The 56,790-nt window shown below is 59.1% G+C and carries 54 protein-coding genes, 1 tRNA gene and 1 pseudogene (1 of these 56 only partly in view); 36 read left to right on the forward strand and 20 right to left on the reverse strand.

Annotated features, from left to right (window positions below; genetic code table 11):
* Positions 1-128: 128 nt before the first annotated feature.
* Positions 129-1,076 carry a LysR family transcriptional regulator gene (locus AB7D48_RS07265; protein WP_427977102.1) on the reverse strand — a complete coding sequence of 316 codons (948 nt, stop codon included), beginning with the start codon at positions 1,074-1,076 and terminating at the stop codon, positions 129-131.
* Between the two features lie 69 nt (positions 1,077-1,145).
* On the opposite strand from AB7D48_RS07265, the gene AB7D48_RS07270 reads away from it, so the two are divergent.
* Together AB7D48_RS07270 and AB7D48_RS07275 are read left to right on the forward strand one after the other, a co-directional pair.
* The gene (locus AB7D48_RS07270; protein ID WP_427977105.1) at positions 1,146-2,531 is read left to right on the forward strand and encodes an MFS transporter; all 1,386 of its coding nucleotides are present in this window, start codon (positions 1,146-1,148) and stop codon (positions 2,529-2,531) included.
* 79 nt (positions 2,532-2,610) lie between these two features.
* On the forward strand, positions 2,611-4,131 hold the full coding sequence (locus AB7D48_RS07275; RefSeq protein ID WP_427977107.1) for a dihydroxy-acid dehydratase: 1,521 nt from the start codon (positions 2,611-2,613) through the stop codon (positions 4,129-4,131).
* Between the two features lie 172 nt (positions 4,132-4,303).
* On the opposite strand, the pseudogene AB7D48_RS07280 reads toward AB7D48_RS07275, so the two are convergent.
* From AB7D48_RS07280 to AB7D48_RS07300, 5 genes and pseudogenes are all read right to left on the reverse strand, one after another.
* Positions 4,304-4,843 (reverse strand): annotated as a pseudogene (locus AB7D48_RS07280) (IS5 family transposase); the annotation flags it as partial.
* Positions 4,844-5,183: 340 nt separating this feature from the next.
* Positions 5,184-5,942 carry a DeoR/GlpR family DNA-binding transcription regulator gene (locus tag AB7D48_RS07285; RefSeq protein WP_427977109.1) on the reverse strand — a complete coding sequence of 253 codons (759 nt, stop codon included), beginning with the start codon at positions 5,940-5,942 and terminating at the stop codon, positions 5,184-5,186.
* Positions 5,943-6,007: 65 nt separating this feature from the next.
* The gene (gene pdxA / locus AB7D48_RS07290; protein WP_427977112.1) at positions 6,008-7,003 is read right to left on the reverse strand and encodes a 4-hydroxythreonine-4-phosphate dehydrogenase PdxA; all 996 of its coding nucleotides are present in this window, start codon (positions 7,001-7,003) and stop codon (positions 6,008-6,010) included.
* Between the two features lie 20 nt (positions 7,004-7,023).
* Positions 7,024-8,313, reverse strand: a complete 1,290-nt coding sequence (locus AB7D48_RS07295; protein ID WP_427977115.1) for a four-carbon acid sugar kinase family protein — start codon at positions 8,311-8,313, stop codon at positions 7,024-7,026.
* Entirely contained in the window at positions 8,310-9,272 is a 963-nt protein-coding gene (locus AB7D48_RS07300; RefSeq protein WP_427977118.1) for a 2-keto-3-deoxygluconate permease, read from the reverse strand. Before AB7D48_RS07300 ends, AB7D48_RS07295 begins: the two co-directional genes overlap by 4 nt.
* A gap of 88 nt (positions 9,273-9,360) precedes the next feature.
* Between AB7D48_RS07300 and AB7D48_RS07305 the strand changes: the two genes are divergently transcribed.
* Positions 9,361-9,642, forward strand: coding sequence for an arginase family protein (locus tag AB7D48_RS07305; RefSeq protein ID WP_427977120.1), 282 nt, complete (start codon positions 9,361-9,363; stop codon positions 9,640-9,642).
* Between the two features lie 22 nt (positions 9,643-9,664).
* Here AB7D48_RS07305 and AB7D48_RS07310 read toward each other — a convergent pair whose 3' ends face one another.
* Complete coding sequence (locus AB7D48_RS07310) at positions 9,665-10,129, reverse strand: IclR family transcriptional regulator domain-containing protein (protein ID WP_427977429.1); 465 nt, start codon at positions 10,127-10,129, stop codon at positions 9,665-9,667.
* Between the two features lie 24 nt (positions 10,130-10,153).
* Complete coding sequence (locus tag AB7D48_RS07315) at positions 10,154-10,351, reverse strand: helix-turn-helix domain-containing protein (RefSeq protein ID WP_427977122.1); 198 nt, start codon at positions 10,349-10,351, stop codon at positions 10,154-10,156.
* 487 nt (positions 10,352-10,838) lie between these two features.
* On the opposite strand from AB7D48_RS07315, the gene AB7D48_RS07320 reads away from it, so the two are divergent.
* From AB7D48_RS07320 to AB7D48_RS07360, 9 genes are all read left to right on the forward strand, one after another.
* Positions 10,839-11,669 (forward strand): ABC transporter ATP-binding protein, encoded by an 831-nt coding sequence (locus tag AB7D48_RS07320; protein WP_427977124.1) that lies wholly within the window; start codon positions 10,839-10,841, stop codon positions 11,667-11,669.
* Positions 11,662-12,549, forward strand: a complete 888-nt coding sequence (locus AB7D48_RS07325; RefSeq protein ID WP_427977127.1) for an ABC transporter permease — start codon at positions 11,662-11,664, stop codon at positions 12,547-12,549. The genes AB7D48_RS07320 and AB7D48_RS07325 overlap by 8 nt, the downstream gene beginning before the upstream one ends.
* Positions 12,550-12,622: 73 nt before the next feature.
* Positions 12,623-13,567: an IS5 family transposase gene (locus tag AB7D48_RS07330; RefSeq protein ID WP_427977432.1), complete on the forward strand. Its 945-nt coding sequence runs from the start codon at positions 12,623-12,625 to the stop codon at positions 13,565-13,567.
* A gap of 166 nt (positions 13,568-13,733) precedes the next feature.
* Complete coding sequence (locus tag AB7D48_RS07335) at positions 13,734-14,726, forward strand: ABC transporter substrate-binding protein (RefSeq protein ID WP_427977129.1); 993 nt, start codon at positions 13,734-13,736, stop codon at positions 14,724-14,726.
* A 48-nt stretch (positions 14,727-14,774) separates the two neighbouring features.
* Positions 14,775-15,107, forward strand: coding sequence for a carboxymuconolactone decarboxylase family protein (locus AB7D48_RS07340; protein ID WP_427977132.1), 333 nt, complete (start codon positions 14,775-14,777; stop codon positions 15,105-15,107).
* A 96-nt stretch (positions 15,108-15,203) separates the two neighbouring features.
* Positions 15,204-16,574: an adenylosuccinate lyase gene (purB, locus tag AB7D48_RS07345; protein WP_427977134.1), complete on the forward strand. Its 1,371-nt coding sequence runs from the start codon at positions 15,204-15,206 to the stop codon at positions 16,572-16,574.
* An 11-nt stretch (positions 16,575-16,585) separates the two neighbouring features.
* A complete protein-coding gene (gene sseA / locus AB7D48_RS07350) occupies positions 16,586-17,443 on the forward strand; it encodes a 3-mercaptopyruvate sulfurtransferase (protein ID WP_427977137.1) in 858 nt (285 codons plus the stop codon).
* On the forward strand, positions 17,440-18,813 hold the full coding sequence (locus tag AB7D48_RS07355) for an MmgE/PrpD family protein (protein WP_427977139.1): 1,374 nt from the start codon (positions 17,440-17,442) through the stop codon (positions 18,811-18,813). The genes sseA and AB7D48_RS07355 overlap by 4 nt, the downstream gene beginning before the upstream one ends.
* 92 nt (positions 18,814-18,905) lie before the next feature.
* Positions 18,906-20,324, forward strand: coding sequence for an FAD-binding oxidoreductase (locus tag AB7D48_RS07360; protein WP_427977142.1), 1,419 nt, complete (start codon positions 18,906-18,908; stop codon positions 20,322-20,324).
* Positions 20,325-20,451: 127 nt separating this feature from the next.
* On the opposite strand, the gene AB7D48_RS07365 is transcribed toward AB7D48_RS07360, so the two are convergent.
* The 5 genes from AB7D48_RS07365 to AB7D48_RS07385 all read right to left on the reverse strand — a co-directional run bounded on the left by AB7D48_RS07365 (position 20,452) and on the right by AB7D48_RS07385 (position 24,850).
* Positions 20,452-20,889 carry a hypothetical protein gene (locus tag AB7D48_RS07365; protein WP_427977144.1) on the reverse strand — a complete coding sequence of 146 codons (438 nt, stop codon included), beginning with the start codon at positions 20,887-20,889 and terminating at the stop codon, positions 20,452-20,454.
* A gap of 426 nt (positions 20,890-21,315) precedes the next feature.
* A complete protein-coding gene (guaA, locus tag AB7D48_RS07370; protein ID WP_427977147.1) occupies positions 21,316-22,866 on the reverse strand; it encodes a glutamine-hydrolyzing GMP synthase in 1,551 nt (516 codons plus the stop codon).
* Positions 22,867-22,908: 42 nt separating this feature from the next.
* On the reverse strand, positions 22,909-23,442 hold the full coding sequence (locus AB7D48_RS07375) for an N-acetyltransferase family protein (RefSeq protein WP_427977149.1): 534 nt from the start codon (positions 23,440-23,442) through the stop codon (positions 22,909-22,911).
* Positions 23,439-24,716, reverse strand: a complete 1,278-nt coding sequence (locus tag AB7D48_RS07380) for an RsmB/NOP family class I SAM-dependent RNA methyltransferase (RefSeq protein ID WP_427977152.1) — start codon at positions 24,714-24,716, stop codon at positions 23,439-23,441. Before AB7D48_RS07380 ends, AB7D48_RS07375 begins: the two co-directional genes overlap by 4 nt.
* 57 nt (positions 24,717-24,773) lie before the next feature.
* Positions 24,774-24,850, reverse strand: a tRNA-Arg gene (locus AB7D48_RS07385).
* A gap of 184 nt (positions 24,851-25,034) precedes the next feature.
* On the opposite strand from AB7D48_RS07385, the gene AB7D48_RS07390 reads away from it, so the two are divergent.
* The 11 genes from AB7D48_RS07390 to AB7D48_RS07440 all read left to right on the forward strand — a co-directional run bounded on the left by AB7D48_RS07390 (position 25,035) and on the right by AB7D48_RS07440 (position 35,269).
* Positions 25,035-25,223: a Flp family type IVb pilin gene (locus AB7D48_RS07390; RefSeq protein WP_427977155.1), complete on the forward strand. Its 189-nt coding sequence runs from the start codon at positions 25,035-25,037 to the stop codon at positions 25,221-25,223.
* Between the two features lie 382 nt (positions 25,224-25,605).
* A complete protein-coding gene (locus AB7D48_RS07395) occupies positions 25,606-25,788 on the forward strand; it encodes a Flp family type IVb pilin (protein ID WP_427977158.1) in 183 nt (60 codons plus the stop codon).
* Positions 25,789-26,081: 293 nt separating this feature from the next.
* Positions 26,082-26,588: an A24 family peptidase gene (locus AB7D48_RS07400; protein WP_427977161.1), complete on the forward strand. Its 507-nt coding sequence runs from the start codon at positions 26,082-26,084 to the stop codon at positions 26,586-26,588.
* A gap of 8 nt (positions 26,589-26,596) precedes the next feature.
* Complete coding sequence (cpaB, locus tag AB7D48_RS07405; RefSeq protein WP_427977163.1) at positions 26,597-27,442, forward strand: Flp pilus assembly protein CpaB; 846 nt, start codon at positions 26,597-26,599, stop codon at positions 27,440-27,442.
* Positions 27,442-28,899: a type II and III secretion system protein family protein gene (locus AB7D48_RS07410; protein ID WP_427977166.1), complete on the forward strand. Its 1,458-nt coding sequence runs from the start codon at positions 27,442-27,444 to the stop codon at positions 28,897-28,899. Before cpaB ends, AB7D48_RS07410 begins: the two co-directional genes overlap by 1 nt.
* Before the next feature lie 14 nt (positions 28,900-28,913).
* Positions 28,914-29,213, forward strand: a complete 300-nt coding sequence (locus tag AB7D48_RS07415; RefSeq protein WP_427977168.1) for a hypothetical protein — start codon at positions 28,914-28,916, stop codon at positions 29,211-29,213.
* Positions 29,214-29,241: 28 nt separating this feature from the next.
* Positions 29,242-30,507, forward strand: a complete 1,266-nt coding sequence (locus AB7D48_RS07420; protein WP_427977171.1) for an AAA family ATPase — start codon at positions 29,242-29,244, stop codon at positions 30,505-30,507.
* Between the two features lie 6 nt (positions 30,508-30,513).
* Complete coding sequence (locus AB7D48_RS07425) at positions 30,514-31,911, forward strand: CpaF family protein (protein WP_427977174.1); 1,398 nt, start codon at positions 30,514-30,516, stop codon at positions 31,909-31,911.
* Positions 31,911-32,900 carry a type II secretion system F family protein gene (locus AB7D48_RS07430; RefSeq protein WP_427977177.1) on the forward strand — a complete coding sequence of 330 codons (990 nt, stop codon included), beginning with the start codon at positions 31,911-31,913 and terminating at the stop codon, positions 32,898-32,900. The genes AB7D48_RS07425 and AB7D48_RS07430 overlap by 1 nt, the downstream gene beginning before the upstream one ends.
* Positions 32,901-32,931: 31 nt before the next feature.
* Complete coding sequence (locus tag AB7D48_RS07435; RefSeq protein ID WP_427977179.1) at positions 32,932-33,843, forward strand: type II secretion system F family protein; 912 nt, start codon at positions 32,932-32,934, stop codon at positions 33,841-33,843.
* A gap of 229 nt (positions 33,844-34,072) precedes the next feature.
* Positions 34,073-35,269 carry an SPOR domain-containing protein gene (locus tag AB7D48_RS07440; RefSeq protein WP_427977182.1) on the forward strand — a complete coding sequence of 399 codons (1,197 nt, stop codon included), beginning with the start codon at positions 34,073-34,075 and terminating at the stop codon, positions 35,267-35,269.
* Positions 35,270-35,435: 166 nt separating this feature from the next.
* Here AB7D48_RS07440 and AB7D48_RS07445 read toward each other — a convergent pair whose 3' ends face one another.
* Together AB7D48_RS07445 and AB7D48_RS07450 are read right to left on the reverse strand one after the other, a co-directional pair.
* Positions 35,436-37,571, reverse strand: a complete 2,136-nt coding sequence (locus AB7D48_RS07445; RefSeq protein WP_427977185.1) for a glycosyltransferase — start codon at positions 37,569-37,571, stop codon at positions 35,436-35,438.
* A 27-nt stretch (positions 37,572-37,598) separates the two neighbouring features.
* Entirely contained in the window at positions 37,599-38,666 is a 1,068-nt protein-coding gene (locus AB7D48_RS07450) for a calcium:proton antiporter (RefSeq protein WP_427977188.1), read from the reverse strand.
* 146 nt (positions 38,667-38,812) lie between these two features.
* Between AB7D48_RS07450 and AB7D48_RS07455 the strand changes: the two genes are divergently transcribed.
* The 3 genes from AB7D48_RS07455 to AB7D48_RS07465 all read left to right on the forward strand — a co-directional run bounded on the left by AB7D48_RS07455 (position 38,813) and on the right by AB7D48_RS07465 (position 42,375).
* The gene (locus AB7D48_RS07455; protein WP_427977434.1) at positions 38,813-40,390 is read left to right on the forward strand and encodes an NAD(P)/FAD-dependent oxidoreductase; all 1,578 of its coding nucleotides are present in this window, start codon (positions 38,813-38,815) and stop codon (positions 40,388-40,390) included.
* 112 nt (positions 40,391-40,502) lie between these two features.
* Positions 40,503-41,732, forward strand: a complete 1,230-nt coding sequence (locus AB7D48_RS07460; protein WP_427977190.1) for a Hint domain-containing protein — start codon at positions 40,503-40,505, stop codon at positions 41,730-41,732.
* Positions 41,733-41,934: 202 nt separating this feature from the next.
* Positions 41,935-42,375: an RrF2 family transcriptional regulator gene (locus AB7D48_RS07465; protein ID WP_427977192.1), complete on the forward strand. Its 441-nt coding sequence runs from the start codon at positions 41,935-41,937 to the stop codon at positions 42,373-42,375.
* A gap of 13 nt (positions 42,376-42,388) precedes the next feature.
* Here AB7D48_RS07465 and AB7D48_RS07470 read toward each other — a convergent pair whose 3' ends face one another.
* On the reverse strand, positions 42,389-42,931 hold the full coding sequence (locus AB7D48_RS07470; RefSeq protein WP_427977195.1) for a hypothetical protein: 543 nt from the start codon (positions 42,929-42,931) through the stop codon (positions 42,389-42,391).
* Positions 42,932-43,492: 561 nt separating this feature from the next.
* Between AB7D48_RS07470 and AB7D48_RS07475 the strand changes: the two genes are divergently transcribed.
* Both AB7D48_RS07475 and AB7D48_RS07480 read left to right on the forward strand, forming a co-directional pair.
* Positions 43,493-44,953: an efflux transporter outer membrane subunit gene (locus AB7D48_RS07475; RefSeq protein ID WP_427977198.1), complete on the forward strand. Its 1,461-nt coding sequence runs from the start codon at positions 43,493-43,495 to the stop codon at positions 44,951-44,953.
* Between the two features lie 72 nt (positions 44,954-45,025).
* On the forward strand, positions 45,026-46,003 hold the full coding sequence (locus AB7D48_RS07480; RefSeq protein ID WP_427977201.1) for a hypothetical protein: 978 nt from the start codon (positions 45,026-45,028) through the stop codon (positions 46,001-46,003).
* On the opposite strand, the gene AB7D48_RS07485 is transcribed toward AB7D48_RS07480, so the two are convergent.
* Positions 45,983-46,714 (reverse strand): glycosyltransferase, encoded by a 732-nt coding sequence (locus AB7D48_RS07485; RefSeq protein WP_427977204.1) that lies wholly within the window; start codon positions 46,712-46,714, stop codon positions 45,983-45,985. The two genes, AB7D48_RS07480 and AB7D48_RS07485, sit on opposite strands and share 21 nt — an antisense overlap.
* Positions 46,715-46,867: 153 nt before the next feature.
* Here AB7D48_RS07485 and AB7D48_RS07490 point away from each other — a divergent pair, with 153 nt between their 5' ends.
* Positions 46,868-47,701: a Stf0 family sulfotransferase gene (locus tag AB7D48_RS07490; RefSeq protein ID WP_427977206.1), complete on the forward strand. Its 834-nt coding sequence runs from the start codon at positions 46,868-46,870 to the stop codon at positions 47,699-47,701.
* 35 nt (positions 47,702-47,736) lie between these two features.
* Here AB7D48_RS07490 and AB7D48_RS07495 read toward each other — a convergent pair whose 3' ends face one another.
* The gene (locus AB7D48_RS07495) at positions 47,737-48,948 is read right to left on the reverse strand and encodes an NADP-dependent isocitrate dehydrogenase (protein WP_427977209.1); all 1,212 of its coding nucleotides are present in this window, start codon (positions 48,946-48,948) and stop codon (positions 47,737-47,739) included.
* Between the two features lie 148 nt (positions 48,949-49,096).
* Here AB7D48_RS07495 and AB7D48_RS07500 point away from each other — a divergent pair, with 148 nt between their 5' ends.
* From AB7D48_RS07500 to AB7D48_RS07510, 3 genes are read left to right on the forward strand one after another with little or no spacing between them, the layout of a single operon-like run.
* Positions 49,097-49,843: an orotate phosphoribosyltransferase gene (locus AB7D48_RS07500; RefSeq protein WP_427977212.1), complete on the forward strand. Its 747-nt coding sequence runs from the start codon at positions 49,097-49,099 to the stop codon at positions 49,841-49,843.
* Positions 49,844-49,881: 38 nt separating this feature from the next.
* Positions 49,882-50,286, forward strand: coding sequence for a DUF4260 domain-containing protein (locus AB7D48_RS07505; protein ID WP_427977214.1), 405 nt, complete (start codon positions 49,882-49,884; stop codon positions 50,284-50,286).
* Positions 50,283-51,128: an SDR family oxidoreductase gene (locus AB7D48_RS07510; protein ID WP_427977217.1), complete on the forward strand. Its 846-nt coding sequence runs from the start codon at positions 50,283-50,285 to the stop codon at positions 51,126-51,128. The genes AB7D48_RS07505 and AB7D48_RS07510 overlap by 4 nt, the downstream gene beginning before the upstream one ends.
* Here AB7D48_RS07510 and AB7D48_RS07515 read toward each other — a convergent pair.
* Positions 51,084-51,842 (reverse strand): alpha/beta hydrolase, encoded by a 759-nt coding sequence (locus tag AB7D48_RS07515; RefSeq protein ID WP_427977220.1) that lies wholly within the window; start codon positions 51,840-51,842, stop codon positions 51,084-51,086. The genes AB7D48_RS07510 and AB7D48_RS07515 overlap by 45 nt on opposite strands.
* A 29-nt stretch (positions 51,843-51,871) precedes the next feature.
* Here AB7D48_RS07515 and AB7D48_RS07520 point away from each other — a divergent pair, with 29 nt between their 5' ends.
* The 4 genes from AB7D48_RS07520 to AB7D48_RS07535 are packed head-to-tail and all read left to right on the forward strand — an operon-like array spanning position 51,872 to position 56,486.
* On the forward strand, positions 51,872-53,008 hold the full coding sequence (locus AB7D48_RS07520) for a glycosyltransferase family 4 protein (RefSeq protein WP_427977223.1): 1,137 nt from the start codon (positions 51,872-51,874) through the stop codon (positions 53,006-53,008).
* Entirely contained in the window at positions 53,008-53,889 is an 882-nt protein-coding gene (locus tag AB7D48_RS07525) for a glycosyltransferase family 9 protein (protein ID WP_427977225.1), read from the forward strand. The genes AB7D48_RS07520 and AB7D48_RS07525 overlap by 1 nt, the downstream gene beginning before the upstream one ends.
* 36 nt (positions 53,890-53,925) lie before the next feature.
* On the forward strand, positions 53,926-55,851 hold the full coding sequence (thrS, locus tag AB7D48_RS07530) for a threonine--tRNA ligase (protein WP_427977227.1): 1,926 nt from the start codon (positions 53,926-53,928) through the stop codon (positions 55,849-55,851).
* A complete protein-coding gene (locus AB7D48_RS07535) occupies positions 55,848-56,486 on the forward strand; it encodes an MBL fold metallo-hydrolase (protein ID WP_427977229.1) in 639 nt (212 codons plus the stop codon). The genes thrS and AB7D48_RS07535 overlap by 4 nt, the downstream gene beginning before the upstream one ends.
* An 11-nt stretch (positions 56,487-56,497) precedes the next feature.
* Here AB7D48_RS07535 and AB7D48_RS07540 read toward each other — a convergent pair whose 3' ends face one another.
* Positions 56,498-56,790, reverse strand: the 3' portion of a protein-coding gene (locus AB7D48_RS07540) for a metallophosphoesterase (RefSeq protein WP_427977231.1). It continues 382 nt past the right edge of the window; the window shows 293 of its 675 coding nt (coding positions 383-675); the start codon falls outside the window, past its right edge; its stop codon occupies positions 56,498-56,500.

A 56,790-nucleotide genomic window follows, 5' to 3' on the forward strand; every position in this document is an offset into this window, starting at 1 on the left:
GCTTGCGATCGCTGTATTGCTGCTCTGACGGCGTGCGTGGTCGTGTCGATTCCGTGACGAACTTGTCCCATAGGGCATCCTTCCATTCCAAAGAAAGGATCGCACCATCAAACCGTGGGATCAAACAACTAGATCGGAAGGGTGTCTTTCGCGCCGGCGACCAGCTTTTCATCTCGACCGAAGGTGCTGACCTCGACTGCCAGTTCCGCGATCAACTCCTGCAAGAGCGTATTTTCACGGCTCTTGTATACCACCGCAAAGGGCATGAGCGGCGGCTGCAGGGATGTATTCAAAAGCTGCAAGTCGCCGCCCTTCAGTTCCCGCTGAAAGCAGGAAGGCGGCAGCAGGCTGACGCCAAGCCCGCCCGCAGTCAACATTGCGAGCACGCTGAGGCTGTTGCAGACATTCGAAAGGTTCAACGAGGAGGCCGAGCCATGGGCCAGTATCCAGGAACAGATGGTTCTGTAGTGATATGAATCCTCGCCGAGCGAGAGAATGCGCAGCGATTTGAAATCTTCCGCACGCAGGGGTTTCTCCGGCTGGATGAAATCTCGGCCGGCCATCCAGCTATAAGTAAGCTGCCCGGTCGAGCGGACAACATAGCTGCTGTCGAAGGAATCGCTGGGGACGAGCACGATATCCAGCGCCCCTGCCTCGAGCTTGGTCATCAGTTGCCGTGTCAGGGCAATGTCAAGCTCGATGGCGATGTTGCGATAGCGCTCGGCGGCCTTGGTGACGAGGTCCGCCAGCCAACTGATGGCCACCGTTTCGGCAACGCCGAGGCGGAGGATGCCCGAGAGCGTCTCGACCCCGCTGATCCGGCTTCGGGTTTGGTCGTGCAGCAGCATCGCTTGCTGCGCATAGGCCACGAGCTCGCGCCCCTTCGGCGTCAAGGTGATCGACCGATGGCTACGGTCGAACAGTGACACGCCGAGAAACTGCTCCAGTTCCTGGATGCGCGTCGAGACGGTCGACTGGGTCACGTTCATCTTGGCGGCGACCGCGGTGAAGCTTCCGAGCCGGGCGGCTTCAGCGAAGGTGGACAGTTGAAGGAATGTCATAGCAAACCTTTTCATCGAATTTTTCGATGTAATTATATCAAAAACTATTGATTTTAATAGACCAAATCTTTCGCTAAGGAATAAATGCCAATTGATGACCAATCCGGCGCTGGAGGCGGGGCAATCAACCGATGGCAAGGGGAGGAACAAATGCAAAAAACAGGTTTCGTACCGCAGAGCGGTGCGCAGGAAACGACCCGACAGCAACGCAGGGCCGTTATCGCATCACTCGTTGGAACGACTATCGAATGGTATGATTTCTTCATCTACGGGCTTGCGGCCGCCACTGTTTTCGGCCCACTTTATTTCCCGTCCGATGATACTTTTGCGGCGACGCTTCTGTCCTTTACCACCTTTTTTCTCGGTTTTGCCGCCCGACCGCTGGGTGCGCTCATCTTTGGCCACTTCGGCGATCGACTCGGTCGTAAGAGCACGCTGATGGCCACGCTGGTGCTCGCCGGCGGCAGCACTGTCGCCACAGGCTTCCTGCCGACATACGCGTCAATTGGAATTTGGGCACCAATCCTTCTATCGGTGCTTCGCGTGCTCCAGGGAATCGGGGTCGGCGGCGAATGGGGCGGGGCGGTTGCGGTAGCAACCGAATGGTCCAACACCGGAAAGCGCCGCGGCCTGCTTGCGAGCGGGCCCCAGTTCGGCGTGCCCGTGGGCATGCTGCTTGCCGTCTCGGTCTTGGCTATGATGTCGCATTTCGGCCCCCCGGAATGGTTCAATTCGATCGGTTGGCGCATCCCCTTTATCATCGGCGCCCTGCTGATTTTCGTCGGCATCTATATCCGGCTCGGTCTGATCGAAACGCCGGTCTTTCGGAATATGCAGGAAAAGGAAACCATCAAGCAGGCGCCGCTGGTCACGGTTTTCCGCGACCACTGGAAAGAAGTCGTGCTGAGCTGTCTGATCCGAACCGGGCAGCAGGCCCCTTATTTCCTCTTTACGGCATTCATCCTCACCTATGGAGTCACCCAGCTCCATCTGGAGCGCTCCTTCCTGTTCAATTCTGTCCTCGGGGCATCAGCGCTCTCGCTCTTTACCACGCCGTTTTTCGGTTATTTGTCAGATCGGGTCGGACGCAAACGGCTTTATATCATCGGCGCCGTGGTAATGGGGCTCTTTGCTTTCCCCTATTTTTGGATGCTGGATAGCGGCGTGACTCCTTTGATTGTCGCCGCTATCCTCATCTCCTTGCCGGTGCACGACATGCAATATGGCCCTCAGGCAGCCTTTATTGCCGAGAATTTTCCTCCAAGCGTGCGCTATTCCGGCTCGTCCCTTGGCTACCAGCTTGCAGCAATCATCTCGGGTGGACCGGCACCGCTGATCGCGACCTATCTCGCGCATGATTATGGGGGTTCGACGGCGATCGCGGCCTACATCGTGGTGACAGCCGCCGTCAGCCTGGTGGCGGCTGTCCTGCTCCGCGACAGGTCCAAGGACGACTACGAAAACGATTGAGCCGGGACGCGACCGGCGGCGTCGGGCGGCTTCGCCCGACACGAACAGCATCAAGAAACGCAGATATTGGAAAGACAGAATGGAAAAGACGGCAGGACCCAGCATCGCTTCTAACGTTCTCGGGCGGTTTGTACACAGGGCGCATCTCAAGCAACTCGGCGGTAACCCGGCGTCCGTCGACAAGCCCCGGATCGGAGTCGTGAACAGCTCCGGGGGAATGTCCGTCTGCTATGCGCATCTCGATGAGATCGCGAAGCTCGTCTCGGACGCAGTGGAAGCGGCGGGCGGCTATCCCGTGGAGATTCGCACCACGGGGCCAACGGACGGGCTTTTCTTCGTCCTCGGCGGACGTGACGCCGTGCCGGACGCGCGCGACATCCTTGCCCACGATATCGAGATGATGGCCAAGGGCGAGGCACTCGACGGGCTGGTGCTGCTCTCTTCATGCGACAGCACTACGCCGGGGCATTTGCTGGCCGTCGCCCAACTCGACCTGCCTGCGATTATCGTGCCTTGCGGTTTCCAGGCCGGCGGTCAGCATTGCGGGCGCAACATCCACATCATGGATCTTTACGAACGAACCGGCGCCTTCCTTGTCGGCCAGGCCGATGAACAAGAGCTGGAGGACATGGCGGATCACACGATCGGCTCGCCCGGGGTCTGTGCGGGGTTGGGCACAGCCAATACGATGCACATGATGGCCGAAGCACTTGGGCTCGCGCTACCCGGCAACGCCCCGATCTGGGCCGGCAGCGTACGGCTGCGTGATTTCGCGGCCAAGGCTGGCGAAGCGATCGTCGGGCTGGTGGAGCGCGATCTGCGCCCCTCGTTCATCCTGACCGAGGCTGCGTTTCACAATGCGCTTGCCGTGCTGCTCGTGAGCGGTGGGGCGGCGACTGCGGTCCACCACCTGCAAGCGCTTGGCGAGGCCTGCCGTCTGGGCGTAGATGTCTATGCGATGGTCGAACGGCTCGGCAAAAGCTTCCATCAAGCGTGCTTCATTTCCCCTTCCGGTGGCGGCAACATGGAGGAGTTGGAGGCCATGGGCGGGGTGCGCGCGCTGATGAAAACACTTGAGGGGCGGCTGTCTCTTGACGCGGTGACCATCAACGGGCCGCTGCGGGCCGTGCTTGCGGCAGCGGAAGGTGCCGACGCGTATATTCCCGAATCGTCCACGACAGCCGGATTGGTCCTGGTGCGCGGCAATCTAGCGCCTGGCGGAGCACTGGTGCGCCCCGGTGTCTCCGTGAATGGCGCGCGCGCCTTCGAGGGCGCGGCCGTCGTCGTGCAAAATCCGTCGGAGGCGCAGGAAGCCGTGCGGCAGGGGCGCGTCCCGCCAGGTAGTGTCTTGGTGATGATCGGTGGCATAGACGATACCGCCTGCATCACGACGGGTGCAGCCCTCGGCGACAAGATCGCGCTTGTCTCCAACGGCGGCTACTCCGGGTTGAGCCGCGGTCTCGTGGTGGGCTTCATGCCGCGAGGCGACGAGCCAGGCCATCCCATCCACGCTGTGCGCGACGGCGACCGCATCAGGATCGACGTCGACGCATGTTTAATTTCTTGGACGAAAGCGGGGACGAACGCCGTGGACGCGTGAGAAAGCGTGTCGCCTCGGGAAAGTAGAGCAGCAGGAATACTCCTGGATCCGGTGCCACAGTTCAGCAAGCCAAGCGACCGTGCGGATCGATTACCCATTCGTCACGGCTTTGTTGCGCAAATCGGTTGATAGGCGCGACTTTGGCCAGCAGTCGGCTTTTGAAGGTCTTCGGTTAAGCGGCACGCTGCGTTTGAGGCCTTCCGAGTGCGGTGGAAGCGGTTGAGGATGGGGGCGCGGATTTGCAGTTCGGCGATCTGGCGATCGAAGCCTCGTGCCATGATGCGCTCGCCCAGCAGTTTGAAGCAATGCATTTTTGTTTCACCAGGCTGCGTTGGTGATAGCCGCTCCACCATTTCCAGATCGCCCTACCAAATAGTTGCGTTGTACAAACGATTACATTGCAGGCCGTGACGACCGGCGTATTTTCAGGCCAAGCTTGCGCATTGCTGCGGGCAAGAATGATGGCACATGCATCGCGTGCGGCAATGGCTTCGTGATAGGCCCTGGTGTCGAAAGCGTCATCGGCGCTGACTCCCGTGATGGCTTGATCGCCTGGTGTCTACTCGAACAGTTCGGGTAGCATGGGCGCATCGCCAACACGGCTTCCGGTCACTTCGATAGCGCGGATTTCTAACGATCCGGCGTCCACACCCAGATGGACCTTTCGCCACTGCCGCCGTTTGGAGGGGCTATGCTTGCGCCGGCACCGCTCTTTCCATGTGAGCGATTATTTTCTGAATTGTCTGCAGGAACTCTACACCCGTCAATTTCGAGGCCTTACAATTAGGAAGGCAATTGTTGCGCCAACAGCGAAGGTACGGGCTGCGCGGGCAGCCGCATAGTTGGCAATACAACAAAAGCGCCTAACCATAGACAGCTCATGACGTATTTTGATCGCGGATAACGTCTGTGAAAACGCACCATCGAAACTCCCTACCGCTACCGGTGAAAAACCTTCAACTCATTGCGATTTCGGGGTGTTTTGCCCCTGCGTTAATCTACGCCTCCCGCCACACTGGCAGGGCCAACAAAAAAAGTCCCACCTTGCGGGATTATTCCGCAATCAGTACCCTCACGCCGTAGCAGGCGCGGAAAGGGGCGAGTTGGTCTTCAGTGGCGCGAATATCGGTGATCAGCGTCCAGCGCTCCGGCAGCAGGGCCCAGGCGGTGGAGGCGGTGCGGCCGAGCTTGCTGGCGTCGGCCAGCACGTAAACCTCCCAGGCCTGGGCGATCATCAGCTCTTTCAGGCAGACCTGCGCCTCCGTGGCCTCGCAGATGCCGCGTCCGGCCACCACGCCGTCGCAGCCCAGGAACACCCGGTCCGCCGTGAGGCGCCGCAGCGCCTGCTCCGCCGCTGGGCCTACCGTGCCGAAGCTGATCTGGCGCATGCGCCCGCCCAGCACGGTAAGCTCTACACCCGGCACACCCGCCAGGGCGGTGATGGTGGTCAGGCCGTTGGTGATGACATGCAACTGCAGCGCCTCGCGCGCGGCCAACTCCGCAGCCAGCGCGCCGGTGGTGGTGCCGGCATCCAGCAACAGCGTCTCGCCCGGTTGCACGAATTGCGCTGCCAGCCGGGCGATGGCCTGTTTCTCGCGCGGGTTTTCCTGGGCGCGCACCTGCACGGATTGTTCCGGCACGGCGGCCCCGCCATAGGTGCGCAACACATGACCCTCGGCCGCCAGGCGGGTGAGGTCCCGGCGGATGGTGGAGGCGGAAACGCCAAGCTCCGCGCTCAACGCCTCGACATCGGCCGTACCGGCCCGCAGGCGGGTGAGGATATGCTTGCGGCGCTGGCTTGCTACTCTCACAAATAGGCTCTCCCTGTTCAGGCTTGGCCTAACGCAGCTACCAGGCCTAGGGCAAGCGGGGCGGCTCAGCGTTCCGCCAGATCGATCGCGGCGTGCAAAGCCTCCAGCATGGAGCGCTCATCGGCCTTACCAGTACCCGCGATGTCGAACGCCGTGCCATGATCCACGGAAGTACGGATCACCGGCAGACCGACGGTGATGTTCACCCCCGCTTCCAGCCCTAGCACCTTCACCGGGCCGTGGCCCTGGTCGTGATACATGGCCACCACCATGTCGAAATCCCCGCGCCCTGCGCGGAAGAACAGCGTGTCCGCCGGCAGCGGGCCTTCCACGTCCCAGCCCTTGGCACGGCAGGCCTGCACGGCGGGAATGATCTTTTGTTCCTCCTCGCCATGGCCGAACAGCCCGTTCTCGCCTGCATGTGGGTTGATACTGCACACGCCGATTTTCTTGCGAGTCAGCTTGGCCTTTCCCAAAACCGTGTAGCCGCGCGCGATCACGCGCTCCACCAAAGCGGGCTCGATCTTCTTGATCGCGTCCAGTAGGCCGATATGGGTGGTGACATGGATCACCCGCAGATTAGGCGCGGTAAGCATCATGGAAACTTCTGGCGTATTGGTCAGCGCCGCCAACATCTCCGTATGGCCGGGATATTTATGCCCGCCCGCATGCAACGCTTCCTTGTTCAAGGGCGCGGTGCAGATGGCCTGGACGGAACCCGCCATGGCAAGCTCCGTGGCGACCTTGATATATTGATAGGCGCCATCGCCTGCTACCGGGGAGAGCTTGCCCCAGGCCATGTCCGCCGGGATCAGCCCGAGATCTATGCAATCCACCACGCCGGGGGTGTAGCGCGCCTTGTCCGCCTCGCCAGGGCTCAGCTTGTTGATGGTGAGGCTGGCGCCGACAATGCGCCCCGCCGCTTCCAGCCGCGCGGCATCGCCCACCACCAGCGGGCGGCAGCGCTCATAGAGATTCGCATGGGCGAGGCTCTTCATGATGATTTCGGGGCCGATGCCCGCAGCATCCCCCATCGTAATGGCGATCACAGGACGTGTCATGGTGAAATCCTTTTCCGTCGTCAGAAAATACTGTTGAGAAGGCTGGGCTGGTGCAGCACGGCGCGGCAGCGCAGCAGCGTGTCCGGATGGCCGAAGGCCCCGGCCTTGGTGATGACTGGCAGCCCGTGCGGGCCGCTGGCCCCGCCCTCGGTGACGGAGAGCGCCACGCCGGGCTCGATCTCGCTGCGCAGCCGCAGCCCAGCGGCGCCGAAGGCCATCAGCACCGCCCGCGCGGTTTCCCCGCCGGTTGAAACCAGCCCGCCGATGCGTGCGGCAAAGGGCGCCACCAGCCAGGAGAGCGCACGGCAAAGGGCCAGCCCCTCGCCGACATCCACGTGCTCCTCCATGCCAAGCTGCACCACCACGTCCTGCCCGGCGGACAAGGCTTCATCCAGGGCGCGCAGGGCTGCGGTCCATTCCGCGTACCCTTCCCCGGCTCTTAGCACATGTGGCGGAATTACCAGCGTTTGCAGCCCGCCGGCGGCGGTGAGATGCGTCACTTGCCCGTGCGAGACGCCTGACATGCTACCGACCACGAACAGCACTGGCCCCCGTGCGGGGGCCAGCGCCTCCCGGCTTGGCGCGTCATGACCCAACCTGGTGGTTTTCGGGAGGTAACGGGCCAATCCCGCCGTCCCCGCCCACAGCACCTGCCGGCTCAGCGCCACGCCGGCCTTGGCGATGGCACGCAGATCCGCATCCGTTTCGGCGTCGCAGACCACCGCGTCATGCGCCGCGCCAGCTTGCGCCAGAGCGGCGGACAAGCCCATTTGCCCGGCTCTGACCACGTCCAGTGGTACGTGGGTGGCGCGCAACCCGGCCCGCACCGCCAGTGTGGGCATGTGGGCGCGGCCCTGGATGCCCTCGCGCTTCCAGACCTCGGTCTCTTCCACGGGTACGTTGTTCAGATATTGCCGCCCGCCGCGCGTTTGCCGCCCCGTGGCGGGGAAGGCGGGCGCCACCAGCGCGAAGGCATCCGGCGCCCATTCACGCTGCGCCGCGAGGGTTGCGGCCAACTCTGCGCCGACATTGCCGCGCAGGGTGGAATCGAATTTCTTGAACCAGATCTGCCCGGCTTGACCGAGGCGGCGCAGCAGCGCGCCGGTGTGCGCGGCGGCATCCTCCGGCGCCAGGCGGCGCGTGTCCGCATCCAGCGCCAGCACTTCCGTGGGCGGGGCGCTGCCCGCCGTTTCCCCCAGCGCGACAAGCGTTTGCAAACCGGCCGCGACGCAGGGAATGGCGCAATCGGCCGCTCCGGAAAGATCGTCCGCGACGATGAGCATGCGCATCTGGATGGGGGATTGGTTCATAGCTGTGCCTTTGCGCCGACCCGGCGCGCCCACCAGGCGGTGAGTGGCGGGGTGAGAATGCTGGTGACGATGACCGAGGCTGCGACCAGCACGGTGGCGGGCGCGGCGGCGGCGGCGTAGGCGTGATTGGCGCTGGCCACCAAGGTGGGTACGGCGGCGGCGTTGCCCGCCGTGGAGGCGGCGGCCAGTCCGGCCACGCCGTTGCCACCGGTGGTTTTATCAGCCACCAGCATGACGATGCCGGAGACCACCAGCACGAACAGCCCAAGCGCCAGCCCCAGCAGCCCGGCCTGCCAGACCTGGTGCAGATCCAGCGAGGCGCCGAGCGCGAAGGCGAAGAACGGGATCATCACCGGGGTTGCGCGGCTAAGAAAATCGCGCATCTTATGGTCGAGATTGCCGATGACGATACCCGCCGCCAGCGGAAGGATGGCGCCCACCAGTGTCTGCCACGGGAAGGCCGAAAGCCCGGCCGCACCCAGTGTCACCATGGTAAGAAACGGGCCAGATTCCAGGGACATGACGGAATAGGCCGCTGCCTCGTCCGCTGTGCCATACTGGCCCATCAGCGCCATGTAGAGACCGCCATTAGTGTCGTTGATGGCGGCGACCACCGCAAGGGTGGAAAGCCCGGCGAACCAGCCGGAGGTAATGGGCACTTCCCCCAGAAAATGCCCCAGCACCACGCCGCACAAAATACCCATGAGGATCTTGGAGCCCAGCAGCACACCGCCCTTTCCCGCCACCCGCGGCAGGGTTTTGAAGGAAATGGTGGACCCCATGCAAACATAAAACACCGCCAAAATCGGCAGTGCGCCGTTGAACAGGGCGCCGGTAAAGGAGCCGAAGAACCCCGCGGTGTCCGGCGCGAAAGTGTTGATGAGGCAGCCAATGGTCAACGGTACGATCATCATGCCGCCGGGCACGGAATCGATGGTTTTCTTAATGGGAAGCTGCATTTTGGTTCCTCCGGGCGGCATTATTGATGACTGAATTGAGCGAAAGGCGCCTGGATACCAGCACAAAACACTCGAATCAATCAAAAAAATGACTAAAACACGCAAAAATAAGTCTGATAATGCAGGATTCCTGCCCAGATCCCGGTTTAAGACATTGAAAGAGTGTAAGCGTCAGCTGAGTCGCGCCTTGTGTGGTTTTGCGTGCTCTGCCTCTGATCTTCTGCTTGGCAGTGGAGGAAGGCGTTGGCTGGTCAGTTACGATGTGGTCGAGGTTTGCCCGGCACATGATGGGCCTGGGCAGATCACCGCGCTGCTGGGCGCCACGGTGATGGCCGAGCTGCTGGCGCTGGCGGCCAGCAATCAAGGCTGAGCGCGCCAGGCCAGACGCAGTTTCAGAAGGCGAAGCCGGCCTTCGTTAGATCGGTTTTCGCCAACTGGGCGAAGCCGATCAGGGTTTCGTCGTCGAGGTCCAGCGCCATGCCGGTGATGGTCAGCGCGCCCAGGAATTGACCATCCATTTCAAACACCGGCACGGCGACGGAGGCCAGGTGCCGGTTGCGCTCGCCGCGCGAGATATAGCGCCCGGCCAACCTGATGCAGCGATGCGCCTCGTTCTGCGCTTCTGTGTAGGCCAGCAGGAGTTGAGAGGCAGCACCACCGCCTGATAAGGGAACCGAGGCGCCGACTTCGATATAATAGCGAAAATCCCGATATACCTGGTCGCGCGCGATGCAGACGCGGTTTTCCCCCGAGCGCACGAAGAACGAGGTGGTCTGGCCAACCTGGCCGCTGAGGGAGCCGATGACCGCTTCAATCCGGCGAACGAAATTCGTCGATTGGCGATAGAGGGCCGCCATCCGCAAATTCGCCGGGCCTGGGGACTAGGCGCCATTCGGGTGTTTCTTCAGATAGTTCCACGCGGCGAGGATTTTCAACGCGCGCAAAGTTGTGGCTTTGTCCAGCCCGGATAATTCGGCCAGCTCCTTCAAATGCAGAGAGGGCTGCTGCTGGGTGAAGAAAGACAAAAGATAGAGCCCCCGTTCCAGCACGCCGGAGGGGGGAGGGGAGGATGCGCTCATCATACAATCTCGCTTGACATGTGTCCAGAAAAGGCGTTTTATTGGTTAAATCACATTTCATTGAATAAAACAAATGTGGGAGAAACAAATGCAACGCCAGCATCCAAGACGGCGAATCAGCTTTTTGTCGATTTACGGCATGGCCTTTTCAAAGCTTCCTTTTGTCAGGTTGCGTCTTATTTCCGTGTAGAAAAGTAGGTTTAGTTAACTCAAGTCGGGTGCGGGATGCTTTGCCCGGGATTTGGTATCTTGCGCCATGCGGAAAGTCGTGACACTTAATTCATATTAAAAAGATAGATATTAAGTGTTTATAGTCAAGGCGTGGTTTTGCGTGTTGGCCGTGGCTGGTTATCCGCTGCAGTGTTGGATGTGACGTGGCGTTGGGCCACGTCGCTTTTTTAACGACGCGATCGCGCAATCAGGTCGGGCAGGAGTTTGCGGCATGTACGTAGCAAAACTACTACTCCAGAAACGTTTGAGGACAGGTATGGAACAAATCGAAACCGTCGCGATTCCGCGCGCAGCCGATGCGCAGACGGCGCAGCCATTGCTGGACGTCTCCGGCGCCACGGTCCAGTACAAAACCGGCCGGGAATTGGTGACCGCAACCTACCGCGTCGATTTTCAGATCATGCCCTCCGATCGTTTCGTGCTGCTCGGGCCTTCAGGATGTGGCAAATCGACGTTGCTGAAGGCAATCGGCGGCTATGTCGGTTTGACCGAAGGAAGTGTGCGGCTGAATGGCCGCGAAATCCGCCAGCCTGGTGCGGATAGGATGATGGTGTTTCAGGAATTCGACCAGTTGCTGCCTTGGAAAACCGTGGTCGAAAACGTGATGTTTCCGCTTGTTGTCACCGGCAAGATGCCGAAGCGCCAGGCGATGGAAAAAGCCATGAGCTATGTCGAGAAGGTCGGTTTGGTGCGGGCGGCGAACAGTTTTCCGCACATGCTCTCCGGCGGCATGAAACAGCGTGTCGCGATTGCGCGGGGTATGGCGATGGAGCCGGAAATCCTGTTGATGGATGAACCTTTCGCAGCACTCGACGCCTTGACCCGCCGGCAGATGCAGGACGAGTTGTTGCAGCTCTGGGCGGAGACGCGCTTCACCTTGATGTTCGTCACACACTCCATTGGGGAAGCCATCAAGATCGGCAACCGGATCCTTCTGCTTTCACCGCATCCTGGCCAGGTGATGGCCGAGCTCAACAGCCCGCCTTTAGGCCCACTGCCGGATGGCTGGCAGGCGCAATTTGAAGATAAGATTCATTCGATGCTGTTTCCGCAAAGCCGGCACGGCGAGGAGGAAGGCCATGAGTAACCTGCTGGCCGACACGGCCATTGCGACCCCGACGCGGTCGGACATTTATCGCCAGCGGACCGAGACGGTGGCGATCACGGCGCAGCGGCCGCTATCGCTGTTCGAGCGGCTCTATAATCAATCTCTGGTGCGCAAGGCGCTGCTGATCGTGATCTTGGCGCTGCTCTGGCAGAGTTACGCGGCCTACATGGATAACGAGCTGCTGCTGCCGACCTTCAGCGCGTCCATGGCTTCGTTCATTCGCAACATCGCTGACGGAACCTTGGAATCCCATATCTGGGTGTCGATCCATGTGCTGCTGCTGGGCTACGGACTTGGCATTGTGCTGGCGGCGGTGCTGACCAGCCTGGCCATTGCCACGCGCATCGGCACTGATCTGCTGGAAGTAATGACGGCGATGTTCAACCCGCTGCCGGCGATCGCCTTGCTGCCGCTGGCGATGATCTGGTTCGGGCTAGGCGAAACCGCTTTGGTGTTCGTCATCGTCCAATCGGTGATTTGGGCCGTGGCGTTGAATACCTATACGGGCTTTCGTTCGGTTTCGGCTACCTTGCGAATGATCGGGCGCAATTACGGGCTGGGGCATTTTGCCTATATCAGCAAGATCCTGATCCCTGCGGCCTTTCCCAGTATTCTTGCCGGCATGAAGATTTCCTGGGCTTTCGCCTGGCGGACCTTGATCGCCTCCGAACTGGTCTTCGGGGTGAGCTCCGGCTCTGGCGGGCTTGGCTGGTTCATCTATGAGGCAAAAAATTCGCTGAATATTCCGGCCGTGTTCGCGGGGCTTCTGACCATCGTCATCATCGGCCTCGCGGTCGATAATCTGGTCTTCCAAACCATCGAGAACCGCACGGTCCGCCGCTGGGGCGTGCAGAGTTAAGGAATCTCTGAACAACTTGGTGTTTTCTTAGTCCTGGGTAAAATTTGAGGATGTGTCTGGAGAAGATGTTCTGATGCGCCAGCTGAGTTTTTCGAGCGTTGGGTTTGATTGTTTTGGCAAGACCACGCGCCGTGGGGCGTTTTTGGCGGAGATGGAGCAGGTTGTTCCGTGGCGGCGGTTGTACGATCTGATTGCCCCATTCTACCCAAAGCCTGGCAAGGACCGCGGCCCGGTTGGGTTGGATTGCATGCTACGCATTTATTTCCTGCAACACTGGTTCAGCCTGTCCGACCCGGGGGCGGAAGAAGCGCTTTATGATTCCGAGGTGATGCGTCGGTTTGTTGGCGTTGATCTTGGCCGCGAGCCGGTGCCCGACGAGACGACGATCCTCAATTTCCGGCATCTGCTGGAGCGCCACGAGTTGTGCGGCCAGATTTTCCAGGAGGTGAACGCGTATCTGGCCGAGCGCGGGTTGAAGGTTTCCACCGGCACGATTGTCGACGCGACCATCATTCACGCACCGTCCTCGACGAAGAACGAGGCAATGGCGCGGGATCCAGAGATGCACCAGCCCCGCAAGGGCAACCAATGGTATTTTGGCATGAAGGCGCATATCGGCGTGGATTCCAAGACCAAGCTGATCCACGCCGTGGCGGCGACGCCCGCGAATACGCATGACAGCACGCTGCTGGAAGACTTGCTGCACGGTGATGAGACGCGGGTCTGGGGCGACCAAGCTTATCGCGGACAGCGCGAGGTCATCCACCGTTGCGCGCCCAGGGCCAAGGACTTCACCAACCGCCGGGCCAAGTTCGGGGGCGTGGCGAACGAGGCCGAAAAAGCCAAAAACCGGAGAAAATCCAAGGCCCGCGCCAAGGTTGAGCATTGTTTTGCCGTGATAAAACGCGTGTTCGGCTTCACCAAGGTTCGCTACATGGAGATCGACAAGAACGCCGACGGGCTGTTTGCCAGTTGCGCCCTGGTCAATCTGTTCATGCTCAGAAGGCGTCTGTTGTAACGACAACCGCTCCGAGACTTGGATCGCCCCTCGCCCAGAGGCAGAGAGAACAGAATATCATCCACCCGATGCCGCACGCGCCCGACCAACAGAAACGCTGAACCAGAAGGAGGTCATAATCCCAGGCTTGTTCAGGGGTTCCTTAACATCAGAAACAGGGGGTTTTATGAAAATTCTTGCAACGGCGATGGTCGCCACCATGCTGGCTGGCGTGTCGGTGCCGGCTCTGGCCGAGAGCTCGACGCTGACCTTGGCCCGGTTGCCCGGCTTGCCGCATCTGCCGATGATCATCATGCAGCAGCAGCATCTGGTCGAGAAGCAGCTGGCGGCCGAGGGGCTCTCAGATACCAAGGTGAAATGGATGGTGATGGCCGGCTCCGCGCAGACGGATGCGTTGATTTCCGGCAACGTCAATATCACCAGTTTCGGTGTTACCAACCTGGCGTCGGTCTGGGCGGCGACAGGCGGGCGGGTGAAGGCGATTGCGGCTGAGGATTCCGTCATCAATTATCTCGTTACCACCGACCCGAAGGTGAAATCCATCAAGGATCTGACAGCGGCGGATAAGATCGCGGTGCCGTCGATCCTGGTGTCGCCGCAGGCGATCATGCTGAAGATGGCGGCTGAAAAAGCCTATGGAGACAGCAAGAAGCTCGACGCGCTGACGGTGGCGATGGAGCCGGCGGATGCGACGCTGGCACTGCTCTCGGGCTCAGGCACGGTGAACACGCATTTCAGCGTGCCGCCCTACCAGGAGATCGAAATGGCGGACCCGAAGGTGCATGTGGTGACCTCGTCCTACGACATCATGGGCTCGAAGCCGTCGACGGTCGTGGTGCTGGGCGCAACTAAGAGCTTCTACGACGCCAATCCGAAGATCATCCATGCCGTGCTCTCGGCCCTGACCGAGGCCGATGACTTCATCAAGGCGCACCCGGAGGAGGCTGCGAAGCTGTATCTGGAAGACGCGCACGATACCAAGACCAAGCCGGCGTTGATCGTCTCCATCCTGAAGGACCCGAAGATGATTTATACCCGCACGCCGCAGAACATCATGAGCTTCGTCGGCTTCATGTACAAAATCGGGCAGATCAATCGCAAACCTGATTCTTGGAAGGATCTGTTCTTCCCCGTCGGCCAGCTCGCCGATGGCAGCTGAACTGCCATACGACGATATTTTGAACGCGAATAGGAAGGAAATATAACCATGAGCAATAAATATTATGACACCACGGACGCGGATTTTCGCAAGCAGATGGCCAAGTTGGCGCCGGAGGATTTCAAGGCCTGGATGACGCTGAATGCCATCCCTGGCCAGTCCCATGGCGTGATTCCGCCGAAGGTGCGCGAGATGATCGCGATTGCTGTCGCCCATGCCACCGGCTGTCCCTACTGCATCGAATCGCATGTCACCAAGGGGAAGGCGGTTGGTGTCACCAAGGCGGAAGTGGCCGAGGCGGTGCTGATTTCGGCGGCCCTCTGCGCCGGTGCGGCGGCGGCCCATGGTGGCCTGGCGATGAAATTTTACGGCGACGAATAAAACTTCGACACCCATTCAGGTTGCGGCGGCCGGGCCCATGGCCGCTGTGGCGACGACCCCAGAGACTGGCCGTCTCACCGAAGATCGAGGATAACCATGAGAGTTTCCGTTTTTGACATGATCACCATGCAGCATCTCTGGAGCACGCCGGAGACGCGCCGCATTTTCAGCGAGAAGAACCGGCTGCAGAAATGGCTGGATTTTGAAGTGGCGCTGGCCGCGACCCAGGCGAAGCTGGGCATCATCCCGGCGGCGGCGGCACAGGCGATTGCGGCGGCGGGGGATATCGAGTTGATCGATATCGAAGCGGTGGCGGAGGAGGTGCGGCGGGTGAAGCATACGCTGGTGCCGCTGCTCAAAGGCATGCAGAAAAACCTCAGTAAGGAAGCGGCGGAATATCTGCATTACGGTGCCACCACACAGGATGTGGTGGATACCGGGCTGGTGCTGCAATTGCGTGAGGCGGATGCGGTCTATCGGCGCGATCTGGCGGTGATCGGGCGGGAGCTCGTGCGTCTGTCGAAAGCGCATCGCGATACGGTGATGGTCGGGCGTACCCACGGGGTACAGGCGCTGCCGATCACGTTTGGGCATAAATGCGCAATCTGGCTGGATGAATTGTCGCGTCACGCGACAAGGCTGGACCAGGCCGGAGCGCGTGTGTTCGTGATCATGCTAGTCGGCGCGGTCGGCACGCAGGCGAGCTATGGCGCGAGCGCCACCGAGATCGAGGCCGGTACGGCGGCGCGGTTGGGGCTGGGCGCCACCGAGATCAGCTGGGCCCCGGCGCGAGACCGCATTGCCGAATATATAATGGTCCTGGCCATGATTTCCGCGACGCTGGGCAAGATCGGTAATGAGCTGTTCAATCTCCAGAGCAATGAATTCGCCGAAGTGGAGGAAGGGTTCTCCGAAGGCAAGCTCGGTTCTTCGACAATGCCGCATAAGCGCAACCCGGTGGCGGCTGAGAATGTCGCCATGCTGTCGCGCAGCGTGCGCCAGTCCGCAAGCATGATGCTGGAGGCGATGGTGCAGGAGCATGAGCGCGACGGAATTGCCTGGAAATCCGAATGGAAGGCGGTGCCGGAAGCCTGCCTAGTCGCGGGCGCGATTATGTTCCAGGCGGGAGCCCTGTTGAAGGGGCTGCGCATTGATAAGCTGGCAATGGAGCGCAACATCAAGCTGATGAAGGGCTATCTTCTCTCCGAGCGGGTGATGTTGGAGCTGGGCGAGCGCGTCGGCAAGAATACCGCGCATGAATGGCTCTACGAAGCTTCGATGACCGGGATCGAGAAGGGCCAGAGCTTCGATGCCGCGCTGGCGGCGCATCCGCACATCGCCAACGCCTTTTCGGCGGAGGAGATCGAGCGCCTGACCCAGCCCGGCGATTATCTCGGCATGACCGGTGCCAGTATCGACCGCGTGGTGGCGCGCGAGGAAGCCGCCCCCTGGCTTCAGGTCCAATGAAGGAGGAGGCGATGACCCTACCTGATCTCGTTGATGCAGCCTGGCTGAAGGCGGAAATTGGGGCACCGGATCTCGTGCTGCTGGATGCCAGCTGGTACATGCCGGCGGATGCGCGCGACCCGCAGGCGGAGTTTCTGCAGGCCCATATCGCTGGCGCGCAGCGTTTCGATTTCGATAAGGAGATCGCGGATACCAGCTCTTCCTTGCCGCATATGCTGCCCACGCCGGCATCGTTTCAGCAGGCGCTGCGCGCCCTGGGCGTTAGTATGGCAAGTCGGGTGGTGGTTTATGACACTGCCGGAATTTTCGCGGCACCGCGCGCCTGGTGGATGCTGAAAGTGATGGGCCATGAGGCGGTGACGGTGCTGGATGGCGGGCTGCCGGCTTGGCAGGCGGTGGGGGGCGCAGTGGTCGCCGGCCCGGCCATGCGCGTGCCGGACGGCGATTTCGTGGCCCGGCCCAACCCAGTGCGCCTGGCCGATAGCGCCCAGCTTCTGGCCGCGTTGAACCAGGCCGAGATTGTCGATGCCAGGGCGGCGGCGCGTTTCGCCGGCACCCAGCCGGAGCCGCGCCAGGGGCTGCGCTCCGGCCATATGCCGGGGGCGCGCAATCTGCCCTTCGGTGAGATCCTGCAGGGCGGACGCTATCGGCCAGCCAGGGAGATCAAAGCGTTGTTCGCCAAGGCGGGCATTACCGGCGCGGCGCCGATCATCGCCAGCTGCGGCTCCGGGGTGACCGCCTCGGTCCTGGCGCTAGGGGCCGAGCTTGCCGGGCTGGGGCCGATTGCGGTGTATGACGGCTCCTGGTCCGAATGGGGGCAGGAGAGCCGGGCAGAGCTGCCGGTTGTAACTGGTGCGGTGCCAGCATGAACAGCATTCTGCCGCTTGTCACCGAGGCCGAGCTGGCGCCGTTGGCCCGCTACCTCGCCGAATGGCGCAATGACGAAGATCCGGCGCTGGCCGCTCGGCTATTCGCCTCAATGCTGGATTATGGCACCGCTTTGTTGGCCGGCACCGGGCATGAAGCCTTTCCCGCCTTCTGCGCGGCGCTGGTGCGGACGGATGAATCCGGTCCGGCGCAGGTGGCGGGGCAGGGTGGGCGGTATCCTGTCGAGGCGGCGGCGGCGGCGAATGCCGCCATCGCCCATCTCTGGGAGGTGGATGACACGCACCGGCTCTCCACTAGCCATCCCGGCATCACCGTGGTGCCGGCGGTGATGGCGCTGGCGCAGGCCTATCCGGCGCGCCGGGGCGAGGCGGGTGCGGCGGTGGTCGCAGGGTTCGAGGCGGTCATGCGTGTGGGGTCGCATCTGGGAGCGTCGCATTATGCGCTCAACCATACCACCGCGACGGCGGGTTGCTTTGGCGCGGCGGCGGCGGCATCGCGTTATCTGGGGCTGGATGCGGCGGGAATGCTTTCCGCCTTCGGCCATGCCGGCACCCAGGCTGCCGGGTTATGGCAGATGCTCGATGACGGCACTGCCGCCGCCAAGGGCTTCCATGCCGCCATCGCAGTGCGCAACGGTCTGGCTGCGGCCTTCATGGCTCTGGCCGGCCTGCCCGGGGCGCCGCGCATCCTGGAAGGGCGGCGGGGCATGCGTGCCGCCTGGCATCTACGCGACTGCGACCCGGCTTGGCTAATGCCTGGCGGTCGGCCGCTGATCCATGATGTCACCATCAAAGGCTGGCCGACTTGCGGGCAGACCCACACCGCGCTGGATTGCGCCCGGGCGCTGGCACCGCAAGCCGGCGGGGCGGCGGCGATCCGGACGGTTCTGGTCGAGCTGCCGACACAGGCGATGCAGATTGCCGGGGTGCAGGCACCGCGCAATGTCTCGGAGGCGAAATTCTCCACCAGCTTCTGCATTGCCGCTGCTGCCGCCGGGCGCGCACCGGATTTCCTCGGCTTGACGCCTGCATTGGTCGCCGATCCGGCGTTGCAGGCGCTGGCTGAGCGCACGCAGGTGAGGGCAGATCCGCAATTCACCACCCGCTTCCCGGCCGAGCGGCCGGCGCGGGTGACGATCGAATGTGTCGACGGCAAAAGGCTGGTCGAGGAACGGGCCTTTCGCAATGGCGACCCGGAAGCGCCCTGGAGCGAGGCGCAGATGATCGCCCGCGCGCATGACATTCTGCATCTGGCCAAAGGTCCGGTCGATGTGGACGCGCTAGTGGCCTGGGCGCGGAGCTTCCCCGAGCAAGGGGCGTCGGAAGGGCTGTATCAGGCGCTGTGGGGCTGAAGGCGGCTGGTTGATCTCGGTTATTCACTCTTGGCCTTCCGGCCAGGGTCAAACCCCGGTCGGCGTCAGAGTTCTTTGAAGGTGGTTCGGCGATGGATCTGGATAATTCGGTAAATCTGGCGGCACGGCTGGCACAGGTGCTGGGGCCGGAATCGGTGCTCACCGCAGCGGCGGATCGGGAGCGGTTTCTGGTCGAGGAGCGGGGGCTATATCGCGGAGCAGCACGCATCGTCATCGTCCCGCGTGATGCGCAGGCGCTTTCCCGTGCGGTGGCGTTATGCGCCGATGCCGGGGTGGCGATGGTGCCGCAAGGCGGCAATACCGGGCTGGCCGGCGGCGCGGTTGCGGGAGCGGATGAGGTGCTGGTCTCGCTCTCGCGGCTGAACCGGATCCGGGAGATCGACCCGGTGAATTTCACCATCACCGTCGAGGCCGGAGTGATCCTCGCCGATCTCCAAGCGGCGGCGCACGAGGCCGGGTGCCTGTTTCCCCTCAGCCTGGGGGCGGAGGGAAGCTGTACCATCGGCGGCAATATCGCCAGCAACGCCGGTGGCGTCGGCGTTCTGCGTTACGGCAATACCAGGGAGCTGACGCTGGGGCTGGAAGTGGTGCTACCGGATGGTCAGCTCTGGAACGGCATGCGCCCGGTGCTGAAGGATAATAGCGGCTATTCGCTGAAAAACCTGTTCATCGGCAGCGAGGGTTCGCTGGGCATCGTCACCGCCGCAGTGCTGAAATTGTTTCCGCGCCCGCGCCAGATCGAAACCGCCTATTGCGCTCTGCCGAGTGTGGAGGCGGCGTTGACGCTGCTGGGCCTAGCCCGCCAGCGTAGCGGCGACATGGTCAGCGCCTTCGAGCTGATGTCGCAATTCAGCCTGTCGATCGTCACCCGCCATGCTGGCGGCCAGGCACCATTTGCCGTGCAAGCGCCGTGGTACGCGTTGATCGAACTCTCAACCTCGTGCGAGGGCGAGGAACTGCGCGGCCTGTTCGAGACTATTCTGGAAGAGGCCTATGCGCAGGAGCTGATCAGCGACGCCTTGATAGCCACCTCCAGCGAACAGTCGCGGAAATTATGGGCTCTGCGCGAAGGCATCCCGGAGGCGCAGAAGCGCGCCGGGGGCTCGATCAAGCATGATATTTCCGTGCCGGTTTCAAGCATTCCCGCTTTCATCGCCACGGCCGGCGCCGCAGTGGAGGAATATATGCCGGGGATCAGGCTTTGCGCGTTCGGCCATGTCGGCGATGGCAATATCCATTATAATTTCACCCAGCCGGAGGCGATGGAGAAGCAGGTATTCCTCTCCCATTGGCATGCGATCAATGATATTGTTCACCCCATTGCAATGCGGATGCACGGCTCGATTTCCGCTGAGCACGGCATCGGGTTGTTGAAAGCTGAGGAGATTATCCGGCATCGCGCGCCGGTAGAAGAGCAGCTGATGCGGGCGATCAAAACCGCAATCGACCCGCGCAATCTGATGAATCCCGGCAAGACGGTTTTGGCGTGAGCGGGATGAGGATCATCCCGCGCGTCGGGTTAGGAGGTTGAGAACAGAGATTGGGATCCAGATCCGTTCTCGCATCGATCACCATATTCAGAATGGCATCAGAAGCATTCCCAGCATCTGCCATCCGTCAACCAAGGAAGCGATTAAGCTCCTTGAACACCGCCTCGAACCTATTGAGAGACTCATCAACCATAGGTTCTTGGGCATCCAAAAGCTCCGGATGGCGAAGGAGCCATTCAGCAGGCAGGTAGTGATTGAACTCTGGAATGTCCGCAGGAAGCGTCCTACACAACGCCTCTACCTGCTTGACGATTCTCGGCGACCCATTACCAGCCGATTCAGCCTTTTCCACAGTGATCTCTGCGCCGTCATGAAGCCCAAGAGCTTGATTGACAAGTGCACAGTAAAACGTCGGATCGAACAAGTCTTCTATATCGCTTTCTGTCTTTCCTGTGAAATCAGTAGCCGTCAGTATCCGCCCCGATTTTAGAATCTGACTTTGCCGGAGACGTTCAACTTTGGATTTGTCACCAGAACCGTAATCGCAGAGTACGGAGATATTCAAATTGTTTCCCGAAAATAGGGAAGCAAATGACCACACCTTATCCAGTCCACCAGTTGGGCAGACGCTCCATTGCCGATCTAAAGCAACCCGCCCTCTAGTGTTCTGATCGGAAAGTAGTCTACATTCTGGCTAAACCTTAAACTTGGGGAGGCTAGGATGTCGAAGGGTCGTGCGGTTGCTGTCATGTTGGATGATGCTGAGCAAGCTGCCCTGACGGCTCTGATCCGCAAGCATGGAGCGCCACAGTCGGAGCCACACCATGGCGTCCGACATCTTTGATACCATGAGTTATACCATAAAAAAACAGTGCTTGGCGCTGCCCGAGAGTGCCAGACGATGCAAGGTTCTGAGACAAAAAAGCCCCTTTTTACAGGGGCTTATCGTTGATTTTATGCCGGTTTGTGCCAGCCTATGCCAGACGCGGGATCATTCCCACTCGATGGTGCCAGGGGGTTTGCTCGTGATGTCGTAGGTAACACGGTTGATACCCCGAACCTCATTTACGATGCGTCCGGCGACACGGCTTAGAAAAGTAATGTCAAATGGATAGACATCGGCTGTCATGCCGTCAGTGCTGGTGACGGCCCGCAGGGCGCAGACTTTATCATAAGTGCGGCCATCGCCCATCACTCCCACGGACTTCACCGGCAGCAGCACGGCAAAAGCTTGCCAAATGGCATCGTAAAGTCCGGCATTGCGGATTTCCTCCAAGTAAATCGCATCCGCCTTTTGCAACACAGCCACGGCTTCACGCGTGATCTCACCCAGCACGCGGATGGCAAGGCCCGGGCCAGGGAAGGGGTGGCGGCCAACAATGGTTTCAGGCAGTCCCAATTCCCGACCCAGCGCGCGGACCTCGTCCTTGAACAATTCGCGCAGAGGTTCAACCAGTTTCAGCTTCATATAATCAGGCAGGCCGCCGACATTATGGTGCGATTTGATGGTGACCGAAGGTCCCCCCAGGGCAGAGACTGATTCAATCACATCCGGATAGAGAGTGCCTTGAGCCAGGAACTCCGCGCCGCCAATCTTGGAGGCTTCTTCGTCGAACACGTCGATGAACAGCTTGCCGATGATTTTGCGCTTGCGTTCCGGATCGGTGACACCGGCCAGTTCACCCAGAAACAGATCCGAGGCGTCGCGGTGGATCAGTTTGATGTTGAAGCGGTCACGGAAGACTTTCACCACTTCGTCCGCCTCACCGGCACGCAGTAAGCCATGATCGACAAAAATACAGGTGAGTTGGTCGCCAATCGCCTCGTGGATCAGCGCCGCCGCCACGGAGGAATCAACCCCCCCCGAAAGGCCGCAAATTACCCGGCCGGAGCCGACCTGGGTGCGGATCTTTTCAATCTCCGATTCACGGAAGCGCGCCATCGTCCAGTCACCGCTCAGGCCACAGACCTTATGGGTGAAATTACGGATCAATTGAGCGCCATGCGGGGTGTGCACCACCTCCGGATGGAACATCATGCCGTAATATTTGCGCTCATCATTGGCGATGAGTGCATAAGGAGCGCCTTCCGAGACCGCGACGGTTCTAAAACCCGGCGGAGGCGCGGAAATATGGTCGCCATGAGACATCCAGACCTGCTCGCGCGCGCCGACACTCCAAGCGCCCTCGAACAGTTCGCATTCAGCCACAACATCGACCATGGCCCGGCCGAATTCGCGGATTTCAGCCCCCTTGGCTTCGCCGCCCAGCTGCACGCACATGCACATCTGGCCATAGCAGATACCCAGAACAGGCAGCTTGCTCTCGAATACCCAATCCGGGGCGCGCGGGCTTCCCTCTTCGGCCACGCTGGCCGGTCCACCGGAGAGGATGATGCCGGCGGCATTGAAGTCGCGCATACGCTGCACATCTGCGTTAAAGGGGAGAATCTCGCAGTAAACCCCACTTTCGCGCACACGCCGTGCGATCAACTGGGTCACTTGGCTGCCGAAATCCAGGATTAGAATTTTTTGCTGGCTCATGTGCCCAACTAGAGCGGCGAGCTTGCTTTTGCAACAGAGGCCTTAAGCGTCCACGTCCAGCAGAGTGGTGATCGGATCCCAGGAAAATGCCGTTTGTGGAATATCCTCGTCGCCGACCTTGGTGGTACCGCTGGCGATCTGCTTGCCACCCAAATGCTGATAAAAATAGCGGGACGGGTTCTGGCTCAAAACCCAGGCAAAAGCCGAGCGGCAACCAAGTTGAGCCAAGTGCTTGGCCGAGGCGCGCAACAATTGTCCGCCCAGCCCGCGCTCCCGGTAATCGTCGAGTACGTAGAGTGTTTCCACCTCGCCTTCACCCAAGCTTGGGTCCCGGCAGCGCACGGCGGATGAAAACCCCAAAATCGGAGGGCCACCGCGCACCCCATAACTGGCCGCGACATGCAGCCCAAGTCCAAGCCGGATGCCATGTTCATAATAGCCAGCCAAGCGGGAGACCGAGAGATTGGCCAGATAATCGTCGGGCAAGAGGTTTGCATAGGCGCTGCGCCAAGTCGCGACATGAACAGCAGCGATAAAACTGGCATCGGACAATCTGGCGCGGCGGATGGAAATCAACTGCGCCGCACCATCACGGCGGCAAAAAAGCCATCCGTGCCATTTCGAGCGGGAGAGAGGCGCAACACGGCGCTCCCGCGCAGCGCTTCCGGCGCTTCCAGGGGCAGGGGGGTAAATTCAGGATGACGCGCCATGAACGCCTCCGTCTGTGCCTCATTCTCATCTTGCAGCACGGAGCAGGTGGCGTAAACCAACTTCCCGCCCGGTTTTACCAATTTTTGCGCCCGGTCTAGGATTTCCGCTTGTTTAAAGGTGAGTTCGGTAAGGTCCCGCTCGCTCAGGTGCAGGCGCGCATCGGGGTTGCGGCGCCATGTTCCGGTGCCGGTGCAAGGCGCATCCACTAGCACGCGGTCGAATTTACCTGTCTGCCGTTTCACCCATTTGTCGCCTGATTCCAGCAAGTGCTGCTCGGCATTGTGCACGCCTGCGCGGCGTAGCCGCTTGATGGCTCCCTCCAGCCTTGGCGCGGAGACATCGCAGGCGATAATATGGCCTTTATTGCCCATGCCCATGGCGATTGCCAATGTTTTGCCACCCGCTCCGGCGCAAAAGTCGGCCACCCTCATGCCAGGCTGGGCATCCACGGCCAGGGCGATGAGCTGGCTACCCTCATCTTGAATCTCCACCAGCCCTTCCTGGAAAGCTTTGCCGGTGGTCACGGATTGGCGGTTTGTCAGTCTTAGCCCCCAAGGGGAATATTGGGTGCGCTCGGCTTTCAGCCCTTCCGCGGCCAAGGCGCGCAAAGCGCTGTCACGGTCGGTCTTCAGCAGGTTCACACGTAAATCAAGTGGAGCGGGCTCATTCATGGCCGCCATCTCGGCTGCCAGGGCGGGGCCGAATTGAGCGTGCAATTTGGGCAAGATCCAGTCGGGAATTTCGAACTTCACCGGCTCTGGCATGTCCGGGTGTTCCAGCGTGCGGGTGGAGAGCTTCTCCAGCAGCGCCATTTCGGCGGGGGTCAGTGGCGGTGGGCCATAACGGCCGGAAATAAAGGCGCTGGCGATCTTGTTGGGTGTTTGACCCGAAAACAGCGCTTGCAGGGCCAGCAAGAGGCGAGCCGTTTGTGGAGCATGGGCATAATCCAGCCACCAGCCGAGATGCCGGCGCGTGCGTATCACTCCCCAGACCAAGGCGGAAACAGCCCGTCTGTCGCCGCCGCCGATGAAGCGGCGGGTGCGAAAAAAATGATTTGCCACCGCGTCGGCGGGGCGTGGGTCTGCTTCGATAAGGCTGAGCAGGTCAATGGCGGCGGCGAGTTGTCCGGCAGGGGTCATGGCGCACCCGTTGCGGATGCGGGGCGCAGCGTCAAGAGCCTGGCGGTTGAGGAAAATTGGCGCCCCCGGCAGGACTCGAACCTGCATAAACGAACTTAGAAGGATCGGAGCTTATCCAGTTAGCCAACGGGGGCGAGGGCCAAGCGGGTCATATCATGGCTCGGTAAAACTGCAAGAATCGACGGTTCATCAAGCCGCGCAACACATTTACGTGACAGCCCTATGCTGGTGAGAAGTGTTACGTTAGAAAATTTGGTGGGAGCTTGATTGCTGGATCAGTTGAGGAGTGGCGCCCAGAGGGCCAAGGGGGATTGAACCATGCAAGCTATTCATTTTTATGATAAATTTTCAGAAAAATTGAAATGTGTCAGAGGCGATCATCGGGCTGTGACCTCGATTGAATATGCCGTGATCGCCTTGATCATCGTCGCCGCGATTGTCGGGGGGATCAGCAGTATAGGCAAAGAGGTCGCGACGCCCTTTAATCAGGTCGCTTCGGAGTTGTAGCCCCGTGCATGGTTAAGCTGACTTTGGGTGTTAATTATAAAAACTTTTGTTAACGATAATCAAATAATGACTGGTTAATTAAAATTTTGAAGCGAGCGTGTGTCAATAAAGTTTAGACACTCACCCGCCAAAGATTTGTATAAATTTTAAGACCGTGGAGCGGCGGCGAAACTGTGTGATTTATGTTTCATCACGCTTAATTGTTTTGTATACGGGCAAACTATATTTGACAGAATATACTGATTTCTATGTATTAAACATGTCCGGAATACGCGGATGGGGTAGCATTCAGCGGTTGCAAGGGCATCTGCCGTGACGATCTCTGGTGGTGTTGGCCGATCCTGCTGTTGGATTAATGTTTTGAAAGGGTTTCCTCGTGCTCGTGAACTTTGTCCGTACCGCCATTGCTCAGAAGTTTGCTCAGTTCAATGTCGACAAGCGTGCCGTCACCGCCATTGAGTATGGTCTGATCGCCGCTCTGATCGCCGTGGTGATCATTGCCGCCGTGAGCCAGCTTGGTACTCACATCTCCAGCACCTTCAATACGGTTGCTTCTGAACTGTAATTTCTGTTCTTTAAGAAATTCTAGCGGCTGGCCGGTTTTCCGGCCGGCCGTGTTGGCGTCCGTGGTCTTTGCTGATCATGTCGGGCGATTAGGCGCTGTTTCTGTGAATATTTCTTTTGCAAGCAGTGGCATTAGAGCTAACGATACGCATCAGATGGGCGATTCGATGATCTGATGATAATTCATTTGATTCTAATCATTCCTGTTGCAGGATTCGTCGGGTTAACGAAGACCGAATCGGTGAGAGGGATGCGTGGCATGTTTGTGAGCGGCCGTGAAGTGACGAGGTGTGTGTGACCCTGTTATTGGCCAGCCTCTCCCTGTTTTTGCTTCTCTACGCGGCGCTACATGATTTCGCCGCCAGGACGGTTCCGAATTGGGTGTCGGGTGGGGTGTTCCTGTGTGGCGTGGCGCTTCGGGGGCTCGACCATAATTTGCTTCCCTCGCTGGGGGCGGCCGCCATCATATTCATTCTTCTTTTTGGTATTTGGGCCGCGGGCTTGATGGGCGGCGGCGATGTGAAGCTTTGGGCGGCTTCCTCATTGCTCATTCAGCCTTCGTGGCAGATGGAACTTCTATCTGTTGCCCATGTCATGCTTTTGGGGGGAGGATTGGCAATTTTTTATTTGTTGCTCTCTTTCCTGGTGCGCCGTCCCGTGGTGTCGAATGCAGGGTCTTGTTTACGCCGCTGTCTGCGGGCGGAACAATGGCGCGTCGCGCGTCGCGGGCCTCTTCCTTATGCGGTTGCCATCTCGGGCGGTACGTTGATGGTCATGTTGCCGCGCGTTCTCCAGTCATAGGTTGAATCATGGTCTTCCGTCTCGGCATTTTCGTCGTTTTGATCGCTGCCTTGGTTGCCGTGGTGGTGTTTGGCTATTCGATTCTCAATCAAGGGCAGAAGAAACCCGTCGCCGCCGCGCCGCCGCCGACCGAGCAAATTCTCGTCGCGGCGGGGCCCCTCTCTGGTGGGGCGCTCATTCGCCCCTCGAATATAGGCAATCAGTCGGTTTTGAGTGCGAACGCTCCGGCGGGTGCGATTCTGGATACGCCGCAAAACCGCGCGTCCCTGGTTGGCGCGATGGTCCGGGCGGCATTGACCCAAGGCGCGCCCATTACCGATGACAAGGTCATTCACCCAGGCGACCATGGTTTCCTGGCCGCGGTCCTTTCGCCTGGCATGCGGGCGGTTACAGTCGCTGTGGATAATGTTACTGGAGCCGATGGTCTGATCTGGCCGGGAGACAGGGTTGATGTGCTGCTGACCCAGGCGATTCCGGGTGCGCCGGATGCCAAGCGTATTGCCGCCGAAGTGGTGCTGAGCGACGTTCGCGTGATCGCCACCGGCACGGAGTTGATCAAGGGTACGAGCAATAACAATGACGGTAACAGCAAGCCGGCCTCGACAGTCACTTTGGAAGTGACGCAGGAGCAGGCGGCTCGCTGTTTGGTGGCCGTCAATCTCGGGAAGCTTTCCCTTATCGTGCATTCAGCGCAAACAGCGTCCATGCCGGGTAAGACGGCGCCGGCATCCATACCCGCGCCTGTATGGGCTGGGCAAGTCTCTCCGGCCCTTGGGGCGGCCCAGCCGCCGCAGCAGCCGGTTACGACGGTCAATGTGATTTCTTCAGGCGCCTCCGGGGAGTTCAAGTTCTGATGCGCAGCTTTTTTGCTTTTCCGGTACTGGCGCTGTTCACGGCCGTTCCGCTCGCGGCCGCGCATGCGGCAAACAATGGCGGCGACAGCCCGCAAGGCCAGTTTACACCCCAGCAGAATTCTTCCGCCTCGGAGCAGCCGGCGCAAGTCATACCCCCCGCTTATTACGGCGGGTTGTCCATCGCAAAGGGGCAGGGCAAGCTGGTCAAGCTTCCACGTCCAGTCGCCAATTTGTTCGTGGCGGACGACAGCATCGCCTCAGTCCGCCCGGCTAGCCCCGGCACCATGTTCGTGTTCGGTAAATCCCCTGGCGAGACTGATGTGGTGGCTACAGATGCCTCCGGCAACAGGATTGCGCAATATTCAATTACGGTGAATCCATCACAATATAGTGATCATCGTGTTGACAGCCAAGCCAGGGTCACAGCGCCTGGCGGTGGGGTCACGGCGGAGTCCGAACCAGGGGGCATGATCGTCCACGGTACGGTCAAGAGCGCCGAGGAAGCCGACCGCGTGATCAATCAGGCAAAGCTTATTTCGCCCAACGGCAAGGTTACGAACGACCTCACGGTACAGCAGCCCATCCAGGTCGAGTTGAAGGTCCGTATCGCGCAAATGTCCAGGCAAGTCACGCGCGAGCTTGGCATCAACTGGAGCAATGTTGGCTCTTCCGCGATTTCAATTGGAAAATTCGCCATTACGGGCACCACGGCGTCGGCGCCAAGTTCATTGTCGACGGCCACGGCCGGCAGTTTGGGGGTCACGTTTCCAGGTGGGACATTCGAGGGAGTGATCGATGCCCTGGCCACGGATAATCTCGCCCATATCCTGGCCGAGCCAACCTTGACCACGCTTTCTGGCACGCAGGCCGATTTTCAGGTGGGTGGGCAGTTTCCCGTGCCTGTGTCGAGTGGCACTAGCAGTGGCACCTCGACAACGGTCACCTTCAAAAATTACGGTGTCTTGCTGTCGTTCATTCCGACTGTTTTTTCTGATGGGCGCATTGCTTTGCAGGTCTCTCCGCAAATCAGCACGATCGATAGTTCAAATTCAGCTACGATTAGCTCAGGCGCCAGCTCTGAGAGTTATGCCGTCCCTTCTCTCGATGTTACCGCCGCGTCGAGTACGGTGATTCTCGGCTCCGGGCAGGGGATGGCCATTGCCGGATTGCTGGAGGATACCACCAACCAAGTGAGCAATGGCATTCCCGGCTTGTCGGAAATTCCCATCCTGGGGGCCTTGTTTCGCGGTAACGCCTTCCAGCGTGAGCAGCAGGAGCTGGTCATCACCGTCACGCCCTATATCGTGAAACCCGTCAATAACCCGAACTCCATTGCCTCGCCGGACGATGGTTGGTCACCGCCGAATGACCTGCAGCGTATTTTGCTTTTGCGCAATAACGGGACCAACGTGGCCAAGGCCAGCATTCCTGGCGATGCCGGGTTTATCGTACAGTAAAGGAACAAACCGTTATGCGTTCAAGTTTTTTGTTCCTTTCCTGGGTGGCGCTGCTGGCTCTGGCTGGTTGTCAGGGGGCGTTCAATCCCTATAACCGGCCTGGCACATGGTCGGAGACAGGGGCGGCGAATGAAACCATCGCACAGCAAGTAGCCAATAAGGCCGATCTGATCAGCGGCCAGTCCGAACCGGGTGAAAATGGCATCATCGCCGTGGGGGGCATCGAAAAGGCCACAACCAACGGCACGGCGGCGGGCATCCAGACGAAGCTGACGCCGAGCTCGCCCGCAACCTCGATTTCTGGAGGCAGTTGAGCATGAGTGGGGCGGGAAAGGAGAAGGCATGAACAGCCAGGGAGCAATCGGACCTCTCTCGGATGAGAGTGGTGTCGTTAGCCGTCCGGACCGTTTGACCGTTCTTGCTTATATAGGCGATCCGGCCAGCGAACAGGTGCTTCGCGACAGTTTAACCGAAGCAACGGCCGGTGGTGTGGATATACGGCGCGGCACGGTGCGCACGGCAATCGCCGCCATGGCCAAGATGCCGACCCCGGAAGTGCTGATTGTGGACATTGCCGGCGAGGAACAACCCTTACAGGCGCTTGGTGAACTTTCCGACGTGGTCGAACCCGGCGTGCGCGTGCTGGTCATCGGCGACAGTCAGGAGATGGATTTCTACCGTCACATCACCCGCGGCATGGGCGTGATGGAATATCTTTTCAAGCCGATTACCAAGGAAGCCGTGGCCCGGCATTTCGCGCCACTGATTACCCGCAAAGCTATCGGACAAGACGCTGCCCGTGGCGGTCGCGTCGTGGTGGTCATTGGCGCGCGTGGCGGTGTCGGCGCCACCACCATCGCGGGCAATCTGGCCTGGCTTCTGGGGGTCACGGCCAAGCGCCACACCGTGTTCCTGGAATCCGACATTCACATGGGGTCCGGCGCATTGCTGCTGGGAGGAAAAACCGGGCCTGGTTTACGCATGGCTCTGGAGACACCAGACAGAATCGACACGCTGTTTGTCGAGCGCGCCGCGCAGCCGGTCCTGGAGCGTTTGAATGTCCTCGCTTCCGAGGAAAAGTTGACGGAACCGATGAATTATGCGCCCGGCGCGGCCCGGCGCCTGATCGAAGCGCTGCGCGTTCGTTATAATTTCGTGATCATGGATGTGCCCTTCCTGCCAATGGCCTGTAACCGTGAGCTCATCGAGTTCGCGCATCACCGCGTTATTGTCATGGATCCCTCATTGGCCTCCGTGCGTGATACGTTGCGCCTGCTCAGCCTGCCCAATGGCCCCTGGCAACCACAAAGCCCCACTGTCGTGCTCAACCGTCAGGGAAGGCCCGGTGGTTTAAGCCGAAAGCAGATCGAGGAGGCGCTGAAGGTCAAGATCGACATCGCCATTCCCGACATGCCGAAGCAATTGAATGAAAGCGCCAGCTTTGGTGAACCGGCGGTGACCGTCAAGGGACCGTTTCGCCAGGCGATTTCAGATCTTTCACGGGAAATCGGCTTTGTTGCCAATCGTGAGGAGACTGGCGCGGTGCCGGCACGGCATGCGGTTCCGTTCTCGGGTGTCTTCAAGATGCTCGGTTTGCAGAAAGGATAGGTCGGGATGTCCGACAGCATACCGGTTTTCGGCCGCCGCCGCCGCGAGGAGATTGTCGAAGCTTCGGCGGCCGTCCCGGTGCAAGCTGCCCCTCCGGTGCCGCCGCCGGTGGAAATGACGCGCATACCGCTCAATACCGGTGCTTCGGTGCGCGCTGAAATCGCGGAACTGCGTAATATGTGCCTTGCCCGCATGGACGCGACGGCCGTGGCCGCCTTGTCCGCCGACAGGTTGTTGATTGAGGTGGAACGGCTGATTTCCGACCTCGCGACCGAGAAACGCGTGCAGCTCAATGCCCGTGAACAGAGGGCTCTCGCCACTGAACTGGTGGACGATATGCTGGGGCTGGGCCCCTTGGAGCCGCTGTTGCTGGATGAAACCATCAACGACATCATGGTCAATGGCCCGGATCATGTGTTCATTGAACGCGGCGGCAAGCTTAGTCAGGTGCCCGTGCATTTTCGCGACTGGACGCATTTGACCAATATCTGCCAGCGCATCGCGGCCTCTGTGGGGCGGCGCGTGGATGAATCCAGCCCGATGTGCGATGCGCGCCTCAAGGACGGTTCGCGCGTGAATATCGTGCTGCCGCCTCTGGCGATCGATGGGCCTTCGATCTCGATCCGTAAATTTTCCAAGAAACCGATCGATTTCAATAAATTGATTGAGTTCGGCGCGATGACGCCGCCCATTGCTCGGGTGTTGGAAATCGCGGCGCGCTGCAGGCTGAACATCATTGTCTCGGGCGGCACGGGCTCTGGTAAGACCACGATGATGAACGCGCTTTCGCGTTTTATCGACGCCACCGAACGTATCGTCACGGTGGAGGATGCCGCCGAGTTGCAATTGCAGCAGCCGCATGTGGTCCGGCTGGAAACCCGTCCGCCCAGCCTGGAAGGCAAAGGCGAGGTGACGGCGCGCGATCTGGTTCGCAATGCATTGCGTATGCGTCCTGATCGCATCATCATCGGCGAGACACGCGGTTCCGAGGCATTCGACATGCTGCAGGCGATGAACACCGGCCACGATGGCTCGATGTCCACAATTCACGCCAACAACACGCGTGATGCGCTTTCACGTATCGAGAACATGGTGCAGATGTCCTCCATGGGACTCACGCCGCGCGCCATCCGCCAGCAGGTCTGCGCGGCGGTAAATCTCATCATCCAGGTGGAACGTCAGCGCGATGGTGGGCGACGTGTGGCGCAGGTCACGGAGATCGCGGGCATCGAGGGTGAAACCCAGCTTCTCAACGATATTTTCAAACTGGAAATTACCGGCGAGACGCCGAATGGCCGGTTGATCGGGCGATACGAGGTTAGCCGCATTCGTTCCTCCTTTCAGGAGCGCCTGCAATATTATGGGTTGGACCGTGCCTGGATGAATGCGCTGGAGGAAGTCTGATGCTTTTGCATGAGCTTTTCCTGCTGCTGATCGTGGTGCTCCTGCTTGCGGCGGCGGCGGTCGGCGTGACGATCTGGGTGGTCGCGGAACATGATCGCGAGGAAAAGCTGAAGCTCCGGATCAAGCATGCGATCATACCAGAAAATCAGCCGATCACCACGTTGGATGAGGAACTGACCCTTGTACGCTCCACCTCGCGGCTGGATCAGTTAAAGGAACGCGCCGCCGGGCTGATCGGCGTGGATCTGCAACAAGCCGAGACCTATCCGATCAAATGGTGGCTGGTTCCGCCACTGGCGCTGTTAATCACATTATTGGTCATGTGGCTGGCCTCGCATCCGCTCGGGCGTCACGTCAAGATTTGGCTCATCGTCAAATATTTCCTGTCGCCCGTGTTGTGGTATGTTGTCGATCGTTTCATCTTCAACTGGTTCAAGAATCGCCGTAACGCCAGGCTGATTGAGCAGTTTCCCGATGCGCTCAACACCATTGTCCGTTGCGTGCGGGTCGGTATTCCGATGGGCGAGGCACTGCGCACCGTGGCCAAGGACGCGCAGGAGCCAACAAAGCATGAATTCACCATTTTGGCGGATAAGGTGACCATCGGTATTCCCCTCGATATTGCCCTCAGGGAGTTGGCCGAGCGTGTGAAGCTGACGGAATATCAGTTCTTCGCCACGGCGATTACGTTGCAGGCTCGTTCCGGTGGTGGAATTACCCAGACGCTGGAAACATTGGCCGAGGTCATTCGCAAACGTGTCGCCTTGAAATCGCGTGGCTATGCGCTGACGGCCGAGGCGCGCATGAGTTCAATGGTATTGACCGCCTTGCCGTTTTTCGCGGGAGGCGGCTTATTCTGGCTACAACCCGCTTATATCAAGGTGCTGTTTGTCACGTCAGGGGGGCAGGCCGTATTGGGGGCCGCCATTCTGCTGATGGCTGCGGGAATCGGGGTTATTCAGTTCATGATCAGCAATGTTCTCAAATAGCCCGATCCCCCCTCTGTATGTATTGATCGGAATGGCTGTCTGCCTGCTGCTGTTGGCTGGCGCGGCCTTGCTGCTGGTCAATGATTTTGGCCGCATGCAGAAGTTGAATAAGCGGCTCGATCTTGCGATTCATGGCAGAAAGGATGGCGCCGCCGAAGCGTCGAAGCCCGAAGGCTCCATGCTGGTGCGGGCGGTTTCTTCTTTCGGGATGTTCATCGCCCGCTCTGGTTTGTTGTCGCGTAAGACTCTGACTGAAATGACCGCCACGCTTGAGGGAGCCGGTTTCCGAGGGGGCAGGGGGCTTGGTCTTTTTGTCGGCGCGAAAATTCTGCTTTTCTTCCTGCTTCCAATTGTTTTCTATCTCACGCTGAAAAATTTCATGCCCGGCGCTTTGGGGCTCTGCCTCAAGTTGGGCGGTGGCGCGGTGGCGGGTATGTTGCTGCCGGAGATGATCGCCACGAATATTCGCACGCGTCATCTGGAGCAGGTTGAAAGAGGTGTTCCGGATGCGCTCGATATGTTGGTCATTTGCGCTGACGCGGGGTTGGCTCTGGAAGCTGGAATTGCGCGCGTGGCGCAAGAGATCTCACTGCTGAATCCGGATTTGGCTCAGGAACTGACACAAACTTCCCGTGAGTTGCAAATTGGCGCGGATATGCGGTCGGTGATGACCTCGCTCGGTGAACGCACTGGTCTTGAAGTACTGAAACGCTTGGCGACGACCTTGATTCAATCACTGCAGTTTGGCACCCCTTTGACACAGGCGCTGCGCAGCCTCTCAGCGGAGCTTCGTGCCGAGGCGTTGATTCGCTTCGAAGAAAAAGCGGGCAAACTCCCAACTTTGATGACCCTGCCAATGATTGTCTTCATCCTGCCTTGCGTCTTTTTGATCGTTGGCGGTCCCGCCGTGATCAATGTTCTGGCCGTCCTGAATCATCACTGACCGATAAACAAGCGATAGAAGATATAATCTTATGACCCTCTCTGCCCGCGTAATGAATGGTTCTTCCTGCTTCAACGCGCTGCGTCATTGTGCGTCGGTGGCGTTGGTTTTTGCGCTAGCGGCTTGTGCCCAGTCTGGTTCGCAGAGAGCCGTCAATGCGTCTTCGGGAAGTATCGGCCCTAATACGTTGAATGTTGCGGATGCCGCCATTGAGGGAGGCGATCCCAACATGGCGCTTTCCATCTCTCAATCCATTCTCAAGGATGACCCGAACAACGTGGATGCCCTGGTGCATGAGGGCGATGCCTATTATGCGCTGGGTCGTTGTCTGCCTGCCCAGGCGGCTTATCAACTCGCCCTCAAATACGATGCGAAGTCCAGCCGTGCTGAAACAGGGCTTGGCCGTTGCTTGCTGAAGACGGATCCCGCGGCGGCGGAACAAGCCTTCATGGCCGCCGTGCAAGCCGACCCGGGCAATGCCGCGGCGTGGAGCGATCTGGGCGTGGCCCGTGACTTGCAAGGAAATTTCCAGGGGGCCGTGGAGCCATATCAAAAATCCTTGCTCGCCAACCCGGCCAGCATCGCCACGGAAGTGAATCTGGGATTGTCTCTGGCGCTATCCGGCCATGGGCCAGAGGCGTTGCAATATCTCGGTCCCTTGGCGACCGGGCAGAGTGCCACGCCGAAGATTCGTCAGGATTATGCCGCGGCCCTCATTGCTTCCGGGCGTGATCAGGAAGCTCGCAATGTGTTGGCCGTCGATTTGCCGCCCGATCAGATTCAGCAGGCCATGGATGGGTTTTCCGAGCTTATCGCCAGTTCCATCCAGCATCCCGCGCCACCGCCACCGCCGGCTCCCACTCAACCCGCCGTGGTGACACCCACGGTCACCTCAAGCTCTGTTCCCGTCTCGGCTGCGCCAACATCTTTGATGCCAGCCGCCATGGCCACGCCTACGCCCGCCATGGTCACGCCTCCTCCAATCTCCACGAGCGGAGACCCGGACGCCGCATATACGGGGCCTTCCCCAATCCCTGGCGCCATCTCTTCTTCAATGCCCGGACCAACCCCCACAACCGCAACCAGCGTCTCTTCCACGCCTAAGCCAAGCATGGTGCCTCCCACCGCGCATGGTTCTGCCCCAGTTGCAGTTGCTACGCCTGTACCGGAGGCATCCTCAGGCCCTGCGATGGTGCAGCTTGGCGCGCTGAATAGCGAAGCGGCAGCGAAGCTTCAGTGGCGAAAGATTTCGGCCGCCGAACCCGTCCTGTTCAAAGGTAAGTCGCCTGATATTCAACAAGCCGATGTCAAGGGTCAGACCTATTATCGCTTGCGGGTAGGTGGGTTTACCAGCAAGCTTGCCGCGGCGCGTTTCTGCGGTGAGGTTTCCTCAGCTGGTTATGCTTGCACCGTCGCGGATTTTTAGAGCACGATGAGGCCGATGGGCTTATGTGACCCAATCAATGAGGTTGTACATCCGCTGCCCGCCTGATTGGGATACTGAAGCGCGAGACGTTCTGGCTAGGATCACACATGTCGAACGTCGTGCCGTTTAAAGGCCGCTTTCGCGTCCATACCCATGGAAACTTCACTTAAAGGTAGGAGGTGGCTGAAGAAAGCAGCATCTCCAGCAACCGTGCCGCATAGGCTGTCATGGAGTGAGCGGCACAATATGCTGTTCTGGCTTCCTCCGTATCCCTGGGGGTGGCTAGGGTTTTACCCAGGGCGAACGCGATTTCACATGGGTCGGGATTGTCCGCCACCCGCTCCACATAGGCGGGAGCATTGATGTTTTCAGCAAGGTCCCGGCTTGCCACGCTCGGCAGCCCCGTGCCGATGCAATCCTGCAATGCCGCCGAAATCGCACCGCTTTGCCCTGTGCGCAATTGTAGCCCGGCATCCGCCGCCGCCGCCCAGGCGCGATAATCCGTTTCGCTCAAAAATCCCGTGCCCAAAGTCACCCCTAGAGCCTTTGCCTGTGGCCGCAGCGCCGCGAGCTCCATTCCGGCTTCTCCCGCAAAGACCAGTCGTGCTCGTGGATGTTGCGATTTGAGCAAGGCAAGGGCCGATAACGCCTCTGCGATCGCCTTGCCTGGCACGAGGAACCCGAATGACAGGATCAGCTTTTCATCGGCTTCGACTTGAAGTTTTTCCCGCGCCATCTGGCGTTCAGCCAATGTCACCGGCTTGTGCTGGCGCATCATCGGGAAAGGGAGAAACCGCGCATCCGCGCTGAAACGTTCTCGGCATAGCGCGGCGGGTTGTGGCGCGTGAAAGATCAGAGGCCTGGCCGCCCGTGCCAAGGGGCCCAGAAAACTCGCCTCACGTTTGGTTTCGTCCAAGGCCCAGCTTTGGATGTCCGTCGCGCTGACATTCCGCCCCAACTCCGCCGAGGCTATCGCAATGGCGGTCTCCATGCCCTGGGCGGTCGCCAGCCCCAGCAGACGCGAATCATGGCACAGCGCCGCCGCGCCATGGCGCACGCAAAGATCGTAAATCTCTTCATGCAGCGGTGAATTGCCGATGACGCAGAGCACGGCGTCGTATTGTCCATCCTGTATGGCAAGTGGCGAAAATGGCGCGGTGGAGAAGCTGTCGACCGAAGCCAGTTTGCGTAGTTCCTTGAGCAAGGCAGCGGAATGATCCGCCACGCCGCTATGCGCTGGGGGCAGGGGGGTGAGCACCGCGATTTTCGGTTGGCGTGTCTGCCCCTGCCGGCTTGGTTTGGCCGACAGGGCGGAGAATACCCGGGCAGCGACGGAGGCTTCAGTGAAAGGCGCGGCCAGTTCAGCTTGCGTGGCCGTGACTTCGGCCCGTCGGGTCAGAACATCTTCCAGCAAATTTGCCAGAGCCGTTTCGTCATCAGTTCCAAACAGGAAGTCTTTCGGCAATAGAGCCCTGTGCGCGGGGATATCCGAGGCCAGGGACGGTACGCCCGCCCGGCATGCCTCCATCACCGGCATTGAGAATCCCTCGGCCCGCGAGGGGGTCACCACCATGAGCGCGTTGGCATAAAGCGAGGCCATTTGCGCATTGCTCACGCGCCCCGGCAATTCTACTCGCGTCATGTCGCGCATCCGCGCTGAAACCTCGGCATTGTAGGATCCGGTGATCACCAGCGGGTATGGGCGCAAGACCGGGCTATGGGCATGAGCGCGCAGCAGCACGTCCGGGTTTTTGCGTGGATCGTCTCCGCCCACCATCAGAATATGGCGCGGGCTGGCGGCGGCTGGCATGGCGGGAAAAGGCGGCAGCCCCACACCGGTGACCACGCTTTCCACTGTTCCGAGTAATTCCCGCAACCTTGCGTCGGTCGGCACCGAGATCGGCAAAAATAAATCGTAGCGTTTCAGCCAGACCAGGGAAGCTAGATATTCAAGCTTAGCCACGGGAGAGGACAGATAACGTTCAGGTTGGTCGAACGGAATAAAGTCATAAACACAAGCCGCCTTTTTCACGCGTGAATCGGTCAACAACCGGGCGCAAAAATTCTGATCGGCGGAGAAAGGCGAGGGGTTCAGGAATATTTCAGCCCCCGGCACGTAAGCATGCGGTGAAAGCGCTCCCGCTAGCTGGGCGACTTCATTCGGCAAGGGGGACAGGCAGGGATCGAAAATTCCCACCCAGCCCGCCGGGGCGTGGCGCAGCAGGCTGCGCGTATGATTGCCGATGCCCCGTTCATAATATTGCCGGTCCTGCAGGCAACGTAGATCGATCACCAGTTTCACGGCCATCGCCTCAAAAGAGCCGGGGCTTCAGGGCACGACGGCGAAGAACAGGAACACCGCGAAAACAGTCAGATGCAGGGCACCTTGCAGAATGGTGGTTCGTCCGGTTTGGACGGTCATCATGCTCAACAACAAAGTCAGGACCAATAGCACGATCTCCTTCTGGTCCAGACCAAGCGTCAAGGGCCTTCCCATCCAGATGGAGACGGCGGCGACCACGGGGATGGTCAGGCCGATGCTGGCGATAACGGAGCCAAAAGCTAGATTCAGGCTGGTTTGCAACTTATCGCGCAGGGCCGCGCGCAAGGCCGCGAGGCTTTCCGGCAGCAGCACGAACCCCGCGATGACCAACCCCACGACTGATTTTGGCGCGCCGGATTGTTCAACAAAGGCCTCCACCGTCGGCGACAAGGATTTCGCCAAGGCCACGACAGCCACGAGGCACAAAATCAGCACGCCTAAAGCCGCCAGGGCTTGCCCCGTCGGTGGCGGGGGATGATGCGCCTCGCTCCCGCTGTTTTCCGTCAGAAAATAATCGCGGTGCCGCACGGTCTGCACAAAGACGAAAATGGCATACAGCACCAGGGACACCACGCCGACGAATTCAAGCTGGTGGATGTTGAAGGTCGGGCCGGGGCTGGCGGTGAAATCCGGCAATACCAGTGTGAGCACCGAAAGCGCCATCAGCACGCTGAGCGCGCCCGCCGAGCCTTTGACATTCAGCCCCTGCTCCATATGCCGTCCGGCCCCCACGGCAACGCATAATCCGACGACGCCGGTGCAAACGATCATGATCGCTGAAAAGATCGTATCCCGCGCCACGGCGCCATTCTCGGCCCCATCGGAAATCAGCACGGAGACGATCAACGCCACCTCGATGACCGTCACCGCAACAGCGAGAACCAGCGTGCCAAACGGTTCGCCGACCTTATGAGCGATGACTTCTGCGTAATGCACGGCTGAAAAAACCGTGCCGCCCAACGCGAAAATCAGCAGCAGCAGGGCAGGGCCGTTGAAATGCAAGGCACTGTTGGCACCCAGCAGCAGCAGGGCCAGCAGGGGAAAACACAAACTCCACCAGGGAAAGAGTCTCACGCGCGCGGCTCCGGCAAATAGATAGTTCCTCGAAACCCGATCTCGCGTTCAAGGTCAATCACTGGCCTATCTTAATTTGATGGCAAACCATGGATTGGCGCGGCGCGCATGACGGGGTAGAGCCCAAACCAGACATGTCCGATCCAATGCGCCGCCTGACCGAACTCCGCTTGCCGCTCGACCATGACGAGGCCGCGCTGAAGACCGCCATCGCGGCTGGGTTTGGCGTGCCGGAGCAGGCCATCGTCTCCTGGCATGTGCACCGTCGCGCCTGGGATGCACGCAAGAAATCCCAGATCATGCTGGTTTACACCATCGATGCCGTGCTGGCGGTGGACACGCTCAAGGGCAGCCCCACGCCGGATATGGGCTATGCCGCTCCGGCCAAGGCCGCTCGGCCTCCACGGCAACGCCCGGTCGTTATCGGTACGGGCCCGTGCGGCATTCTAGCGGCGCTGATCCTGGCGGAAGCCGGCCTTTGTCCAATTATTCTTGAGCGTGGCAAGGTGGTGCGCAGCCGTACCAAGGATACATGGGGGCTCTGGCGTCGCGGAGAGTTGGACCCCACGTCCAATGTCCAGTTCGGCGAGGGAGGGGCTGGGACATTCTCCGATGGCAAACTCTATTCTCAGATCAAGGATCCGCGTCACCTTGGCCGCAAGGTGATGGAGGAGTTTGTCGAGGCTGGGGCGCCAGAGGAAATCCTTTACATCGCCAAGCCGCATATCGGCACGTTCCGTCTGGTCTCCATGGTCGAAGCGATCCGCCGGAAGGTGACCGCTCTGGGAGGGGAGTATCGGTTTGGCGCCAAGGTCGATGATTTCGATATACGCGACGCCCGGATCCAAGCCGTGACCCTGGAGGATGGCGAACGAATTGAGGCTTCGCATGTTGTTCTCGCCATCGGCCACTCTGCGCGCGATACGTTCGCGCGTCTGTATGAGCGCGGCGTGTTCATGGAGGCCAAGCCCTTCTCGATCGGATTCCGCATCGAACATCCGCAGGGCATGATCGACAGATACCGCTTTGGCGGTTTTGCCGGGCATCCCATTCTGGGAGCCGCCGACTATAAGCTCGTGCATCATGCCCAAAATGACCGGGCTGTTTACAGCTTCTGCATGTGCCCTGGCGGCACCGTGGTTGCCGCCACTTCGGAGCCTGAACGGGTGGTGACAAACGGCATGAGCCAATATTCCAGGGCCGAGCGTAACGCCAATGCCGGAATCGTGGTTGGCATTACTCCGTCCGATTATCCAGGCGGTGTGCTGGCGGGGGTTGAGTTTCAGCGCCGCTGGGAAAGTGCCGCCTTCACGGCGGGGGGCGGCGGCTACAAAGCCCCTGGACAGTTGGTGGGCGATTTTATCGCCGGCCAGGCCTCACGGGAGTTCGGTGACGTGCTGCCCTCGTACAAACCAGGCGTTCATCTTACCGATCTAGCCCCCACCTTGCCGGATTACGTCATTGCCGCCATTCGGGAGGCCTTGCCAGCTTTCGGCAGGCAGATCAAAGGGTTTGACCGGCCCGATGCGATTTTGACCGGCGTGGAAACCCGGACTTCCTCACCCGTGCGCATTACCCGTGGCAAGGATTTCTGTTCTCTCAACGTGAAGGGGCTCTATCCAGCCGGGGAAGGGGCTGGCTATGCGGGAGGGATTTTGTCCGCTGGTGTGGATGGTATCAAGGTCGCCGAAGCGGTGGCGGCAAGCTTGACCGCCCGACTATAAGGTTCACAAGCCGCGATCACTAAAAGTTTTGAACTTGTCTCATTTACTTGATTATTACATCAAGTTAAAAAAATTTTAAATGCGAGCAAGTTGAAGCAAGGAGAGCGATTCGATGGCCACCTCACCAACAACTGTCTACGCGGCTGGTATGTTAATCCCCCAGCTCGATGGCACTTATGAAATTCTTTTTGGTGAAGACGGTAGCGACAACTCCCTGATCACAACCGATACCCTGACCTTTGGCGGATCAGCTGGCGTGGGTGGGTCGATCAGTTTCAACGAAACCGACACTTCTGTCGAGGCAGGCGTGGCGCGTGGGTATACCGACAATAGCTGGGCGCCATCAAAGAATGGCACCAACGATGCCACCAACTCCATTACCAATGATTATCTGGTGGCTGAGCCGAATAACGATGTCACCATCAGCTTCAACGATACTCAGGAATATTTCGGGTTGCTCTGGGGTTCGATGAACGACGGTAACACATTGAGTTTCTATAATGGGACCACGCTTGTTGCCACGATTTCCTACGATGGCACGAACCTCGTGACCACGATCGAGAGCGGTTCCGACGCCGGCACTTATAGCGTCGCGGAAGATAATGACAGCACCCATTATGTTTCGGTCAGCATTTCCGCCGGTTTTACCTCCGTGGTGGCTTCCAGCGACACGGGCGGGTTTGAGTTCGCCAACCTCACCTATGCCACCGCCACGCCCTCCGGCACGTCGGGTACTCCCTCGCCGGTGACGCCTTACGACGGGTCGACGCCGCTTTGCTTCCTGGAAGGCACGTTGCTTGCCACTCCCACGGGCACACGCGCCGTCGAGACGCTGCGGCCGGGCGATCTGGTGCTTACGGCGGCGGGGCAGGCAAAACCGGTACGCTGGATGGGGGTACGCAAGGTTGCCTCGCGCTTCACGGACAAGTTGAAATCCTACCCGGTGAGGGTGGCGGCCGGCGCTTTGGAGGAGGGATTGCCCGTCCGTGATCTGTTGCTCTCCCCTGAACATGCGTTGTTGGTGGATGGGTTGCTCATCAATGCGGCGGCGCTGGTGAACGGGGCAAACATTACCCGGGAAGCCACGATGCCGGCGGTTTTTACCTATTATCACGTTGAGTTGGACGAGCATGATCTGATCCTCGCGGAAGGGGTGGCCGCGGAAACGTTCCTGGATCATGCAAGCCGTGCGAATTTCGATAATTGGAAGACGCATCCAGACCAGGGCCAGATGGCTGAGATGGAGTTGCCGCGCGCCAAGGCGGCCCGTCAGGTTCCCGAGCGGTTGCGCGCCCGCCTGCTGGCGCGTGCCGCTGGCGGTAGAGGCCGCCAAGCGGCCTGACATTCGTTCCAAACTATCATCAACTCGTCATCCGCCGCCCTTCGGGGCGGCTTTTTGTTGCAGGTGCGAGGCAAAGCCGAGACGATGTTTTCTTGTAACCATATAGGGTTAATAATATGTCTTGCTTTATCCTGCGTATTTCCTATCAGAAATATGTATTGTAGATAAATATGGCAAGTTGGCACGGCTGAGGAGCATGTTCATGCTGTCACAAAAATGTAAATATGCCCTACAGGCGCTGATGGTTCTTGCCAGGGAAAACAATGAAAGGCTTCTTCTCGTTTCCGAAATCGCGGAGCGGGAAAATCTTCCCAAGAAGTTCCTGGAAGCTATTTTGCTGGAATTGAACCGAAATGGGCTCGTGCGCTCGCGCCGGGGCAGGGGAGGCGGCTATGCCCTGGCGAAGCCGGCGGATCTCATTACTTTCGGCCAAGTTATTCGCATCATGGATGGCGCGCTGGCGCCGTTGGCCTGTGTGTCGGTGAATTATTACCGCCGTTGCGACGAATGCCGGGACGAGCAAAGCTGCGAAATCCGCAAGGTGATGCGCCGGGTGAGGGATGCCATCGCCAATGAGCTGGATGGCACCTCGCTCGCCAAGGCCCTTGCCGACGGAAAAATGCCGGCTGAGGTTGCGGCTTAAGCGGCAAAGCCGGCTATGCCGCCGAGACGCCCGGATAATCAAAAAAATTGGCGCGGGGAGACGTGCGGGCAATAAAGGCGCGCAGATGTGGATGATGCCATCCGTCGGGCCCTATAATGGCTTCGACAGGCGCGAAGAATTCATGGGCGTGCGGGATCTGGCTTGAGGCGAAATTGGCGTAATGCCGGGGGCGCAACGCGTACATCACCCGAATGTCGCGCACGGGCAACGCCAATGGCGACACAGGCGGGCGGCCTAATAGTCCGGTATAATGCCAGCGTGGCATGGAGTTGGTGAGAGAGACCGGTTGCAGCAGCCAGTTGACCGAACAAACCGCCAGCATTGAATGCATGGAAGGCGCGAAGCGCGACCGTTTGTCCAGAAGGTTTTGGTATGAACCGCAGGCTTCGATGGCGAATATATCCACGAATGGATCAGCCTGGGTTCCTCCGAAACAGAACCATAACCCATCCGGATTTGTACGCAGGCGGTTGGAACCGGGCAGTTTCAGATAAGGTTGGTCAGGATCCTGTGGTGCGCCGGGGCGTGCGCGCATCCATGCGCCGGAGGCCCCCATATCGTGATCCGCAAGGCCCGGTGGATGCTGTGGCCAAGTCCGCAACTTTTGGCGAACGAGCGCATCCATCGACGTGAAGCCAACCATCTAGATACTCCTGGGTTTCAATACTAAACCTAAGGTTGAATACTGGCTAAAAACGAATCGGATGCAAGGCTTTTTTATCATTTTTTTAATTTATTTCTCCTGAACCCTTTCAAGAAAACCCGCTCCATTGCGCTTTAATGTATTGATAATAAAAATGACCCGTCCGCCCTGGTTTTTTGTCCCTATCTTTTTCTTTAGTTTAGGGGGGGAGGAAATGCCCCAGTCAAATGGAGATGGGCCACGCCTAATGCAAGTATATGTGGCGCATAGTGCCGAATGGCAGCCTCTATGCTTTGAGCGTGGTGCCAAACATCGCCATGAGGCAAGAAATAAGGGGTTTCATCAGTTACTCGGGCTTGTTTCGTGTCGCACAGGCGCTTGCCATGGTGATACGGCGCATGGTTCTGTCTTGTGCAATTGCCGTCTCGTGGCGGAACAGGGAGTTTGAGGATCGTGACATTTATTCGCCTGCGCCATGGCCTTATGGGCTCGGCCCTGTCTCTTGGGCTGCTCACGGCTTTGTCTGGTTGCATGGTGGGGCCGAATTTCACCGCACCCCGTACCGCGGTACCCAGCGCTTATCTGGATGATTCTCCCACGGGTCACGCGCCTTATGTGTCCGGCGACGCGGTGGATCCGCAATGGTGGAACAGCTTTGACGATCCACTGCTGACCAAGCTGGAGACCATGGCGGTCAAGCAGAATCTCGATTTGCAGATCGCCACGCAGCGCCTGCTTGAGTCCGAGGCGCAAGCCCAGATCGAGGGGGCCAAGCTCTACCCGAATCTGGAAGGAAATGCCGCCTATTCCCGGAACAAGGTCAGCGACAACAGCCCCACCGGCATGTTTGGCGCGGCCTTTCCCGTTGTGACGGAACCATACAACCTGTACCAATACGGGTTGCAGACGATGTTCGACCTCGATCTCTGGGGCAAGAACCGCCGTGCCGTGGAAGCCGCCGTGGCGAATGCCAAGGCTTCGGAGGAGGCGCGCCGCGCCGCGCTGCTGAATGTCGAAGCGGCGGTGGCCACCAACTATATCCAGCTTCGCGGCACGCAGGCCGTTCTGGGCATTACCCAGAAAAACCTGGAATCCGCCAATCAGCTCGTGCAGCTCACGGTTGAGCGCCAGCAGGCGGGGCTGACCACCTCGCTGGATGTCGCCAACGCCAAGGCCACTGCGGCGCAGATCTCCTCGGAAATTCCCAGGCTCATCGCCCAGCGCGATGCGCTGATCGGCCAGATCGGTCTGTTGCTCGGGCAAACGCCGCAGGGCTTGCCGCAAGACCTGCTGACCCCCGTGCCCGTGCCGCTGACCCCACCAACCGTGCCCGTGGGCCTGCCTTCCAGCCTGTTGACCCGCCGGCCGGATATGCGCGAGGCACTGGATAAGCTGCACGCCGCCACCGCCGAGATCGGCGTGGCCAAGGCCGCTTTCTTCCCGGATGTCACGTTGACCGCTTCGGCTTCCCTGGAAGCCATGCAATTCAGCAATCTGAACGAATGGAAGTCGATCACCTATGGTCTCGGCCCGACCGTGACGATCCCCATTTTCGAGGGCGGACAATTGCATGGCCAATTGAATCTGCGCGAAGCCCAGCAAAAGGAAGCCGCCATCAGCTACGCCAAGACGGCGCTGACCGCCTTCACCCAGGTCAATACGGCCCTGGTGAACTATACCCAGGAACACGCAACCCAGCAGGCTCTGCAAACCGATGTGCGGCAAAGCGGAATTGCCCTCGGCTTGGCGGAGGATCAGTACAAGCAGGGCTTGGTCGATTATCTGACAGTGCTGACCGCCCAGCAGGCCTACCTCGCCGCGCAGCAGAACCAGGCGCAGTCGCTTGAGAAGCTGGGCACGGATTTAGTCACGCTCTACCAGGCGCTTGGTGGGGGATGGGAAGGAAGATACTAGGATATTACGTAGTAATCAGTTTTTATACGATTTGGCTTGATTTCGTATTGGTGTCCTTGATGGAAGAGAAGGGTGAAGTTAGAAACAAAAATAGCTTTGAAATTTTTGGTTGGAATAAGTTTCTTTAGCGTAGCTAAGGCTAAAGTCTATCAAGATTCATTGCTTTCTCCTATCGAAAACATTGGGATTTTACAACCACCGGATCCACCGCCTCCGGGAGGGCCATACGTTTATGGACAAATGGGTCCTTCACCTAACTGGTCGATTGCACAATGGAATATACCAGGAGGCCAACTTTCAGCATTTCAGCATTTCACGACAGATAAAGGTATAGAGTGGGTTGCTTCTTCAAGAGAGGCTGAGGTTAGGGTGTTAGGCTCTTCCAAGCATAGGTCTGTTACTCTCTGGCAAGACGGCTCTGTCCTCCCATGCATGACTTTCGCGGGTAGGCCCAGAGAGTCTGATTTGTTTTTAAGTGCCAATAGGGGCGATCTTCATTACCCAAGTGTTCTTGCAATGAACCAAAAAAGAGGAGCTTCGTTAGCATTATCGAGTTTCAATACACTAACGGTTGAAGCTAACATTTTTTTATCGGAAGGGGTTTCTGGAGTCGGAAAAGGATGCGAAGTAAACCAAGGTAGTGCAATAATAGGTATTATTCTAACAAGCGATAGTCATCCTCGTAAGCAGACATTATTTTACAAGATAATATTAGATAAGTTATGTAGACAACACTCAATCAAGGGAACAAACAACTGTTCAGCCACACCAACTTCGCAAAATTACTACGCTAGAAGAAATCCATACGGTGTAAATGATTTTTTGAATCTAGTTGATGGAACCTTGATGTCAGGTCAAGAGGAGCGTCATTTAAATATAAATCTTCTGCCACGATTAATTGTGGCAATACGGAACGGACCGATGGATATGGATAAAAATCTACTCCATTGGAGTGTCACAGGTTTTTATGTTGGGCAAGCTATTTGGGGAAACGTTACTCTTAAGAGTACGTGGAGTAATTTGCGTCTTCTAGCTTGCCGATACCAATGATGAAGTCGAGCTTAAATCGCCAGGCGCCATAAACAACCGTTCTGACTTTTGGCGTTCACTCCAGTGTTGCCCAGGTTCGCGGTAACCATAATATTGATATATGTTAAAACCATGGCTTGAGTTGTTTTCTAGCATCACTATCCCAATTTGGTCTCGGTGTTCTGATTTAAGGCGAGGCGGAGGAGATGATGTGTCAAAAAAAGCTTGAACAAAAACACCTGTACCTGTCAAAGAGTGCAAGCCATAAGAGACATATGATTTTCTTTCATATTCCTGTGCTCTTTGCCGGTAAAGGTTGAAATATATCTTGTTAATAATAACGCCTAGCAAAGCGGATGATTTTCTAGATCCAATAACAGTATTCATAAGATTGAAGTCTGTCGGAAGTTTGACTTGCCATTTTTTCCCGAAAAGTAAAACCTCATATGCAGATAGGTATTCCAGGGTAGCCGCAAGCCTTTCAGCCTTTGCAGGGCCAGTGTGAGCATCAACGTAGAGGCCACCATACTGCCGCAACAGAAGCAAACGTGCCAAATCTGACTTTGCAGCGGGCAAGCGAATCGAATTATATAATCTTCGTTCCTCTTCTGTTTCTATGATTTTAAGAACATCTTGATCAGAAAAAACACGAAAATCAGGATATAGATCGGTCCACGCTTTGGCAGAAGGTGGCTCCAGAATAGCTGGATGTGTCCAGTAAGTGAAGAGCATAGGGTATCTTTTTAAAGGTAACGCCTTAATTCTTGCGTTACAACAGTTTGCGGAACAAGCGACAAATTACTTCACCTTGAGGCTAGCATAAATATACAGGCATGCATATAAAAAGATTGCCATAAGATATAGAAGATTTGGGGCATAGTTCGGATGTCGATAGATAGCTTGAAGTTTGTTAATATAGTGCGCGACCTGTCTGTCGACAAGGGAGCCTTTATCCGTGAACTTGCAGCTACGAATCCCCCGTCACGTAAATACATCATCATGTTCACTGCCCGTTCGGGTAGCACTTGGCTAACTAATGTGCTTTCTGGAACAAAGTTATTAGGGACGCCCGAGGAGTTTATTAACCCGGATTTTGTTCTTGGTGTTGCTCGTTCGCTTAATACAAAAGAACCCGCTCCGTTTCTGGAATTGCTCCAATGTCGTCGTAAATCTCCAAATGGCGTGTTCGGCATGGAGGTGCGTCATATCGATATCGAACTTTTTGGTGAGGATGTTTTTTTTAAAACCTTTGGAGAGAATACCGTTTTTTTTAATTTATGGAGAGAAAATATCGTTGCTCAGGCCGTTTCTCTTTATCGAGCCGTGAGTTCGGGACGTTATCACTCAACGGATAATGCCGCCCCAACTGTTCCTCCCTACGATGCTGACCATATTAATAGGTGGCTCATGCATCTTCATCTGCAAGAGAACGCAAATATCAAACTTCTTGGTAAACGAGGAATTATCTTCGACAATTTGCGCTATGAAACCATGGTTAAAAATCGAGAGACTACGCTAGAACTCTTCTTTGATCGCTTAGGCTTAAAAGACCAGCAAAAAGAGATTGAAACTTTAATCGCCACCGAGTTGCAAAAGGTTGGCGACTGTTGGAATGACGAGACCGAACAGCGTTTTCGCGCAGAAAGAGCTTCAAGCATAGCTGAATTTGAGGATTCTCGCCTAGTTCGGAAATTACCCCCGAAGGATATTGCCATTTAAGTAAGGCCGGCAAAATAAATTGCCGGCCTTACTTTTTACCCCATCGCCACTTTCAAATTCGCGTCCAGCTTGTCCAAGAATTCCTGAGTGGTCATCCAGGGGGCGTTCTTGTCGATCAGCAGGGCCAAATCCTTGGTCATGTAGCCGGCTTCCACCGTCTCCACGCACACCCGTTCCAGCGTTTCGGCGAAGTCCACCACATCCTGCGTTCCGTCGAACCGGCCGCGATAGATCAACCCGCGCGTCCAGGCGAAGATGGAGGCAATCGGGTTGGTCGAGGTCGGGCGGCCCTTCTGGTGTTCGCGGTAATGGCGGGTCACAGTGCCGTGCGCGGCCTCGGACTCAACCACAGAGCCATCCGGGTTCAGCAGCACCGAGGTCATCAGCCCCAGCGAGCCAAAACCCTGCGCCACGATGTCGGACTGCACGTCGCCATCGTAATTCTTGCAGGCCCACACATAGCCGCCGCTCCATTTCAGGGCGCAGGCCACCATGTCGTCGATCAGCCTGTGCTCATAGGTCAGCCCCGCCTTCTGGAACTTCTCCTTGAACTCGCTCTCGAAAACCCGCTCGAACGTATCCTTGAACACGCCGTCATAAGCCTTCAGGATGGTGTTCTTGGTGGAGAGATACACCGGGTAGTTCCTGGCCAGGCCATAATTGAAGCTCGCCCGGGCGAAACCCTTGATGGAGGCCACGGTGTTGAACATGCCCATGGCGACGCCCGCCCCCTTGAAGTCGTGAACATCCATGCTCACGGCCTCACCGCCTTCTGGCGTGAACACCAGTTGCAGCTTGCCAGGGCCCGGCACCTTATAGTCGGTGGCGCGGTAGATATCGCCAAAGGCGTGGCGGCCCACGACAATCGGCTGGGTCCAATGCGGCACCAGGCGGGGCACGTTCTTGCAGATGATCGGCTCGCGGAAAATGGTGCCGTCCACGATATTGCGGATGGTGCCGTTCGGGCTCTTCCACATCTTCTTCAGGTTGAATTCCTGCACCCGCGCCTCGTCCGGGGTGATGGTGGCGCACTTCACGGCCACGCCATATTTCTTGGTGGCGTTGGCGGCGTCCACTGTCACCTGGTCGTCGGTCTGGTCACGATACTCGATCCCAAGGTCATAATATTTCAGGTCGATGTCGAGATAGGGCAGAATCAGCTTCTCTTTGATGAACCCCCAGATGATGCGGGTCATCTCGTCGCCGTCCATTTCCACGACCGGGTTTTTTACCTTGATTTTGGCCATTTCTACTCTCTTTACTCCATGCAGTTCCCATCCAATACCATCACCGCCACGCCATACAACCCTGGCCCGGCGCGGCCCAGCGCATGGACGGGCGCCGCCGCAGGGGCTAGGAGGGGCGGAAGACGCAATTCTGTAAAGCGAGGGGAACATGAGCGGGCGCATTGCCGCGAAAATCGACTGGGCGAGCGACTGGGACCGGGATGCCGCCTTGACCACGGCCAAGCTGCTGCTGGAGATCAAGGCCGTCAATTTCCGGCCGGAAGAGCCCTATACGCTCACCTCCGGCTGGAAATCCCCGGTCTATATCGATTGCCGCAAGATCATCTATTTCCCCCGCGCCCGCGCCAAGATCTGCGATCTCGCGGTGGAGAAGATCAGCCGCCATATCGGTTATGAGACCATCCAGGCCGTGGCCGGCGGCGAGACGGCGGGCATTCCCTTCGCCGCCTGGATCGCCGAGCGCATGCACGCTCCCATGGCCTATGTCCGCAAGAAACCCAAGGGATTTGGCCGAAATGCCCTCATCGAAGGCGACGTGCCCGAAGGGCTGAACACCCTGTTGGTGGAAGATCTCACCACGGATGGTGGCTCCAAGATCCAGTTCTGCAACGCGCTGCGCGAGGCGGGGGCAATCTGCAATCACACGTTCGTGGTGTTCTTCTACGGTGTCTTCCCCGGCTCCTTTGAGACGCTGGAAAGCATGAATATCTCGCTGCATCACCTCTGCACGTGGTGGGATGTTCTGGAAGCCGCCAAATCTCACTCTTATTTCTCCGATGCCGCGCTGGCGGGCGTGCGTAAATTCCTGGAAAATCCCATGGCTTGGTCCGCCGCTCATGGTGGCGTGGCCACCGCGCGGGAAGCTCTGGATTATAAACTCGGCAAGAAAAGCTAGCCTCTTTATGTAGCGGGGCAATGGCGTAATATTACGCCATGCCTTCCGCCGCACAGACTTTCCGCGCCTTGCCACTTCACGGTGCGCCGCTCTGGCTCCTGCGCCTGGAAGGCGCGGTGCTGCTCCTGGCCGCAAGCTGGTTTTATGCCTCTTTTGGCCTGGGCTGGTTGTGGTATCTTGTGCTGTTTCTGGCACCCGACCTGTCCATGCTCTTTTACTTCGCCGGGGTTCGCCTGGGTGCCATCGCCTATAACTTCGCCCATACCACCCTGCCACCCTTCATCCTGGGTGGTGTGGGGGAATTGGCCGGCAACCATACCGCCCTTGCCCTGGCCGCCATCTGGTTCGCCCATATCGGTTTCGACAGAATGCTGGGTTATGGGCTAAAATACGCCACTGGCTTTCAAGACACGCATCTTGGCCGCATCGGGCGGGGAACATGAGGCATCTGCTCATCTTTGGTTTGGGCTATTCAGGGCGCGCCATCGCTCGCACCGCCCAGGCGGCGGGCTGGCAAGTCAGCGCCACCACGCGCGGTGAAGCAAACCCCGAGCCTGGCGTTACGCTTATTCCCTTCACGCGGGCGCAAGAGGCATTGGCCGCCGCCAGCCATGTCATTTCCACCGCCGCGCCGGATGAAACGGGCGACCCGGTCTTGCGCCTTTACCGCCATGCATTGATCGCATCCGCAAATCTGGGCTGGCTCGGCTATCTCTCCACCACCGGTGTCTACGGCGATGCCCAGGGCGCCTGGGTGGATGAGGATAGTCAACCCACTCCAGGTTCCGAGCGCACCAGGCGACGTATCGCCGCCGAGCATGGGTGGGCGTCCCTCGGCAAGCCACTCGCCATTTTCCGTCTGGCTGGCATTTACGGCCCTGGTCGCTCCATGCTGGACGATTTGCGGGCAGGGCAGGGGCGCCATGTGCTCAAGCCGGGCCATCTCTTCGGCCGTATCCACCGGGACGATATTGCCCAGGCCGTCTGCGCGGCACTCGATCGGAAGGCGACAGGCATCTTCAATTTAGTCGATGACGAACCCGCCGCCGCCTCGGATGTGGTGCGGGAAGCCGCCCGTCTGCTTGGCGTCGCTCCACCTCCGCCCATGCCCTATGAACAAGCCGCCAAGCGCATGTCTCCCATGGCGCTCAGCTTCTGGGCGGAAAATCGCAAGGTCTCGGCGCGAAAAACCAAATCCGCTCTGGGGTTGGTCTGGCGTTACCCCACCTACCGTGAAGGACTAGCCGCCATTCTCGCCGAGGAGCGCGCCAACGGTTCCACTTAGCAACGCCAAGTCCTCCGGCGTGGAAAGCCGGTGGTCGCCCGTCTTGATGTAGGTCAGCATGACATCCTCGCTGGCCAGATGCTCCACCAGTTTCAGGCTCTGCGTCCAGGGCACATCGGCGTCCTTCATGCCGTGCAAAATCCGCACGGGGCAGGTCACGGCGATTTCACCGGTCATCACCAGAAACGCCGCGCTGCGTTCCACCAGCGCCAGGGAAAAGGGCAGGGGATCGCCACCATATTGCGAAGGCCGGTAGATTACCCCCTTGTTCCGAACCTCTTCCTTCAGCTCTGGCGGCAGTTCCTGGGACAGCATGGTGGCGGTGAAATCCGGTGCCGGCGCCAGCAGCACCATTCCCTTCAACCTCGCCCCCAGCTTCGGCCCCAGCAGCAGCGAGATCCACCCGCCCATGGAAGAGCCCACCAGCAGCAATTCTCGCCCCGGCGCCATCCGCTCCAATATGAAAGCCGCATCCGCCGCCCAGTCGCCGATGCCGTTCTCGGTAAACACCCCGCCAGATTTTCCATGCCCGGCATAGTCAAAGCGCAACATCGCCCGCCCGCGCGCCTGGCACCATGCTTTCAGCGCCAACGCCTTGGTGCCTTCCATGTCCGAGGCATAGCCAGGGCAGAACATGACCACCGGGCCCTTGCCCTCCAGAAACTCGTAGGCCAGATCGATTCCTGGCAGGCGTGTCGCAAACGGCATAGTCATGAACTCCCAACCCTGGTAGCGCGCAGGCCATGATCGACCGGCCCAGAACGATTCTCCAGGTATTGCCCAAACTCGACGCCGGAGGGGCGGAGCGGGTCGCCATCGAAATCGCCGAAGCCGTCCGCCTGGCTGGGCATCGTTCTATCATCGCCGCCGAGGATGGCCACCTCTCTCCCTTGGCCGCCCGCGCTGGAGTCGAGTTGATTCATCTCGATCTATCTACAAAAAATCCTTTAAAAATATGGAAAAACACAAAAAAACTAAAGCTTATTCTTAAAGAAAACCAAGTGGACCTCGTGCATGCGCATTCCCGCGCCCCGGCTTGGTCCGCTTATCGCGCCGCCAAGTCGGAGGGGGTTTTCTTCGTCACCACCTATCACGGCACTTATGGCGAAAGCAGTCGCTTGAAGAAGCGTTATAATCAGGTCATGGCGGCCGGAGATCGGGTGGTCGCGGTCAGTAACTTCATAGCCGATCTGATTAAGGCAAGATATAATATTGATTTTGAAAAAATTCGCGTCATCCATAATGGTGTGGATTTGAAAAAATTCGACCCGGAAGCCGTGCGTGGTGATCGCGCCGTGCGGCTGGCCAAGGACTGGCGAATTGAAAATGGTGCCCCCGCTATTTTGCTCCCCGCCCGGCTCACGAGTTGGAAAGGCCAGCGCCTTTTTATCCACGCCTTGGCAAAAATGCGGCATGGTGAAGCCGTTGGCATCCTCATCGGCTCAGACCAAGGCCGCCATAAATATACCGAAGAGTTGTTGGCCTTGGCCGAACGGCTCGGCGTCGGTGGCCGGTTGCGCCTCGCCGGTCATGTGGAGGATATGCCTGCGGCCCTAAAACTTGCTGATATTGTGGTAAATTGTTCGACAGAGCCGGAAGCGTTCGGGCGCACCATCATCGAGGCGCAGGCCATGGGTAAGATCGTCGTCGCCGCTGGTCATGGCGGCGCGCATGAAACCATCGAGCCCAATGTCAGCGGTTTTCTCTTTCCTCCCGGTGACGACACGGCCCTGGCCGCGATTTTTGACGCCATTCTGGAAGGCGATGCGGACCTGCGGCTCGCCTTCGGCGCGCATGCGCGAGAGGAGGTCGGGGCACGTTTTTCCCTGGAGGCGATGCAGACGCGCTATCTGCAGCTTTATGCGGAGTTGCTTGGCTGATGCGCGTGCTGGTCATCCGCCATGGTGCCTTTGGCGACATTGTGCTGAGCTTTGCCGCCTTCGCCGCCATCCGCGAACATCACAGGCGAGACGAGATCACCCTCCTCACCACCCGGGCCTATGCGGGGCTGCTGGGTGCCAGCCCCTGGTTCGACAAAATCGAGATCGACGAAAAACCGGATTGGTGGAACCTGCCCGGCCTTTTACGCCTGAAACGCCAGCTCTCCGGCTTTGGCATGGTCTATGATTTGCAAACCTCGGGCCGTTCCAGCCGTTATTTCTCCTTGGCGGGGCGCCCCCCCTGGTCTGGCATCGCACGCGGCTGCGCCTTTCCCGATGCCGCGAACCGGGGAACATTGCACAGCCGCGAGCGATTGGAGCAGCAGCTTGGTCTTGCCAATTTGCCGGCCCCCTTGCCGCCACCTGATCTTTCATGGCTCAGCGGTGATATTTCTGGCCTGCGGCTTCCTCCCCGCTATGTCATTCTCGTGCCCGGCGCGGCGCCGCACCGCCCTGAAAAGCGCTTTCCGGCGGAGAAATTCCGGGAAATCGCACAGTCTTTGCAACATCCCGCCGTCATCGTCGGCACCGCCGGCGAAACCCATCTGGCGGACCTCATCGGCGGCATCGACCTTACCGGCAAGACCGACTTCTTCCAACTCGCCTCGGTTTTCCGTGGCGCCACCCTGGCCATTGGCAACGACACTGGTCCCATGCACCTTGCCGCCGCACTGGGCGTTCCCTGCATCTCCCTCTTCTCCGCCGCGTCGGAGCCCGCCCGCACCGCGCCCCGCTATCCGGATGGCGGCTGGCCGGTCATTCTGCGCGCGCCAACCCTGCAAGAGCTGCCGGTTGCGCAAGTGCTGGCCCACCTGCCATAACGCCGCCCGACTTTTCATTGCTTTAGGAAGACGCTTATGCCCGCCATCACCCTGCCCGACGGTTCCGTTCGTTCGTTCGAGGGCGCGGTGACTGGCACCACCATCGCCGCCGCCATTGGCCCGGGCTTGGCCCGCGCCGCCCTGGCCATGGAGGTCAACGGCAAGCAGATGGACCTCTCCCGCGAGATCGCCGAGGATTCATCGGTGAAATTCATCACCCGCAAGGACGATGCCGCGCTGGAGATGATTCGCCACGACGCCGCCCATGTGCTGGCCGAGGCCGTGCAGGAGCTTTACCCCGGCACCCAGGTCACCATCGGCCCTTCCATCGAGAACGGCTTCTATTACGATTTCTACCGCAACGAGCCCTTCACCCCCGCCGACCTCCCGGCCATTGAGGGCAAGATGCGCGAAATCATTGCCCGCAACGCCAATTTCATCCGCGAGGAATGGGACCGCGAAGAGGCGATCAAATTCTTCGAGGCCAAGGGCGAGCGCTTCAAGGCCGAGCTGATCCGCGACCTGCCGGACAGCGAAACCATCACCATCTACCGCCAGGGTGAGTGGCTGGATCTCTGCCGTGGCCCGCATATGCGCGGCACGGGCGATATCGGCTCCGGCTTCAAGCTCATGAAGACCGCCGGCGCCTATTGGCGCGGCGATGCCAAGAACCCAATGCTGTCGCGCATTTACGGCACCGCCTGGCGCGACAATAAGGAGCTGGACGCCTATCTCCACCAGTTGGAGGAAGCCGAACGCCGCGACCACCGCAAGATCGGCAAGGCCATGGACCTCTTCCATATTCAGGAAGAAGCCGTGGGCTCCATCTTCTGGCATCCGAAAGGCTGGAAGCTTTACCGCACGGTGGAAGCCTATATCCGCCGCCGCCAGGAGGAAGGCGGCTATGAAGAAGTCCGCACCCCGCAACTGGTGGATCGCAAGCTATGGGAAATGTCCGGCCACTGGGACAAATACCGCAAGAACATGTTCATCGCCGAGGTCGAGGAGGAAGCCACCATGCTCGCCCTCAAGCCGATGAATTGCCCCTGCCATGTACAGATCTTCAACCAGGGCCTGCGCTCTTATAAGGAATTGCCGATCCGCATGGCCGAGTTCGGCTCCTGCCACCGCTACGAGCCCTCCGGCGCGCTGCACGGCATCATGCGCGTGCGCGCCTTCACGCAGGACGACGCGCATATCTTCTGTACCGAAGGGCAAATCGCCGACGAGACCGTGCGTTTCGTGGCACTGCTCGAGAGTGTCTATAAGGATTTCGGGTTCGAGAGCTTCACCGTTAAATTTTCGGACCGCCCGGAAGTCCGCGCAGGCGCCGACGAAGTGTGGGACCGGGCCGAGGCGGCCCTGAAGGAAGCCTGTGAAAAGGCGGGCGTGACCTACACGCTGAATCCCGGCGAGGGCGCCTTCTACGGCCCCAAGCTGGAATTCGTGCTGCGCGATGCCATCGGGCGCGATTGGCAGTGCGGCACCATCCAGGTGGATTTCGTGCTGCCCGAGCGGCTGGATGCTGAATATGTCACCTCAGAAAGTGGCCGCGCCCGTCCGGTGATGCTCCACCGCGCCATCATCGGCAGCTTTGAACGCTTCCTGGGCATTCTCATCGAGCAATATGCGGGACGTTTCCCGCTCTGGCTGGCTCCGGTGCAGGCGGTGGTCACCACCATCGTCTCGGATGCCGATGACTATGCCAGCGAGGTGGCGGATGCCCTACGCGCCGCCGGCCTCGCCGTGGAGCTGGATACCTCCAACCAGAAGATCCAGGCGAAAATCCGCGAACATTCGCTGGCACATGTGCCGAACATTCTCGTGGTCGGCCGCAAGGAGGCTGAAGACCGCAAGGTCGCCCTGCGCCGCTTGGGCGGTGCCGCGCAGGAAATCCTCTTATTGGACGAGGCCATTGCCCTGTTGAAAGCTGAGGCCGCCGCCCCAGATCTTCGTTCATGAGCTTCAAAATCGGCATCATCCCCGTTACCGCCTTCCAGCAGAATTGCGCGCTGGTGTGGGACGATGAAACCAAGATCGGCGCGGTGATCGATCCGGGCGGCGATGTGCCTTATATTCAGGAGCAGATCGACAAGCTTGGTCTTTCGATCACTGAAATTATCCTTACCCATGGTCATATCGATCATGCGGGCGGTGCCGCGCAACTATCCGAGGCGTTGGATGTCCGCATCGTCGGTCCCGGCATCGAGGATAAATTTCTGCTGGATGAGTTGGCCCTCTCAGGCGCGCGTTACGGGCTGCAAGCCCGCGACTGCCACCCCGACCGCTGGCTTCATCATGGCGATACCATCAGTCTCGGCGGTGTGGCATTCGAGGTTCGCCATTGCCCCGGCCATACGCCGGGCCATATGGTGTTTCTCTCCCGATCGCTGAATTTTGGTTTTGTGGGTGATGTGCTGTTTCGCGGTTCCATCGGCCGCACCGATCTGGGCGATTATGGCGATCATGCGCAGCTTATCGCATCCATCGAGCGCGAGCTTTTGGTGCTGCCGGACGATTTCAGCTTTTCCTGCGGTCATGGGCCGGGCTCCACAATCGGCCAGGAGCGCGGAACCAACCCGTTCCTGCAGGGCTGATCCAGGCAATTTCAGGGCAGGGGGGCTATATCCACCCAGGAGAGATGCCCGCCCTTGCCCGCTCCTGTATCCAGGAACACCGCCGTGCCGCCCTTACGGCCATGGCGCACATAAGGTCTTCCATCGGTCGAGCGCTGGTCATGCCCCACATAGGCGGTCATCCCGGCGGGGATGTCATCCACCCAGCGCAAAAGCCGTTCTGGTTTACCCGCTCCCGTCACCCGGCCGCTGGTCTGCCCATAAAGCGCGCGCGCCCACAGGGGCTCTGGTCGTCCGGCGGGGAAAGGGCCAGGGGGTTGCTCCA

It is taken from the genome of Acidocella sp. (genome assembly GCF_050253495.1).
GTDB lineage: Bacteria > Pseudomonadota > Alphaproteobacteria > Acetobacterales > Acetobacteraceae > Acidocella.

Coding starts and splice junctions, on each gene's coding strand:
- sseA (WP_427977137.1), top strand. CDS start 16,586: ATGACCCTACCTGATCTCGTTGATGCAGCCTGGCTGAAGGCGGAAATT.
- AB7D48_RS07380 (WP_427977152.1), bottom strand. CDS start 24,716: ATGACCCCTGCCGGACAACTCGCCGCCGCCATTGACCTGCTCAGCCTT.
- AB7D48_RS07505 (WP_427977214.1), top strand. CDS start 49,882: ATGCCTTCCGCCGCACAGACTTTCCGCGCCTTGCCACTTCACGGTGCG.
- AB7D48_RS07270 (WP_427977105.1), top strand. CDS start 1,146: ATGCCAATTGATGACCAATCCGGCGCTGGAGGCGGGGCAATCAACCGA.
- AB7D48_RS07455 (WP_427977434.1), top strand. CDS start 38,813: ATGCGCCGCCTGACCGAACTCCGCTTGCCGCTCGACCATGACGAGGCC.
- AB7D48_RS07535 (WP_427977229.1), top strand. CDS start 55,848: ATGAGCTTCAAAATCGGCATCATCCCCGTTACCGCCTTCCAGCAGAAT.
- AB7D48_RS07265 (WP_427977102.1), bottom strand. CDS start 1,076: ATGAAAAGGTTTGCTATGACATTCCTTCAACTGTCCACCTTCGCTGAA.
- AB7D48_RS07500 (WP_427977212.1), top strand. CDS start 49,097: ATGAGCGGGCGCATTGCCGCGAAAATCGACTGGGCGAGCGACTGGGAC.
- AB7D48_RS07390 (WP_427977155.1), top strand. CDS start 25,035: ATGCAAGCTATTCATTTTTATGATAAATTTTCAGAAAAATTGAAATGT.
- AB7D48_RS07490 (WP_427977206.1), top strand. CDS start 46,868: ATGTCGATAGATAGCTTGAAGTTTGTTAATATAGTGCGCGACCTGTCT.
- AB7D48_RS07460 (WP_427977190.1), top strand. CDS start 40,503: ATGGCCACCTCACCAACAACTGTCTACGCGGCTGGTATGTTAATCCCC.
- guaA (WP_427977147.1), bottom strand. CDS start 22,866: ATGAGCCAGCAAAAAATTCTAATCCTGGATTTCGGCAGCCAAGTGACC.
- AB7D48_RS07510 (WP_427977217.1), top strand. CDS start 50,283: ATGAGGCATCTGCTCATCTTTGGTTTGGGCTATTCAGGGCGCGCCATC.
- AB7D48_RS07415 (WP_427977168.1), top strand. CDS start 28,914: ATGCGTTCAAGTTTTTTGTTCCTTTCCTGGGTGGCGCTGCTGGCTCTG.
- AB7D48_RS07495 (WP_427977209.1), bottom strand. CDS start 48,948: ATGGCCAAAATCAAGGTAAAAAACCCGGTCGTGGAAATGGACGGCGAC.
- AB7D48_RS07525 (WP_427977225.1), top strand. CDS start 53,008: ATGCGCGTGCTGGTCATCCGCCATGGTGCCTTTGGCGACATTGTGCTG.
- AB7D48_RS07360 (WP_427977142.1), top strand. CDS start 18,906: ATGGATCTGGATAATTCGGTAAATCTGGCGGCACGGCTGGCACAGGTG.
- AB7D48_RS07435 (WP_427977179.1), top strand. CDS start 32,932: ATGGCTGTCTGCCTGCTGCTGTTGGCTGGCGCGGCCTTGCTGCTGGTC.
- AB7D48_RS07470 (WP_427977195.1), bottom strand. CDS start 42,931: ATGCGCGCACGCCCCGGCGCACCACAGGATCCTGACCAACCTTATCTG.
- AB7D48_RS07425 (WP_427977174.1), top strand. CDS start 30,514: ATGTCCGACAGCATACCGGTTTTCGGCCGCCGCCGCCGCGAGGAGATT.
- thrS (WP_427977227.1), top strand. CDS start 53,926: ATGCCCGCCATCACCCTGCCCGACGGTTCCGTTCGTTCGTTCGAGGGC.
- AB7D48_RS07330 (WP_427977432.1), top strand. CDS start 12,623: ATGCGCCAGCTGAGTTTTTCGAGCGTTGGGTTTGATTGTTTTGGCAAG.
- AB7D48_RS07420 (WP_427977171.1), top strand. CDS start 29,242: ATGAACAGCCAGGGAGCAATCGGACCTCTCTCGGATGAGAGTGGTGTC.
- AB7D48_RS07315 (WP_427977122.1), bottom strand. CDS start 10,351: ATGAGCGCATCCTCCCCTCCCCCCTCCGGCGTGCTGGAACGGGGGCTC.
- AB7D48_RS07310 (WP_427977429.1), bottom strand. CDS start 10,129: ATGGCGGCCCTCTATCGCCAATCGACGAATTTCGTTCGCCGGATTGAA.
- AB7D48_RS07325 (WP_427977127.1), top strand. CDS start 11,662: ATGAGTAACCTGCTGGCCGACACGGCCATTGCGACCCCGACGCGGTCG.
- AB7D48_RS07275 (WP_427977107.1), top strand. CDS start 2,611: ATGGAAAAGACGGCAGGACCCAGCATCGCTTCTAACGTTCTCGGGCGG.
- AB7D48_RS07515 (WP_427977220.1), bottom strand. CDS start 51,842: ATGACTATGCCGTTTGCGACACGCCTGCCAGGAATCGATCTGGCCTAC.
- cpaB (WP_427977163.1), top strand. CDS start 26,597: ATGGTCTTCCGTCTCGGCATTTTCGTCGTTTTGATCGCTGCCTTGGTT.
- AB7D48_RS07355 (WP_427977139.1), top strand. CDS start 17,440: ATGAACAGCATTCTGCCGCTTGTCACCGAGGCCGAGCTGGCGCCGTTG.
- AB7D48_RS07295 (WP_427977115.1), bottom strand. CDS start 8,313: ATGAACCAATCCCCCATCCAGATGCGCATGCTCATCGTCGCGGACGAT.
- AB7D48_RS07305 (WP_427977120.1), top strand. CDS start 9,361: ATGACTAAAACACGCAAAAATAAGTCTGATAATGCAGGATTCCTGCCC.
- AB7D48_RS07410 (WP_427977166.1), top strand. CDS start 27,442: ATGCGCAGCTTTTTTGCTTTTCCGGTACTGGCGCTGTTCACGGCCGTT.
- AB7D48_RS07430 (WP_427977177.1), top strand. CDS start 31,911: ATGCTTTTGCATGAGCTTTTCCTGCTGCTGATCGTGGTGCTCCTGCTT.
- AB7D48_RS07320 (WP_427977124.1), top strand. CDS start 10,839: ATGGAACAAATCGAAACCGTCGCGATTCCGCGCGCAGCCGATGCGCAG.
- AB7D48_RS07520 (WP_427977223.1), top strand. CDS start 51,872: ATGATCGACCGGCCCAGAACGATTCTCCAGGTATTGCCCAAACTCGAC.
- AB7D48_RS07340 (WP_427977132.1), top strand. CDS start 14,775: ATGAGCAATAAATATTATGACACCACGGACGCGGATTTTCGCAAGCAG.
- pdxA (WP_427977112.1), bottom strand. CDS start 7,003: ATGACACGTCCTGTGATCGCCATTACGATGGGGGATGCTGCGGGCATC.
- AB7D48_RS07440 (WP_427977182.1), top strand. CDS start 34,073: ATGGCGCTTTCCATCTCTCAATCCATTCTCAAGGATGACCCGAACAAC.
- AB7D48_RS07485 (WP_427977204.1), bottom strand. CDS start 46,714: ATGCTCTTCACTTACTGGACACATCCAGCTATTCTGGAGCCACCTTCT.
- AB7D48_RS07300 (WP_427977118.1), bottom strand. CDS start 9,272: ATGCAGCTTCCCATTAAGAAAACCATCGATTCCGTGCCCGGCGGCATG.
- AB7D48_RS07335 (WP_427977129.1), top strand. CDS start 13,734: ATGAAAATTCTTGCAACGGCGATGGTCGCCACCATGCTGGCTGGCGTG.
- AB7D48_RS07465 (WP_427977192.1), top strand. CDS start 41,935: ATGCTGTCACAAAAATGTAAATATGCCCTACAGGCGCTGATGGTTCTT.
- purB (WP_427977134.1), top strand. CDS start 15,204: ATGAGAGTTTCCGTTTTTGACATGATCACCATGCAGCATCTCTGGAGC.